Consider the following 57,671-nt stretch of genomic DNA (forward strand, 5'->3'; position numbering starts at 1 on the left):
ATCATGATCACTCCGAGACCGACAGCGACGACACGACCGTCCGAGAAGCCAAAGTGCGCGAGGATGATCTGACGGAGGTCGACCGCTCGAAGGAAGGAGGTCACGGTTAGCCACGGCTCTCCCATCTCAGCAAGCCGAAAATCACATCCTTTCGACACGGCGCCGCCGCCTGGCTGCGCCGTGTTTTCATTGTCATCAAAACGCGGGACAATGCCTGCCGCCGCCCCTCCGATCAAAAAAGCGCTAGCTGATAAAAGGCCCTCTGTCGAATGAGCATGGCATTCCCCAGACGACGCACCGTACTCCGTTCCACCGCAAAATGCGTTGCCGCGATCGCGGCGTTGTGCGCCCTGCCATTGTTGGCGTGCGCGGTCGCATTGGCACTGAGCCTGCCCGCGCTGGACGGCGCCCGATCCGTTACGGGATTGCAAGCGAACGTCGATATCGCGCGCGATGCACAGGGCGTGCCGACGCTATCGGGCACGACGCGCGAAGACGTCGCCTACGCGACCGGTTTCGTCCACGCGCAGGAACGCTTCTTCCAGATGGATTTGCTCCGGCGGTCCGCGGCTGGCACGCTAGCCGCCCTGCTCGGGCCCTCCGTGCTCGACGTCGACCGCGCACGCCGCATCTACGGGTTCGAGCGTCTCGCCGACAAGACGTTTTCAAAGCTGCCGAAGACAGACAAGAACATCCTCGAACGCTACGCGGCGGGCGTCAACGCAGGACTCTCGGCACTTCGCGTGCGCCCTTTCGAATACCTGCTGCTGCGGAGCCGCCCCGCCGCGTGGCGTCCCGAAGACAGTTTGCTCGTCGTCTGGTCGATGTATTTCGAGCTCCAGAGCGATGAATTGCATCGCGACTTCGCGCGCGGATGGCTGCGCGAACACACGGACGACGCGGCGCTGAAAGCGCTCCTCCCCGATTGCAGCGAGTGGGATGCACCGCTCGATGCCATGTCCGTCAACTGCAATGCGCAGCCGGTTACAGGCATCGCGCCGAGCTGGCTCGGCGGTTCGCCCTCGCAGTCGGTGGCCGACATTCCGTTCGGCAACGAAGTGGGCAGCAACAACTGGGCGATATCGGGCAAGCGCACGACCACCGGTAGCGCGATCGTCGCCAACGATATGCATCTGAGCCTGCGCCTGCCGAACATCTGGTACCGCGCCGTGCTCGATTATCCCGCACCGTCCGGCACGCGACGGCACATCGTCGGCGTGACGCTGCCGGGCACGCCCGTCGTCGTGGCGGGCAGTAACGGGGCCGTTGCCTGGGGATTCACGAACAGCTATGGCCGGTACCTCGACCTCGTGGAACTTGAAATCGATCCCGAGCACCCCGAGCAGTATCGAACGCCGACGGGCTGGGCGCCACTCCGGTTTCACGACGAGACACTGCAGGTCAACGGCGCGGCTGCCGAAACGATGCGCATGGCGGAGTCGGACATCGGGCCGGTCTGGGACGTAGGCGGCAAGCACTACTCGATCAAATGGATCGCTACGGACGACGGCGCCGTAAACCTAGGGCTGCTCGCGATGGAAGCGGCCGGCGATGTGAATCAAGCATTGTCCGTGGGACAGTCGGCGGGCATCCCGGCGCAAAATATGGTCGTGGGCGATGCCGCCGGCAACATCGGCTGGAACGATCGCGGGGCCGATGCCGAAACGGCATGCCGAGTGGAGCGATACGTTCCCCTACCCGTCCGCGGCGCGCGACAAGGGATGGGATACGTTTCTGTCGCCCCGCAATCATCCCTCGATCGTCAATCCCGAGTCAGGACAGTTGTGGACGGCTAACTCCCGGCAACTGGCCGGCGCGGACTATGCGGCCATCGGCGATGGCGGCGCCGATTTGGGCGCTCGAGCGCGTCAGATCCGCGACGACCTTGCGTCACGGCATGCGATGGACGAATCCGCCGCGTATGCGCCGAGCCTCGACGATCGCGCGCTGTTCATGGCGACGTGGAAAGATCGCGCGTTGCGCGTGCTGGACGATCACGCCGTGGCCGGGCATCCCGGCCGCGCCGAGTTCAAGCGGCTGCTGCTCGAGCAATGGAACGGCTGCGCGTGCGTCGATTCCGTGGGGTATCGCTTGGCACGAAGTTATCTGCACAGTTTGTATGCCGAGTTGTTCGGCGAAGCCGACCGCCAGATGCGGGCACTCGATCCACACGCGAGTTTCGCGACGGCCACGCCGCGATGGCCCATCGTGCTGGCGCATCTCGTCGATCAGCAACCGGCGAAGTGGCTGCCGAAGGATCGAAAGACTTGGCGCGAGGTCGAACTTGCAGCGATCGACGATGCCGTCTCGAAGCTAACGGCGCATTCGCTCGCCCTCAAGGATGCCACTTGGGGACGAAGAAACATCGCCCACATCGCCCATCCGTTCGTGGCGGGCATGCCGTTTCTGGCCCGATGGCTGGCAGTGCCCGAAGACCCGTTGCCCGGCGATGGAAACATGCCTCGCGTGGCTGCACCTTCCTTCGGGCAATCGGAACGGATGGTCATATCCCCAGGACACGAAGATCACGGCATCTTCAACATGCCGGGCGGCGAAAGCGGGCACCCGTTCAGCGCATACTTTCTGGCGGGACACGACGCGTGGGTCCACGGGCGAAGCACGCCGCTGCTGCCGGGCTCGCGTGCTCACTTACTACGATTGGTTCCAGCGTCGCCAGCACGCGCCGACTGAGCCCGTCGAGCCGCGCATCGATTTCATCCTCATGCGCGGCCGTCGGCTCCAGTCCCAACTCGCGTTCGGCCGGCACGCCGGCCCGATCCGGCCCCCGCTAGCCATGCCGCAAAAGAGCAGGAGCACGCGCTTGGCGGCCGACGCCTTGCGAGATCAAGCGCTCGTAGACCGCCACGTACTCCCGTGCCATGCGCAAGCTCGTAAAGCGCGCATCGAACGCGGCGCGGCAGCGCCGCCGATCGATCGCATCGAGGCCCGAAATCGCATCGACCGCACCGTCCACGCCATCGACGATATAACCCGTCACGCCTTCTTCCAGCACCTCAGGCACCGCACCGCGGCGAAACGCGATCGTCGGCGTCCCGCATGCCATCGCCTCGATCATCACCATGCCGAACGGTTCGGGCCATTCGATCGGAAAAATCAGCGCCCGAGCGTGCGAGAGCAAGTCCAGACGGGCTTGCCCCCCGACTTCTCCCAAGTAATCGACGCAACTGCGATTCGCTTCGACCAACGGCGTTATTTCGTCGTCGAAGTACCGCCTCTCGCCCGGATGCACTTTGGCCGCCATCTTCAAGCGAAGCCCGGCCCGTCGCGCAATCTCGATCGCGAGATCGGGGCGTTTCTCGGGCATCATCCGGCCGATGAACAATAAGTAGTCCTCAGGATCGTCATTCAGCGTGAACGCATCCGCCGGCAAGCCGTGATGAATCGTCGCTTGCCAGTTCGCCCACGGTATCGGCTGTCGCTGGCTGTCGGAGATCGAGACGAGCGGCGCCTCGGAAAACTCGCTCAACAGCGGGCCGTGATCGGCGGGCAAAAGGCGTCCGTGAACGGTGGTGACGTGGGCGCACGGCAATCGGCGCGCCGACGGAAAGTAGAGCGGATCGGTATGAAAATGAACGACGTCGAAGCGCTCGGCCCGCTGTATCACGGCTTCCACTTCGCGAACGTGGTGCGTCAACGTGTCCCAAACGCCGGCGTCGCGCCATAGGCCGCGCTCGCAGACGGAAACGAGCTCGGCCGACGTCGTCGAATCGGCCGTCGCAAACAACGTGACACGATGGCCGAGCGCGACGAGAGCCTCGGTCAGATAGTGGACGATTCGTTCCGTTGCACCGTACCCCTCGGGCGGTACGGATTCGTACAACGGCGCGACTTGGGCAATGCGCATCGATCGGGACTCCGGCTCAAAGGCAAGCGGGGGCCAGAATGTGGACCCGGCCCGCGGTGCGATTGCTTCAGCACGGACCGTGCCGATCAGCGGGTGCGCATCGCCGGTGGTCGATGCGCTCGCTGTTAAGATAGCTGCACGACCGCGCGCATGCGTGCGCCCTCACCTTGCAAGGAATCAGGCTCGTGACTCATCTCGTATTCGTCTGCGGCCATGCCGGCACAGGCAAGACGACCATCGCCAAACGCCTCGTCGCCCCACTCATGCGCGAGACGGGCGAGGCATTTTGTCTGCTGGACAAAGACACGCTGTACGGCCGCTATAGCGCCGCCGCGATGGGTGCATTGACGGGCGATCCCAACGACCGCGACAGCCCGCTCTACCTTCAACATTTGCGCGATCCGGAATACCAAGGGCTGCTCGAGACGGCACGCGAGAACCTCGAACTCGGTGTCGGGGTCATCGTCGTCGGCCCGCTTTCGCGCGAAGTGCGAGAGCGCAAGTTGTTCGATCGCAATTGGCTCGGCGTCGGCCCGGACGTGACGATTCGGATCGTCTGGGTGCACACGTCGGAAGAGACGGCGCATGCGCGCATCATCGCGCGCCACAACCCCAACGATGCCTACAAGCTCGCGCATTGGGACGAATACAGACAGCGCCGATTCGTTCCGAGCGGCGCCGCGCGGGAAGGACTGATCATGTTCGACAACACGGCGCCGACCGCTGCGCAATTCGACGGACTCATGCGCAGCGTGCTCGAGGGGCCGGGTAACGATTAGGGCATCGCTCCGGCATGACGCCGGAGCGGCTTTTGTCTCCCCGCGCTAGCGCGGCTATGCCGTGGCCATCGCGTCCAGCGCCGCGCCTTCGTACAATCGCCCGAAGCGATTTGCGAGAAAGTCGCGCAACGAAACCTGCTCTTGCCGCACGAAGCCGCTTGCCGGCAGTTTGCCCTCGCGGAACAAGTCGAGCACCGCGCACATTGCGCCGGCCGTCGTGATTTGAATCGCGCTCATCGGCATGCCGCAGACCGTCTTCGCGAAGATCTTGCGCGTGAACACGTCTTGCACGAGTTGTCCGTCGCGCATGCCCGTCACCGTCACGAAAATCAGAACGACATCCTGCGAGGTGGACGGCACCGCGCGGCGCATGATCGTCTTGAGCGTGTCTCGGTCAGTGGCGAGGCGCAAGTCTTCGAGCAGAAACTTCACCAAGTCGCGGTGGCCGGGATAGCGAACCGATTTATAGTCGAGCGATTCGACGCGGCCGGACAGCGTTTCGCACAGCGTGCCCAACCCGCCCGAGGTGTTGAACGCTTCGTACTCGATGCCGTCGAGCGAGAAATGCTCAAGCCCTTCGAGCGGCTGCACCCATTGCGTGCGCGACTCGCGGATGGCTTCGCACGGTTGACAATATTCGTTGATGAGCCCGTCCACGCTCCAGGTCAGGTTGTACTTCAGCGCGTTCGTCGGAAACTCGGGCAGTGCGCCGACACGCATCTTCACTTCGCGGATTTCCGAGAAACGGTTCGCGAGTTCATGCGCGGCAATGCCGATGAAACCCGGCGCTAGGCCGCACTGCGGCATGAAGGCATGCGGGGCGCCGTCGGCCAGCGCGCGAATCGCATGCGTGGCGCGCACGTCTTCGGTCAGATCGAAGTAATGAACACCGGCCGCTTTGGCGGCGGCGGCGACGTTCACGGCCAAGTAGTACGGCAAGGCATTGATCAGGGCGTCGAAACCTTGGACTGCCGCGCGAATCGCATTCGAATCGGCCGAGTCGACCCGCTCGGTCGCGATCCCCTCGCCCGCCAGTTTCTCGAGTGCGTGCGCATCGCGATCGAACGCCACGACCTCGTAGTCGCCGGTCTCACGCAGCATATGGGCGATGGTGTGGCCGATCAGCCCTGCACCGACGATAGCTACTTTCATGCGCTTCTCCTTTTTTTTGTTCCGAGTTCTGGTGGCGCGGCCGAGTCACGCCGCACCGGGTTCGAAACAGTGTAGAGACGCGCAAAAACGGAAAACAGAAGCAAACTGCTGCGTTTCGACGTATATTTTCGACGAAATGACGAAGCCGTCACTCATTTTGTCGGAAAGGCTCGACATGGAGCACCGCTCGATCCGTTTCAGGCTCGTCCACCTGCCGGAAGCGGCGCGGCGCAAACAGTTGACCGGTGTGAGGCAGGGACGAGAGCGTGTGGACCGCACCGCCGATCAGCCGGCGAAGGAGCCCCGGTCGATCTTGCGTGCAAGAATGATGGAGGTCGTGGTGCGCTCCACGCCCTCGAGCGCTCCGATCTGATCGAGCAATTCATTGAGGCGATCAGGCGACGCCGCGCGCAGCCAGGCAACGTAATCGTATTCGCCGCTCACTGCGCACAGCCACTGCACTTCGGGCATCTTTTCGAGCCGCTTGAGTGTGCTCGGACCAAATTTCGGCGCGAGGATAATGCCGACATAGGCGTTCAGACTCGCATCCAGGACATCCTGCCCGAGCCTCACGCCGTAGCCGGCGATCACCTGTGTTCGCTCGAGCCTTTCGATCCGTGCAAGCACCGTGGTGCGCGCCACGCCTAGCTGGCGCGCCAGGCTGGCGACGCTTTCTCGCGCATTTGCCTGCAGCAGTGCGAGCAGGTTGCGATCGAGTTCGTCGAGCTGGTCCAGGCGCGGAGGTCTCATCGGTTCGCGGCGAAAGCGGTGGCGGGAAGCTCAGGATTATCGTGCATGCCGAGCCTCGTAGGCTTTCACGTGCGTATAGGCCAGTTCGAGCATCGATGGGGTTGCGTTCGCGGCTTGATCCTTCTTGCACATGGCGAGCAGATCGCCCAGCACGTGGTCGCCTTCCGTGCGCAAGCCGTTCTCGATATCGCGCAGCATCGACGCCGTCAGGGTCGAGCCTGGCGCGAACAGCATCGTGCGCGAACGCTGCTCGAACGGCGCGCGCATGGCATGGCCGTGCGAGGCAGCCACGGCCGCGCACTCGTCGAAAAGCGCGCGCATCGCCGCCTCGCCGCCCGGTGCGCCCAATATCGCGCCGACGCTTGCGCGAAATAGACAGGTACTGCCCGCCAAGGTCGCGAGAAACACCCACTTTTCCCACATTTGCTGCACGATGGCGTCGGTAACATCCACGTCGAAACCGCCTGCGCGCAACGCCGACGCGATCGCATCCATCCGCGGGCGCGCCACGCCGTCCAGTTCGCCGAAGACGATCGCATGCATATCGGTCATCTGAACGATCGCCTTCGACGCATCGAGCGTGGCCGCGATCAGGCAAACCCCGCCAACCACTCTTTCCCTCCCGAAACGCTCGCCCAGCACCTCGAGATGCCTCATGCCATTGAGCATCGGCAGGATCGTCGTCGAGGGGCCTACAGCCGACGCGAAGGCGTCCATCGCGTTTTCGAGGTCGTACGCCTTGCAACTGAGCAGAACGAGATCGTACGGGCCGTCGATTCGAGTGCTCAGCACGGTCTTGACGTTCGACACTTTCGCGTCGCCATTGGGGCTTTTGATGACAAGGCCATTTTCAGCGAGTTCCTTGGCTCGCGCTTCGCGCACCAGGAACGTCACGTCCTGGCCAGCCAACGCCATCCGCCCGCCGAAATACCCGCCGACCGCGCCGGCCCCCACGACCAGAATACGCATCATCACTCCTTGAGTTCAGTTAAGCATCGCGCACGCGATTGCTCACTGTAATGCAAACGGCGAAAACGCGACGGCGAGTCATGACCGTGTCCCGCCTGCGCCGCCCTCCTTCAGATCCGTTTCAGATGTAAGCGTATGTCTCATCGTGCGAAGATAGCGCCCTTGCCTGGTTAAACTAGCGCCGGGTCAATGAACATGCGCCAAGCATGCAGGGTCCAACGAACCGGTGCGTAAGCGCCGGCTTCGACTTCGTCCACACGACTGCAGGAGGTTCGATGAAACGAACAATCGTCATTCTCGCGTGCGCACTTGCAACGAGCGGTGCGTTCGCGCAAGCGTCGGCGCCCCAAGCGGCGTCGAACGGCGCGGCCAGCGCGGCGGCCGACGCTCATACGGCCAAGCGCGAAGCGCGCGTCGAACAGCGGATCGCGTATTTGCATTCGCAGTTGAAGATTACTTCGGCGCAAGAGCCGCAATGGAAGACGTTCGCCAATGTCATGCGCACGAACGCCCAGAACATGGGACGGCTCTTCCGTCAGCGCACGCAGGCCGAGCAAACGCAATCGGCCCTCGACAACATGAAGCAGTACGCCGAGATCTCGCAAGCGCACGCGGACGACATGAAGCAGCTCGTCGACGCGTTCGAGCCGCTCTACGACAGCTTCTCGCCCGAGCAGAAGAAACTCGCCGATACGACGTTCCGGCAGGTCGGGGAGCACCGCGAGCATCACGGTCATGAGGCCAAATCGTCGGCTCCCGCGAAGGAGTGATGATCGCCGCCAGTGCTCGGCGGTTCTTCGAACCGGCCTAGCCCGAACGGCCGTCAGCCGAACGAAAGGCGTGCGCGTCGCGCGGTTTCCCGCTACGCTCACGCCTTTCTGACTTCCGACGTTCGGCTTTCCCCATGATCGATTTGAACGACATCGACCTGCGCGACGATCCCGCCGCGGGCCGATATGTGAAAGACGAGATCGTCGCCGTCGAATTCGCACAGGCGAGCGGCGAATTGATGAGCCTCGAAGGGGCGAATCGGTATCTACCCGGCGACGCATTGATCACCGGTACGGGCGGCGCGCGCTGGGTAGTCGACCGGGCACGGTTCGACGGCAAGTACGTGCCGGCCGACGCGTCGCTCGCTCATGGCGCGCCCGGCCGATACCGGAATCGGCCCGCTGTCGTGCTCGCGAAGCGAATGGACGGACCGTTCTCCATCGCCCGCCGCGCGGCGGGCGACGTCCTGACCGGCGCAGCCGGAGATTGGGTGCTGCAGTATGCACCCGGCGACTACGGCGTCGTGCGCGCCGATCGGTTCGCTCAGGTCTACCGGGCGGCCTAACCGAGTTGATCCGGCCGGGTCGCTCGCCGGAACGGACATGCCTCGAACCCTAGGCGCCTCAACCCCTAGCCTGACTTAGCGGCGCCTACGCGAACTCGTCGCCAAGCTCGATCGTCACCTCGCGCGGCACGGCTTCCCCAGCGGCGTATTGCTCCTCGAGCGAACCGAGCGCAGCCTCGATATAGGCACGCAGCACGGCATAACTGCGCGCTCGGGCGCGTAGCGGCAAGGCACGATAGCGCGCGAACGCCGGCGCCGCGACCCGCACCGTCAACGTCATGCGGCGCGCAGTCGATCCGAATCGCATGGCGACCCACTGCACGTCGAAGTAAGGTGTCCCGTCGTCGCCCGCACGCTCCACGAACACCGTTTGCTCGGGAAAGAGGTCGCTGACGACCTGGGCCAGCGCTTCGATGTCGGCGCTCGGGCATTCGAATCGGTAGAGTTCCATCGTGGGGCTCAATGCTTATGTCGTGCGTGCCGCGTCCCGCCCAGCTCGGCGCCGGCAGCAGCTTCGCGAGGGCGCTGCACCGGTCAGCGCAAATCGAATCAGTTCTCTTTCCGCCAAACGGTCGAACGGCGGATCACGAGTTCGCCCGGCAGCATCGCTTCACGCGCCGGCTCCTCGCCGCCCTCGATCCGCTCGTGCAAGAACTCCACGGCTCGATATCCGATCGCATAGGTAGGCTGCCGAATCGCCGTCACGCCGATCAATTCCGCCCATTCGGAGTCGTCGATCGCCATCAGCGCCACGCGCTCCTGCCAATGCGAGCCGTAGCGGGCATGCAGATGCAATGCGAGCGACAGCGCCACGGGGCCGTTCGCGGCGAAATAGGCCACGCGCCGCCCGCCCGCCTTCGCCACCTCATCGAGGTGACGGTCCACGGCCTCGTGCGTGCGAGCGATCGCTTCGTCGTCGCTCAGATCCAGCACCATGGTCTCGCCGCGCGGTGAGGCCGCGCCTGCGCTGCGCGCCTGATGGGCCGCTTCGAGCGAGGCTCGGAACGCCGCCTCGCGCAGGCGCCGCGAACTGACCCACTCGTAGGGCTGAACGACGAAGCGAATATCGTCGAATCCCTGCTCGAGCAGATGGCGCATGCCGAGCGTGACGGCGTTGCCGTTGTCGAGCCCGACCATGTCGGCCGCAAGCCCGTCGATCGTGCGGTCGACGAGCACGGCCGGCGTGCCGCCCTCGCCTACCGGCCGCAGTATCTCTTCCTTGACGCCGAGCGCGTTGACGATGACCCCTTCCACGCGATAGGTCGTCATCAACTGCAAATAGCGCCGCTCCATCTCGACTTCATTCGCCGCGTTGCAAACGAGCGGCATCAATCCGAGCGCGTGGCAGGCCTCCTCGACGCCGCGCAGCACGCCGACCGTGTACGGGTTCGTGATGTCGGCGACGAGCAGCCCGACGAGCCGATTGCGGCCGCGCTTCAAGCCGCGGGCCATCTGATTGGGCCGATAGTCGAGCCGCTTGATCGCCGCTTCGATGCGCGCGCGCAAATCCGACGACAAGACGTTCGTCTCGCCGTTCAGGTAGCGCGAGACGCTGGTCTTGCCGGTGCCGGCCTCGCGTGCGACATCGCTGATCGTCGCGCGGCGCGTGATGCCCATGGGCCCGATGCTCATCGCTCGGCGGCGCGCGGCGCGCGCAGGTCGAAAGAAGCTAGAACCAAAGGAGGTCTCCTCGTCAATGCGGATGCGCGGCAGCCTGCTCGGGCGCGGCGCATAGACAAAAGCGCGCCTGGGCGCGCTTTGAAATGCTTACGGTGGCCGCATCATAGCGCACGGCGGCACGCCGCACCACCCGTGCGGGTGCTCGGGCTCGACGACGGAGCAATCCTGCCGGCGCGACGGCGGCTCAGCGCGGCTGCACCTCGGGATTCGCGACATTGCGCGTCAGGCGCCCGGCAAGCGCATCGAGCAGATTCTGCGCGGCGCAGCGCGCCATCGCATGGCGCGTCTCGTGAGTGGCCGAACCGATGTGCGGCAACGCCACGACGTTGCGCATCGCCAGCAGCGGCGAATCGGCGGGAAGCGGCTCGTGCTCGAACACGTCGAGGCCGGCGCCCGCGATCGTACCGTCGGCCAGCGCGGCGGTCAGCGCCACCTCGTCGACGATCGCGCCGCGCGAGGCGTTGATGAGAATGGCACTGCGCTTCATCGCGCGCAACTCGGGGGCGCCGATCAGCCGTTGCGTCTGCGGCGTGAGCGGCACTTGCAGGCAGACGAAGTCCGACTGAGAGAGCAACTCGGGCAACTCGACGCGGCGCGCACCGTATGCACGTTCAGCGGCCTCGTTCGCATGCCGGTTCGCATAGAGCACGTGCATCCCGAAGCCGAGCGCGGCTCGGCGCGCCAATGCGCCGCCGATGCGCCCGAGGCCGACGATGCCGATCGTCTTGCCGTGCACGTCGATGCCGTATTGCTCCGGGCCGATGCTCCCGTGCCAATGACCGGCCTTGACCCATTCGGCCAGCTCGACCACGCGCCGCGCCGTCGATAGGACGAGCGCGAAAACGGTATCCGCCGTCGATTCCGTGAGGACGTCGGGTGTGTGCGCGAGCACGATGCCGCGGCGGGTCAGATCGGGGAGATCGAAGTTGTCGACCCCCACCGAAATCGTCGATATCGCCTTGAGCCGTGTCGCACGCTCGAGCATCGCCGGCGTCACTTTGATGCTGGCGCCGATGGCGCCGTCGGCATCGACCAGCGCCTCGCCGAGCGCCTCGGCCACCGCTTCGCGCGACTGCGCGAGCGCCGGTTCGAGGACGACGACGTGCGCTTGCCGCCGCAGTTCGTCGAGGACGTCCTCGGGCAGAGGCTTATAGACGACGATTTTTAGCGCCATGCCGTTCACGTTCATTTTCCATGCGCATGGGCGTGGGAGCCGAGCACCGCATCGCGGGACGGCTGCGCCTTGACGGCCAGCGTCAGCAGCACGGCCGCCACGAGCGCGGCGCTCATGAAGGCATACGATGCCGCCGGCGAACCCGTGGTGCCGTTCAGATATCCGACGACATACGAGCCGACGAACGAGCCGAGCGCACCCATGCTGTTGATGAGCGCCATCGCCCCGCCGGCCACGTTTTTCGGCAGCAATTCGGGAACGATGGCGAAGAACGGCCCATACGGTGCGTACATCGCGGCACCGGCCACGACCAGCAGCGCGTAGGACAACCAGAAATGCGTCGAGCCGAGGACGTACGAGAGCGCGAACGCGGCCGCGCCGACGAGCAGGAACGGCCAAACGAATGCCTTGCGTGCGTCGAGCTTGTCGGATGCCCAAGAGGCGGCCAGCATGACGATCGTCGCGACTAGGTACGGCAGCGCGGACAGCCAGCCCGTTTCGACCATTCCCATCGTCGAGCCGTTCTTCAGGATCGACGGCAGCCACAGCACGAAGCCGTAGACACCGATGCTCCAGCAGAAATACTGCGCGCAGAGCTTGATGACGGCCGGCGAGCGGAACGCTTCAGCGTAGTTGCGCACGGGCTTGAGGGCCGCTTGCTCGGCGGCGAGCGTCTGCGCGAGCGCGCGCTTGTCGTCGGCCGTGAGCCATTGCACGTCGTTCGGTTTGTCGCGCACGGCGAACCACCAGCAGACCGCCCAGACGATCGCGGGCACGCCTTCGGCGACGAACATCTCACGCCAGCCGAACGCATGCACGAGATAACCCGAGAGGACGGACATCCACAGCACCGTCACCGGATTGCCGAGGATCAGGAACGTATTGGCGCGCGAACGCTCGGTTTTCGTGAACCAGTTGCTGATGAAGATGAGCATCGCCGGCATCACGGCGGCCTCGACGACACCGAGCAGGAAGCGCAGCGCGATCAGCCACGCAACGTTGCTGACGATCCCGGTCAGCGCGGCGCAGCCGCCCCAGAGGACGAGACTCACGAAAACGAGCCGTCGCACGCTGCGCCGCTCCGCATAGATGGCGCCTGGAATTTGAAAGAAGAAGTAGCCGAGGAAGAACAACGCCCCGATCAGCGACGATAGCGCGGGACTGATGCCGAGATCCTTGTTGATGCCGGCGGCCGCGGCGAACCCGAAGTTCGCGCGATCGAGATAGGCAAGACTGTAGGTGATGAATACGATCGGCATGATCGTCCACCACCGCTTCTGTGCAATCGTCGTGGGCATGGGTGTCTCCTCCCTGTGCTGTGTTCAAAGGAACGGCGTGTGAGCGCCGCCTCGTTTCTTGCCTCGCCCCTCGTGCATGGCGTGCAGTGTAGGCAAACGCCATGCCGCTTGCATCGAGGTGCGCGGCGCATCCGCTCAAGCGGATGCGGTCATGCTTTCGAGCCGGTCGAGTTCCGCCCGCGTCGGCAATCCTTCCGAATCGCCGATCACCTGGATCGCCAGGGCGCCGATGCGGTTGCCGCGAGCCACGGCCTCGGGCAAGCCTCGACCCTCGAGCAGCGCGCTGACGACGCCGACCGCAAAGCCGTCGCCCGCGCCGACCGTATCGACGACGCTGGCCACCGGTTGAGCGGCCACGTAGCCCGATTCGTCGGCCGTCCGGAAATACGCCCCTCCCGCGCCGAGCTTGACGATGACGCCGCGGGCGCCTTGGTCGAGATAGAACCGGGCGATGTCCTCGGGCGCCTCATAGCCCGTGAGCACCAGCCCTTCCCCCAGGCCCGGCAACACCCAATCGGACAGCGCGGCGAGCGCATTCAGCGATGCGGCCATCGCCTCGCGAGACGGCCACAGCGTCGGTCGCAGGTTCGGGTCGAACGAAATCGTCTTGCCGGCCGCACGCATCGATTGCGCGAGCCGAAAGGCCAGATCCCGGGACGAGGCCGAAATCGCGGGGGCCACGCCCGTGAGATGCAGATGGCGGGCGCTTTCCATGTAGTCGGGGTCGTAGTCGTCGACGGAAAGATGGCTTGCAGCCGAGCCCTTGCGGAAGTATTCGACGCTCGGATCGCGGCCCCCCGTTTCCTTCGACTTCAATTGGAAGCCGGTCGGATAACGCGTGTCGACACTGACATGGCTCGAGTCGATCCCTTCCTTCTCGAGCGTATCGAGCACATAGCGGCCGAACGCGTCGGCGCCCACCCGGCTCAGGTAGCCGACGCGAAAGCCGAGCCGTGACAGGCCGATCGCAACGTTCAGGTCGGCGCCGGCGATGCGTTTCGTGAAGTGGCCGACGGCCGCGAGCGGGCCCGTTTCATCGGCGACGAAAAGCGCCATGGCCTCACCGTAGGTCAACACGTCGAGCGGGGAAGACATCGATAACTCCTTGTTCACGTTCTCAACTGCGCCACGCGCGACCGTGCGTCGTTCCGTCGACGATCAGCGCGCATCTCTCGTTTCATGCAGCGGCCAGCCATGCTACCCGGCGCCGCGCGTCCTCGGCAGGTTCGCGCTCATCGAGCGGGAACTCGATCCCTCGCGGCGCGTTGCTCGGCAAGACACGCAAGATCTTCGCAAATAGCTGATCGTCAGGCGCCGGCGCCACGGGAAACCGCCGCGCCCCCTGCCCGCCGGACGACTTGCAATGCACGTACTCGACATGGGGCGCCAGCGCGACCGCCGCCTCGAGCGGCGCTTGGCCCGACCAATCCCAATTGCCGATGTCGAACGTCATCCGCACCGCATCGGCCGCGCCTTCTCGTTCCAGCGCCGCGAACAACGCCACGAAATTCGCAATCGAGCCGTCAAGCTCGCGCTGACCGTTCTCGACGACGAGCCGCGCGCGAGAGCCGGCCCCGATCTTCGCGATCGTCACGGCATCGGCACGGCCCGCGAACGTGCCCAGCTGCAGCTTCAGCCACCGCGCACCCAACGCATCCGCTTCGGCGTAGGCGGCGGCCAATGCCGCGGCATCCAGCGCGCCGTCATCCCGATAAAGCGCCGCTGGCGTCGAATAGACGGCCCACATCCCATGCTGGGTCACGGCAGCGCCGAGCGCATGCAGCGCTGGGAGCGACGCGTCGGCCTCGTGCGAAAACAGCTCGCGCCGTACCTCGAAACCGGCGGCTCCCGCTGCCGCGGCCGCGCCGAGCCAAGCCGCATGGCCGCGGCTGCGCACGGCTTCGGCGCCAAACGCACTGGCGACGATGACGATTTCGGGCGCAGCGCGACATTCTTTTGCGTTCACGTTCACTTCACCGTCGATGGAACCGGTTCCAATTCAATTTCAAAAAAATCGACCACGCTGCTCGACGAAGGCTATGTTGCTCCTGACGCACGCGAGCACGCCATCATGGTAATCCCTACGCGGCGGCTGGTTCGCCCGTGCAAAGGCTCAAAAAACCGGCGGCAACGCGCGAAGGCGCCGCTTCGTGCGGAACGAGGATCGAAAAGTGGCGCGTCAGGGCTTTGGGGCGGATGGGCAGTTGCACGAGCACGCCGTCTTCGTGGCGCATCGACATCGCAGAAACGAAGCCCACACCCATGCCGGCGCGCACGGCCTCCTTCACGCCTTCGACGCCCGCCACGGCCAGCGCCACCTGCGGTACGACGCCAGCCGCCTCGAACGATTGTTCGATGAACTGCCTGACGCCCGATCCTTCTTCGCGCATGACGAGCGGATGAGCGCCGACATCGGCCAGCGTCGGCCATAGGCCCGCCGGCGCGGCATGCTCGGCCAGCGCGTGACCGCGCGGGACGATCGCCACGATCTCATCCTCGCGCCAAGCCCGAACGCCCGTTCCTTCGGGCAAATCGGCACCCACCGGGCCTTCGATCATGGCAATGTCGAGTGACGACAGCAACGCGACGATGTCACCCGTATTGCCGCCCGCCGTCTGGATCTGGACCTCGGGATACCGGCGCTGAAACTCGGCGATGAGGTACGGCAGCAAGTAGCTCGCAATCGTCGTGCTCGCGCCGATCCTGAGCGTGCCGCGCGCGACGCCGCGCAACGCATCGCGATACGCCTGCGCCTGACGGAACGTCTCGCGCAGCTTGAGCGCGTACTCGGCCAACTGCACGCCGCTCGGCGTAAGCCGCACCCCGCGACCGTCGCGCCGGTAGAGCGGCTCGCCGAATTCGTCCTGCAACTGACGCAATTGCCCGGACACCGCAGGCTGCGAGAGATGCAGGGCATCGGCAGCGCGGCTGATGTTCAATCGTTCAGCGACCGCAGCGAACGTTATCAGTTGGTCGGGCGACATTGGGCGAAAAGTATCGGTTCAGCCGATATATTACGTCACAAATGACGATTTTTCATAAGCTTATATTCAATTTAGGATTGGACTATCGAAACGCCGCCCTCAAAGGCCCCGAATGTCCCACGCAACTACCCTCTCCAAGACCGCGCAGGCCGCCCCATCGCACGGCCAGCTCAACGGCATCCTCTTCGTTGCCCTGTTCGCCGCGGCGGTCAGCCGGCTGGCCGCCTTCCCCGCCATCGCCGATCTCGGCATCAGTCCGCTCATCGTGGGTATCGTCGCCGGTGCCGTCTACGGCAATACGTTGCGCGCCGGGATGCCCGCGCATTGGGCCGCCGGCATCAATTTCTCCGCGCGCAAACTGCTGCGCATCGCCGTGGCATTCTTCGGGCTGCGCGTGAGCCTGCAGGAAATCGCTCAGGTCGGGCTGCCCGGGCTCACGATCTCGATGCTCGTCGTCGTCAGCACGCTGCTGCTCGGCACCTGGCTTGGAATGAAGCTGATGAAGCTCGATCGAGACACAGCCATTCTCAATGCGGCGGGCAGCGCAATTTGCGGCGCTGCCGCCGTGCTCGCATTCGAATCGACGCTGCAGTCGAAGCCCGAAAAGAGCGCCGTCGCAGTCGGCAGCGTCGTCTTGTTCGGGACTTTGTCGATGTTCGTGTACCCGCTGCTATACCGCGCGGGCTGGCTCCATCTCGATACGCTCGGCGTCGGCCTGTTTTTCGGTGGGACGATTCATGAGGTCGCGCAAGTCGTGGGCGCCGCCAGCAACGTCAGCGCCGAGGCCACCCACGTTGCCACGATCGTCAAGATGACGCGCGTCATGCTGCTCGTGCCCGTGCTGCTCGCCCTCGGCTTCTGGCTCGCACGCCAGGCTCGGCGCGATGCGTCCGGCGGCCGTGGCCATGCGCATGCGCCGCGCAAGTTGGCCGTGCCCTGGTTCGCGCTCGGCTTCCTCGGCTGCGTGATCGTCAATTCGCTGCATGTGCTTCCGAGCGCCGCGACACAATCCCTCAATGCGATCGATACGTTCGCGTTGACCATGGCGATGACGGCACTCGGCATCGAAACGCACGTCTCGCAAGTGCGCAAGGCCGGCCCCCGGGCGTTGGCGACCGGCTTCATTCTCTACGTTTGGCTCATCGTCGGCGGGCTCGCGATGACTTGGGGCGTGGAGCGCGCATTCGCATAGCAGCGTCCGGCAGCCGATGCTGCGTGCCGCCCTCCTTTCGTTGTCGCGCCTTGCGCGCGGGAGCGATCATAGAGGCGCGGCACGTCGCCGCTTTTTGGATTCGGAGGTGTTTGCAGATGGCTTACGAACTCTACTACTGGGATGGACTGCAAGGCCGCGGCGAATTCGTCCGGCTTGCACTGGAAGAAGCGCAGGCGCCGTACGTCGACATCGCACGCGGCAGCGAGGACGACGGCCAAGGGCAGTCGGCCATGATGGCGCTCATGGGCAGCAAGACCGAGCCGTTCATTCCGTTCGCCCCGCCCTTCCTGAAGGACGGCGATCTGACCGTGCCGCAGACGGCCAACATCCTGCTCTACCTCGGCCCGAAGCTCGGACTCGCGCCGGATGGCGACTTGCGCTACGTCGTGCACGGCCTCCAACTGACGATCGCCGACATGGTGACCGAAGCGCACGATACACATCATCCGATTGCGAGCGGTCAGTACTACGAGGAGCAAAAAGACGCCGCAAAAGCGCGTGCGTCCGATTTTCTCGCGCACCGTCTGCCGAAGTTCATGGGCTACTTCGAGCGGGTACTTGCGCAAAACCCGCGGGGCGACCGTCATCTCGTCGGCGCCACGCTGACCTATGCCGACCTATCGATGTTCCAGTTGATCGAAGGGCTTCGCTACGCCTTCCCGCGCGCGACGGCCCGGTTCGCATCGCACTACCCGCGTCTGGCGGCGCTACGCGACGCCGTCGCGGCGCGGCCGAACGTTGCCGGGTATCTGGCGTCGGATCGCCGCCTCCCGTTCAACGAAACAGGCATCTTCCGTCATTACCCCGAACTCGACACGAGGGCCCATTGAGCCAGGTTGCGACGCCGGCTTGTGCGTGCCGGACGCCGAGCGCGGAGGCACGTTCACCCGCGCGACACCGATGCTATGCTTGCGCTCGCCCCAACATTCATCGAACCCCGAGCTGACGCTTCTCCCGTGCTTTCATTTCTGCTTCGACTGCGCACGCGCGCCCAATCGGTCTTTCGTCTCTCCGAGGCCCATACGATGCTGGTGTGGGCCGTCGTCGTCGGCGTCCTCGGCGCCTTCGCCACGGTCGCGTTCCGGCATGCGATCGACGTCTTCCAGTGGACGTTCACGGGGCGCACCGGCAGCTTCGTCGCGATGGCCAAGGCGCTTCCCTGGACGATTCGGGTCTGGCTGCCTGCCTTGGGCGGACTGATGGCCGGCGGTTTTTTGATCCTCGCGCGCCGCAAAGCCGACAAGCACGCGAACTCGGACTACATGGAAGCGATCACGATCGGCGACGGTGTCGTGCCCGTCTGGACGAGCGCCTGGCGCAGCGTCTCCTCGCTGTTCACGATCGGCCTCGGCGGATCGATCGGCCGCGAGGGGCCGATGGTGCAGCTTGCCGCGCTGGCGGGCTCGATCGTCGGCCGCGTCGTCCACTTCGATCCGCCGCGCCTGCGCCTGCTCGTCGCCTGCGGTGCGGCCGCGGGCATCACTTCCGCCTATAGCGCGCCGATCGCGGGCGCCTTTTTCGTCACCGAAATCGTGCTCGGCTCGATCGCCATGGAAAACTTCGGGCCGCTGCTGGTGTCGTCCGTGGTGGCCAACATCGTCATGCGCGAGTTCTCCGGCTATAAGCCGCCGTACGAGATGCCGGTGTTCCCGACGATCGCGGGCCCCGAAGTGCTCCTGTTCGTCGCGCTCGGCCTGCTGTGCGGCGCCGTGGCCCCGCAGTTCCTGCATCTGATCGAATCGTCCCGCACGCGATTCAAGCGTCTGCCCGTGCCGCTGCCGTTGCGGCTCGCGCTGGGCGGGCTCGTCGTGGGCATCGTCTCCATTTGGGTGCCGGATGTCTGGGGCAACGGCTACAGCGTCGTCAATGCCATCCTGCACTCGCAGTGGACGTGGACCGCCCTCGTCGTCACCCTCCTATGCAAGATCATCGCCACGGCGGCCACCGTGGGCTCCGGCGCCGTCGGCGGCATTTTCACGCCGACGCTGTTCGTCGGCGCAACGCTCGGTTCGCTGTTCGGCCTCGTCGTGCACGGCGCGTGGCCGCACGGCACCTCGGGCGCGTTCGCCTACGCGATGGTCGGCATGGGTGCGTTCATGGCCGGTGCCACTCAGGCGCCGCTGATGGCGATCCTCATGATCTTCGAGATGACGCTCAGCTATCAGGTGGTGTTGCCGCTGATGCTCTCCTGCGTCATCGCCTATTTCGTTTCTCGCGCGATCAACAAGACGTCCATGTACGAGGTTACGCTGCGCCGCAATGCCGAAGAGCAGGAACGGATGCGGCTACGCGCGGCCCAGGTGCGCGAGCTCGTCAAGCCGGCCGATACGATCGTGCGGCTCAGTGCAACCGTGCGCGAGATGACGCGGGTATTTCTCGAATATCCGGTGAAGTACCTATACGTGACCGACGACGCCGGCCATTTCCGCGGGGTCGTCGCCTTGAAGGACATCACCTCGGACCTCCTCGAGCGGCGCGACACCTCGAGCCGAACCGCCGCCGACTACCTGCAGCCCGAATTCGCGATGCTGACGCCCGATATGCCGATCGGCGTCGCCCTGCAGCGTTTCCTCGCCTTCCAAGGCGAGCGCCTGCCCGTCGTCGCGAGCGCAGAGGAGCCGGTGCTCGTCGGCGCCGTCTATAAAACGACGCTGCTCGACGCCTACCGTCGGATGAATCCCGCTATCTGACACACCGGCGTCTTCCGGGTGCGCGCCGCCGGGCGCGTTTGCCGCGATGGCAAAGCGCTGCATATTTTCTACAATAAAGACTGAAAAGCAGGCCGCCGAGCCCGCCGCGCGCCGCGTTGCAGGTGCGCCGAGCGCAGCCCTTTCGATCGCCCAATCGATCTGGAGCGAAGATGAGTGAACCGTCCCTCGACGCCGTGCGTCGCGACAACGCGGGTTGGATATTCGTGCACATCGAAGGCGAACCGTACGATCGCGGCGAACAGCACGGCCAATTGCTCGCCGCTGAAATCAAGAATGCGATCCGCACCGCCAAGTACCTGGCGCACTGGGATACGGGCGAGGACTTCGAAACGTTCACGAAGGCAGCCGTTGCACAGTTCGCGCCCAAGCTCGACACCGAGTTCACCGACGAAATCCAAGGAATCGCCGACGGCGCCAAGCTGCGCTTCGACGAGGTCCTGGCCTGGAACGGCTATATGGACTTGCTCCAGAGCTGGTGGCCACACAAAGTCGCGACCGGCGATCCGCACTTGGGTACGAAGCCTTGGAAGGGCCGGCGCGGGCACCATTGCAGCGCTTTCATCGCGACGGGCAGCGCAACGCAGGACGGACGCATCGTCATGGCGCACAACTCGTGGGACCGCTACGCCGCGGGCGATGCGTTCAACGTCGTGTTCGACATCGTGCCCGATTCGGGCCACCGGATTCTGATGCAGGGATTGCCGGGCTGCATTTCGAGTCTGACCGACTTCTGGCTGACGTCGGCGGGACTCATGGTCACCGAAACGACGATCTCCAATTTCGCCGGCTACAACAGCGCGGGCGCCCCCGAGTTCTACCGCTCGCGGCGCGCCACGCAGTATGCGAACAACATCGGTGAATGGTGCGAGATGTTTTCGGTATCGAACAACGGCGGCTATGCGAACAGTTGGCTGCTCGGCGATACGAAAACAGGCGAGATCGCGCGTTTCGAGCTCGGGCTCCACTATTCCGGATTCGAAAGCACGAAAGACGGGTTTTACAGCGGCTACAACACCGCGACGGATCTGAAGATCCGCAACCAGGAATGCGTCGGCGAAGGCGAGGACTACACCGACGTGCGCAGAAACGGCGCGCGCCGGCTGCGGTTCATGCAATTGGCCGAGATCCACCACGGCAAAATCGATGTGGATCTCGCCAAGAAGATGATTGCCGATCATCACGACGTCTACCTGAGCCGCGACGACAATCCCTCCTCACGGACGATCTGCGGGCACTTGGAGCTCGACGATCAGCGCTTCGGCGGATCGGATCAGGGGCCTTTCAACCCGTGGGGAGCGAACGACGGAAAAGTCGTCGATAGCGAAATGGCGCGCGATCTAGCGTTTTGGGCGCGCTGGGGCCATCCGTGCGGAAAGCCGTTCGAAGCACAGGCGTTCATGAAGCGCCATCCGCAATGGAATTGGCTCAATGGTTACATGCGCGACCGGCCTAGTTGGCCATGGACGCGCTTCGAGGTGCAGCGTTAGCGCCGCGAGTCGAACGGGGCCTGGCACGAGGCGTGCTGCCCAGTGAGTCGGCAAGAGTCGTCGAATCCGATCGATGTCTCCGAACTCATCGGCGGCATGCTCAATCGAGAAGGAGGTCGAGCGATGAAAGTCTCGACACTGACAACCATGGCATTGCTTTCGGCTTCGTGCTTCGCTGCACCGATGCACACTGGAAAATTCGACAGCGCCACCGCACGCGCCGCCTTGGCTGCGGCTCGCGCAAACGCAGCGCCCGTCGCCCCACCGGCCCCCGGCGTCACGGCGGATCCGGCCGCTGCGAGCGGTCACTGGCGTCGCATCGCGCTGCCCAAGCGACACGAATTGGCGCAGCATTTCGCAACTCACGAACGGCAGGCGCGCACGTGAGCGCGGCCGGCAAGCATCGGCCGCCCGCCGCCGGCGCGCAAGCGCAGGCGGATTCGCGCCCCACGCCCGATCTGTCGGCCGTTCCAGCGGAAACGATCGATCTGCAGATCGCCGACGTGCTGCACGCCGTCCGCTATCCGGCCAATAAGGATTGCATCGTCGATGCCGCCCGCGACGCGGGCGCGAGCAACGAACTGCTCGCGATTCTCGAGGGGTTGCCCGAGCAGGATTACACGAGCGTCGATGACGTGACGCGTTTCATCGGCAGCAACTACGGCCCCGGCTTAGGGCTGTGACGCCTGGCGCACGCCGGAGCGCGGCGATCGTCATTCGCCCGCGCCGACCACCTTCGAAAAGAAATGGCCCAGCACCGACTCCGCAAGTTCGGCGGTGACGTGCTGCGGATCGCAAACGCGCAGCGCCTGAACACCGTCCAGCAGGCTGATAAGGCCGAGCGCCAAGACCTCGGCGGGCATCTGCAGCGGCGTGCCGGTGCGCTCCGAAAACAAGCGGGCGTAGCCCGTGAAGAACGCGTGCTTCTCTTGCAGGAACGCACTGAAGCGCGCGCGAAACTTCGCGTCGCGCGTGGCAAGCAACTTTGCCTCGGCCCATAGCAGAAAACACTCGTCCTGCCGAAAGCACTGGCTGTAGAACGCCATGCATCGCGCTTCCATCTCTTCGCGCGTGGCCCCGTCTTCGATGATCGAATGGAGGTCCACCTGCATCCGCTCGTGATCGCGTCGCAAGAGCTCCATCAGCAACTCGGCCTTGCTTCGGAAGTTCGAATAGAACGCCCCTCGCGTGTATCCGGCCGCTGCGGCGATGTCTTCGACGCTCGCCGCGACGAAGCCTTTCTTCATGAAAATCGTCAGCGCAGCGTCGAGCAAACGCTGGCGCGTCTGCTCTTTGCTCTCTTCGCGAGTCAACCGTTTGCGTTTCATGTCGTGCAGTTTAGCACTACCGATCACTTTGATACGTCTTTGCATTCAAATACAGACATGTATTAGAATGCGCCTCTGAAGCTCCGACCGCGGCCGTCCGCGCACGCCGGCGTGCGCCCCACGGCCACGCCGAACGGGCCGCGGCGGCATGCTCGGCTTGCCCTCCCTATCTTCTGCCCGGGGTCATCGTGATTCGTCCCGTTCTCGACGCGCCCATTGCGGCGCCCACGCAGGCCAACGGCTTCTCGTTGCTCGCATCGCGCTTGGCGGTTCGGCGATACGGGGTTGCCGCAGCCGTTTGCGGCGTGCTAGCGCTTGCCGCATGCCATGAACGGCCGGCTGTCGCCCCGGCGCCACGGCCCGTGGTGGCCGTCGCCGTTCATCCGGACGGCATCCCGCCCGAGGCTACACTGCCCGGCGACGTCGAAGCGCGTTACAGCACTCCGCTCTCGTTCCGCGTCGGTGGCAAGATCGTCGAGCGAAACGTCCGGCTCGGTGACACCGTAAAAGCCGGGCAAGTGCTCGCGCGTCTCGACCCGTCCGACTTGCAAAGGAGCCTGGCCAACGCGCAGGCACAGCTCGATGCGGCGCAGCACCGGTTCGTCTATGCGAAGCAGCAGCTCGATCGCGACCGGGCGCAGGCCGACGAAAAGTTGATCGCGCCGGCACAGCTGGAGCAAACGCAGGATGCGTACGCGTCGGCGGCCGCCCAGCGCGATGCCGCGCAAGCGCAACTCGCGCTCGCACGCAATCAGTTGTCCTACGCAGCGCTCGTGGCCGACCATGCGGGCTCGATCACCGCAGAGCAAGCCGATACCGGCCAAAACGTCAGCGCCGGCCAAGCCGTCTATAGCCTCGCCTGGTCCGGCGACATCGACGTCGTTTGCGATGCGCCCGAAAGCGCCCTGGCCTCGCTGGCGGTCGGCACCGCCGCCGAAGTGACGCTGCCGGCACTGCCCGGCAAGCGGTTCGCCGCCAAGGTGCGAGAGATCGCGCCCGCCGCCGACCCTGCCAGCCGCACCTACCGCGTCAGGCTGACGCTCGCGGCACCCGCCACGCAGGTGCGTCTCGGCATGACGGCGCAGATCGCCTTTGCGTCGATGCAGGCACGCATGGGCCCGCATCCGTTCACGCTGCCCGTGACGTCGCTCTTTCACGACGGCAAAGCGCCGGCCGTGTGGGTCGTGCGCGCGGGGACCGACACGCTCGAGCTGCGGCGCGTGTCGGTCGGGCGTTACGACGAGCGCACGTTCTCCGTGACGGAGGGCTTGCGCGACGGCGAGCGCGTCGTGTATCAAGGCGTGCACACCGTGAGCGCGGGCGAGCACGTGCGCGTCGTGCCGCCGCTGCATCCGGAGGATTTCGGATCATGAGCGGCGCCGATCGTCAGGATGGGGCCGCACCCGTTGGCACCGGCGGCGAGCATTCGCACACCGCCGCCGAGTCTTCGGGCGCCACCCTCAATGCGGCCGCGACGAGCCTGCACGAGGAAGGACGCTTCAACCTATCGGCCTGGACGCTGCGGCATCAGGCGCTCGTCGTCTTTTTGATTGCGCTGGCAACGCTTGCCGGCATCCTCGCCTATACGCGTCTCGCGCAATCCGAGGATCCGCCGTTCACGTTCCGCGTCATGGTGATCAACACGTTTTGGCCCGGCGCCACTGCACGGCAGGTGCAAGAGCAGGTCACCGATCGCATCGAGCGCAAGCTGCAGGAAATGCCGCACATCGATTTCCAGCGCAGCTACTCGCGGCCCGGCGAATCGATGATCTTCTTTTCGATGAAGGATTCCGCGCCCGTCGAAGACGTGCAGCAAACCTGGTATCAAGTCCGCAAGAAGGTGGGCGACATCGCGCATACGCTGCCGGCGGGCACGGTCGGGCCATTCTTCAACGACGAATTCGGCGACGTCTACACGAACATCTACACGCTGGCCGGCGACGGGTACTCTCCGGCTCAGTTGCACGACTATGCCGACGAATTGCGCACGGTCCTGCTGCGCGTGCCCGGCGTGGCCAAAGTCGACTACTTCGGCGATCCCGATCAGCACATCTTCGTCGAGATCGCGAACGCGCAGCTCACGCGCTTGAACATTACGCCGCAGCAGTTGGCCCAAGCGATCGCCTCGCAAAATGCCGTTGCATCGTCCGGCACCGTCACGACGCACGATGACCGCGTGTTCGTCCGCCCCAGCGGCCAACTCGACAACGTGCAGGCGCTGGCCGACACGCTGATTCCGATCGGACATCGGACCGTGCGGCTCGGCGACATCGCCACGATCAAGCGGGGCTACGACGATCCGCCCGTCACCGAGATGCGCAACCGCGGCCACGCGGTGCTCGGCATCGGCGTGACGATGCAGCCGGGCGGCGACGTCATTCGCCTCGGCAAGGCGCTCGATGCGACGGCGGTGCAACTGCGCGCGCATCTGCCGGCCGGGCTCACGCTCGAACAGGTGTCGAGCATGCCGCACGCAGTCGCGCACTCGGTCGACGATTTCCTCGAAGCCGTCGGCGAAGCCATCGCGATCGTGCTGATCGTGAGCCTTGTTTCGCTTGGGCTGCGCACGGGGATGGTGGTCGTCATCTCGATCCCGATCGTGCTCGCCGTGACCGCGCTCGTGATGTATCTGTTCGACATCGGCCTGCACAAAGTGTCGCTCGGCACGCTCGTGCTCGCGCTGGGACTGCTCGTCGACGATGCGATCATCGCCGTCGAAATGATGGCCGTGAAGCTCGAGCAAGGATGGAAGCGCACGCGAGCCGCCGCGTACGCCTACACGAGCACGGCGTTTCCGATGCTGACGGGCACGCTCGTCACCGTGTCTGGCTTCTTGCCGATCGCGCTCGCCAAGTCGAGCACGGGCGAGTACACGCGCTCGATCTTCGAAGTGTCGGCCATTGCCCTCATCGCCTCCTGGTTCGCCGCCGTCGTGCTGATTCCGCTGCTCGGCTACCATTTGCTTCCCGAGCGCAAGCGTGCGCACGGCGAAGCGCACGATCACGAGCACGATATCTACGACACGCGGTTCTATCGCCGCCTGTCCGGTTGGATCAGTTGGTGCGTCGAGCGCCGCGCAATCGTGCTCGGCATCACGGTCGCGCTGTTCGTCGCTGCGCTCGCCGCGTTCTCGCTCGTGCCGCAGCAGTTCTTCCCGAGCTCGGATCGGCCCGAGTTGCTCGTCGATATGCGGCTCCCCGAAGGCGCCTCGTTCGATGCGACGCTCAGGCAAGCGAAGCGGCTAGAGCAGACGCTCGACGGCCGCCCCGAGATCGATCATTTCGTCGACTATGTCGGCACGGGTGCACCGCGCTTTTATCTCCCGCTCGATCAGCAGTTGCAGCAGCCGAACTTCGCGCAGTTCGTGATCACGGCCAAATCGGTCGAAGAACGTGAAAAGCTGGCGCGCTGGCTCGATACGCGGCTCGAAAGCGACTTTTCTGCCGTTCGCACGCGCCTGTCGCGCCTCGAGAACGGGCCGCCCGTCGGCTATCCCGTGCAGTTCCGCGTCAGCGGCGACGACATCGCGACGGTGCGCGCCATCTCCGAACGCGTGGCCGCGAAGATGCGCGCCGATGCGAGAACGCGCGGCGTGCAATTCGACTGGGACGAGCCAGCCGAACGCTCGATGACGTTCGAGGTCGATCAAAACAAAGCGCGCCAGGTCGGCGTCACCTCCGAAGACGTCTCGAACTTCCTCGCCATGACGCTTTCGGGCTACACCGTCACGCAGTTTCGCGAGCGCGACAAGCTGATCAGCGTCGATCTGCGCGCGCCGAAGCGCGAGCGCGTCGACCCGGCGCACCTGCTCGGCCTCGCGATGCCGACGCCGAACGGCCCCGTGCCGCTGGCCTCGCTGGGGCATGTCCGCAATACGCTCGAATACGGCGTGATCTGGGAGCGCGACCGTCAACCGACGATCACCGTGCAGGCCGACGTGCGCGGCAACGCGCAAGGCATCGACGTGACGCACGACCTCGATCGCGCGCTGGCGCCGATCCGCGCATCGCTGCCGCTCGGGTACCGCATCGAAGTGGGCGGCTCGGTGGAGGAAAGCGCCAAGGGACAAGCGTCGATCAATGCGCAAATGCCGCTGATGGCGATCGCCGTGTTGACGCTCTTGATGATTCAACTGCAAAGCTTCGCACGCGTGCTGATGGTCGTGCTGACGGCGCCGCTCGGTTTGATCGGCGTCGTCGTGACGCTGCTCGCCTTCGGCAAGCCGTTCGGTTTCGTGGCCATGCTCGGCGTAATTGCCATGTTCGGCATCATCATGCGCAATTCGGTGATCCTCGTCGACCAGATCGAGCAGGACATCGCCGCTGGGCATCGGCGCTTCGACGCGATCGTCGGTGCGACGGTGCGCCGCTTCCGCCCGATCACGCTGACGGCCGCGGCCGCCGTGCTCGCGCTGATCCCGCTCTTGCGCTCGAACTTCTTCGGGCCGATGGCCACCGCGCTGATGGGCGGCATCACGAGCGCCACCGTGCTGACGCTCTTCTACCTGCCCGCGCTCTATGCGACGTCGTTCCGAGTACGGCTCGACGAACGCGACCCGCCGCCGGATGCCAACTCTCACACGGGGAACTGATCATGACGATCATGCGCGTGAGCGCGTTCCTATTCGCCGCGACGGCGACGCTAGCCTTGGCCGCATGTTCGCTAGGGCCTAGCGGCGAGCCGCCGGCGATGCCCTCGCCGGCCCATTACGGTCAAACCGAGTTGCCCGAGCAGACGGCGGCGGCCGGCGGTGTTTCGCAGCGCTTCGACGTGGGCGGGGCATCGCTTCCCGAATGGTGGCGCCTGTACCATTCGCCGAAGCTGGACGCGCTCGTCGACGAGGGGGTCAAAAACAGCCCGACGCTTGCAGCAACGGAAAAGACGCTCGCGGGCGCCGAGCAGCAACTGCGAGCACAAATCGGCTCGTCTTTGTTGCCGACGATCGACGCCGGCGCGCAAGCCACGCGTGAGCGTGCGCTCGGCATTCCCGAGGCAGGGCCGCCGACCGTTCGCTACAACGTGTTCGTCGGCCAGATTCAAGCGCATTACACATTCGATTTGTTCGGCGCCGTCCGCTATGCAAACGCGGCGCTCAATGCACGCGTGAATGTGCAAGCGTTCCAGCTCAGCGCGGCACGCCGGGCGCTGGCCGCCAACATCGTGACGACGGCGATCAGCGCTGCCGCGCTCGATGATGAAATCGATGCGACGCAGCGGCTCGTCGCGCTAGCGCAGCAAACGGCGCAAGAGGACACGCGGCGCTATGCGGTCGGTGCCGTGCCGCATCTCCAGGTGCTGGCGTCGCGGCAAACGGCGTCGCAGCTCGAAGCGGGCCTGCCGCCGCTGCTTGCGCAGCGCCAAGCCGTTCGGCATGCGCTCGCGGTGCTGATCGGCCGCACGCCCGATTCCCTCCCCGACCTTCCGGCGCTTGCGGAGCTCGCGTTGCCTGAGCGCGTGCCCGTCGTCGTGCCATCGACCCTCTTGCACGCCCGCCCGGACATCGCGGCCGCGGAAGCGGCGTTGAGAGCGTCGGCGGCAGAGGTCGGCGTGGCCACGGCGCAGTTGTTCCCGAGCGTGTCGCTGACTGCATCGATGGGTCAAGGCGGCTTCAGTTGGCCGACGGTGCTCTCCGGAGCCGGCGCATTGTGGAGCCTTGGCGGATCGCTGACGCAGCCGTTGTTCCACGGTGGCGCACTGCTCGCCCAACGCCGCGCGGCGATCGATTTTTACGAGGCGGCTGTCGACCAGTACAAGGCGACCGTGTTGTCGGCGTTCCAAAACGTCGCCGATACGTTGGCCGCGCTCGAGCATGACGCGCAAACGGCGAGCGCAACCGAAACGCAAGCCCAATCGGCGCGGCAGGCATTCGACGAAACGGCCGCGCGCGAACGGCTCGGCGCAGTGCCTGCTTCGAGCGTGCGAGCGAGCGAGATTCAGTATTGGGATGCGAGAGTTGCCGAGCTTCGCGCTACGGGTCAGCGCCTCACGGATACGGCGTTGCTGTTTCAGGCGATGGGGGTCGTGGCGGAAGACAAGCACTCTGGAAGCTGAAATCGAGCGCATGCTGCGCGACAGTCGCTGGCCCCGATCTTCATATATTGGAGACAACGCCATATCGCTGCACGATTCGCGTGGTGTTTCGTCTCGCACACAGCCGACGCGCCCCTACAATCGTGGCGATGGATGCGCCTGGCAAACCACGGCTTGGCTGAACGAGGCGAGCTCGCTATCCGTCGCCCCTCGACGCTCCCGCGTCGATGGCCATGACATTTCGACAGCGCAATCGTGCGCACCGAGACAGGCGATGGATTCTCCAATTCAGTTGCAGCGACCCGATGGGCTGCGCCAGCGGCGGACCGGGGGGCGTGCGAATAATCAGCGGGCGACAGAAGAGATTCCGCACAGTGCGCCGGTCGAAAACCAGAACCCCTTCCAATGGAATGGCCAAGCCGGGCAGAGGGGGATCCTGCGCCCGAATTCGTGGGCCGGCTATGGCCCGCGTACGATCGAGGAAGACGTGATCAGCCACTGGGATCAGATGTGCAGATCGTTGACGTCCATCCCAGAGGGTGCCGCCCTCGGTCAATACCCTCGTGCGGGCGCATCGCCGCATTCGTCGATCGCACGCCTTGCCTCGACGGATCCCGGGCCTTCGAGCGCCGCGGAGCCGCTTCTGCCTCCATCGGACAGGATGAACGAACCCGCCGCCACCGCCGAAAATTCGCGGCAACAGCGAATATGGAAGATGGTGTGCCACCCCGCTACGATCCTGGCGACCGAACTGCTCACCAACGTCACGGGGCTCACAAGTACGGTCGCGGGTCCGCTCGGCTATGACCGTCTTGCGAACGCGGCTAACAGCGCCGTCGGGCTGTTGGGTGGTCTTAACGGGGCGCAGTTATACCGTGCGAATTGGGTGAATGCGGCCCCCAACACTCAGGTCAGTGAACTGGCGGTAGCCGCAAGCGTTGCAAGCCTTCTGAACGCCGGATTCGCGGCGACGACGGCCTGGTGGCTCACCGAGCCCAGACGAACCGTCGACTTCCACAGTAACGCCGGCGCACTAGCCGCGATTTTCAGCGAAGCGGCCGACCTGCGCGACGCCATTAATGGCTTGCGCCGGACCCTGAACGGTCAAAGAGAGCATTTGCCGCGCAGCGCGGCGCTCATGGTACGCGTGGTTATGATTGTTGCTAGCGCGATTTGTACGATGGTGGCTATCTGGTTGGAAGGAAACGAGCGCGACGCAACGCATTTCAGGTCTGCAGCGGCCGCACTCCCCATCGCGGGCACCGTCGCGGGCGGCGCAGCTGAATTGCTGAACCACGAATCGGTGAGAAATTGGCTCCGCGCGAGGCTCGATGAAATTGCGTCACTGATTGGGGGGAGCGGCCCCGCGGGTTTCCCGGATGCTCCGGGCGCCTCGGGTGCGCTGGACCCTTCCCCTTGACCGCCTGATGACGGCGTTGGCGCCAGAGCAACGATCGTTCTATCTGTTGAGGTTCCACGCAACGCATGCCCGATTCCCCCCCGTCGTTCGCCGAATCGAAAAAACGCCGCCGCTCGCCGTCGCCGAGGCACGACCGGGCACAGTTGCACGCGAGCCACGCTATTGCCAACGCCAGTTCGGCTCAGTCCGACATGCTGCGACGAATGCGGCCTCCCATCGCGCGGTCCCCCGGTGTGCAGCCAGCCTCGTCCCAGTTCGCGCAAACAGCCACCGCTTCGGGTATCGAATCGCAACCTAATGCGCCCGCGGTGAAACGCTACAAGGGCCTATTCGAGAGCGAGGCAGGAAATGGCGCAACGGCGGCCTCGGCGCCGGAGCCGACCGGCTACGAGGCGATATCGACACCGGAGCCCCTCGATCTTGACCCTCAGACGTTGAATATGATTTCCGCATTCCTTCGCGAGATGCCGGACTCGCCTGCTCTTGGGGGGCCTCCGCGCAATGCCGCGGCCGAAACGTCGACGGCGGAGCCGATGACGTCACACGTGACCCTAGGGGCGAAACCGATCGAGCAGGCCGATGCGCACCTGTCCCTCCAGTTCTACGATCTCGCAACGGACTATCCCGACGGCATACGAAGCGACTACGCGCGAGCCTTTGTCGTCGCGACCGACATCATCGCTTACGTACGTAATCAGCTTCACCACGGAAGCGCAAATCAAAGATGGAATCAGCAAGGCTCGGGGCAACCGCACAACGACGAACTCGCCAATCGATCGGCCGAGCCAATCAACGAAGCGCTCATGCGAACGCAGTTTATCGATCATCACAGCGGGCGCTGTCTGCCGGAGAACGAATTGTCCCGTTTCGCCTGGTCGCAAATCCACAGTACGGAAGATCGACGCGAGCTCGCTCGCCGAATCGCGCAAGCGTTCATGTGGTCCAACTCGCCCGAACCGGGCGATGCGCAGCACGCGAACGCACAAGCTGCGAGCACCCGGCCGGATTTTGCAGCGCTAGGCCAAGAGATGCTGCGGTACAAGCCCCGGCTCATCGCCCATACCGCGTACGCCGTGGCCGCGGGAAACGACGACCACATGGCGGCCTTCGCCTACACCGATGCACGACATCGACTCAATAGCTCGTACGTGGTCCAGTTGATGCAGATGCCTGACCACACGTTTTGCCGCATTGGTATGCCGGCGTGGCCGGAAGCGCACTGGTGGGTCATCGATCCTTGGCCGCGCGACGCCTATCCTGTGCGCTTCGAACACCACCTCGGTTACGGCAAATCGCAAGTCCTGGCGAGCAAACCCGGAAAAGGCGCGCCATGTAGCGATGAAAAGCTGCAACGCTATCGCGCCCTGCGTAGGTCGATGGCTCACCGACTACAAGAATTCCGGGAATGGACGTGGCCGGGGATAAATGCCCGCACGCGGGTCATGCATAACTGCCTCTATCCGACGAAAGATCCGATCCAAGGGCTATATACGGTATTGGTCCGGCAGCCCGATGTGGGATTGACGCCGCAGTATCACCGCATCTCCCGCGAGCACGAAGATACGCGTGTGGTCGTCGCGGGTATTATTCGCGACGTGAAGGCGAGCCTCAAGTATGGAAGCGAAAACCAACTGTGGAATTTCGAGCGCGGCGGCCAAACGGGAAACCCAGAAGGCGCAGACCAATCGCAGGAACGGTACGTCGAAACGCGTCTACGGATGAACTTCCTACGCAATGCTGATCCCAGCCACTTGTCCGACGATGAAATGCGCCGCTTCGCCGAATCTGACCATCGGGGGGTGCCATACCGAATCGATCTCGCCGGCCAAATCCAGCGCCTTTTGTTTTCCCGGCCGAACGAAAACGGCGCCGGCTCGGCGCTTGCGCCCGACGCCCAGGCAAGCCTCGACATGCTTCGCGGCCAGGTGCTGAGATGCAAGCGGCGGCTCAGCGCTTTCACGGCGCTTGGCACTGAAGTCGGCAACTGCGGCGAATTTGCCGACGTGTCGTATATGCTTGCGCGCCAACGCTTCGGCCCAGAGTACACCGTTGCATTTGCAACGACGGCCATACCGGAACACGCATTTTGCGTCGTTGGCAAAAAGGATTGGCCACTGGACCTTTGGTGGGTGATCGACGCGTGGCCGCGCGATGCCTATCCGGTGTTGGCCCAGCACTACTTCGGGTACGAAAACATTCGGCGAGGCGTGGCCAAGCCAGGCAAAGGAATCGCACACTCGCTCGAGCAACAGATGCGCTACGCGCGGCTTCGCGGGGACGTAGCGAAAAAATACCAGGAGTTCAGGCAAAGTAAGCGGGCGCAACACGACAACGACATGCCTCAACTCGCTAATGCTAGATTTCTAATGTACAACTGCCTGTATCCGGCAGCGGACCCGGTAAAGTGGCATTACTACGTTTCCGCAACCGACTTCAGCTAGCGTCGATCGCGGCGCTAGCGTCCTGACCGGTCCTGCTCGATCCGACGAGCCAGCGGCTCGCGGACCACTGCACTTTCACTGCAACCGATGGAACCAGTGGAGACAACAAAGGCGCGCGTTGGCCCGGCGATCTCTCACCTATCGAGAACCAACGGGAGTGGGTGCCGTTTCGGCGTCCGCCGTCGCCGGTGGCATCGGTAGACTGCAAATTGTGTTGAACAGATCGACGATGGCCCGAGACGCATGCCCGATTCCGCTTCCTCCCCGCTGCAACATCGCCCTCGCCCGCCACGGCGTCGAGCAAGCAGCGTAGCCTCGTCGCAGCCGTATGCGGACCAGCAGCGCCAAATCCGCCCGATGCCGAGCGCTCGGCTGACGGTCGAGCAAGAATTGACGAAGTTCATCGGGCAAAAATTCGCATTCGTGATGCTCGGTTTTTCAGGACTAGGCTACGAGCATGTCGAGACATTGGAGCAGACTTTCCGCCAAGACCTCGCTCAGACGATTCACGACAAAGGCGGAGCGCAGAACGTCATCGTAGTCGGCGGCGCGACGGAAGCGGGTGTCGGCCGCCTCTATGAAATCGCGAAGCAGATAGGCGTGGCCACACTAGGCATCGTTTCGGAGGCCGCCCGACAGTATCAGGAACCGATCTCGCCTTCTTGCGACCACACGATCTATGTGCCCGACCCGGGCGGCACCTGGGACGTCCTGAGCCCGAGCGGAAAATCCTATACCGTCATCGCGGGGCGGACCAACGTGCTTTTCGGTGGCCCGGGTGGGGAGCTGTTCAGCTACGGCGGCGGCGAGGTTGCCGGACGCGAAATCATGGAAGCCGACCATGAGGGCGTTCCCTTCACCCTCTATCCCGGGATGCGGCCGGAGGCGGGAAAAGCGGAGGCTAAGCAACTAGCCCACGACAAAAAGCAAGCGCAACGGCCCGAGCAGGACCGCGTTCCTTTCGATGCCACGCCAATGGCAACGCAATTCGGTCACCTTGCCGGTGCCGACGGCCGTTACCGATCGTCGCGTTAAGGCGCCACGCCCGCCAGGCGCTTTCTCTCCGCCCGCAGCATGAAGTAATTGATGCCGATCACGCCGACGGTGACTACCCCGATAAATAGTGTCGCCAACGCGTTCATCTCAGGATTGAGCCCTAACCGCACGCGCGAGAACACGACGAGCGGCAGCGTCGTCGATCCCGGCCCAGATAGAAACGCCGACAGCACGAGGTCATCGATCGATAGCGTGAACGAGAGCAGCCACCCTGCCATCAACGCTTGAGAAATCAACGGCAACGTAATCGCAAAGAACACCTTGAACGGCGTTGCCCCGAGATCGAGCGCCGCTTCCTCCAACGAGGGATTGAGCTCACGCACGCGCGACTGCACGATGATGGCGACATACGACATGCAAAGCATGACGTGACCGATCCAGATGGTGGTGAACCCGCGCTGCTCGGGCCAGCCTAGCCACTTGCCCATCTCGATGAACAGCAGCAGCAGCGAGATGCCCTGAATCACTTCGGGAATCACGAGCGGCGCGTTGATCATCCCGCTGAACAACGTCGCACCGCGAAACCGCCCCATTCTGGCGAGTACGAAACCGGCCCACGTACCGATGAATACCGATGCGAACGCTGTGAGCAACGCAATGCGCAGCGAAAGCCAGAATGCCGTAATGAGTTCGTCGTCCTGTGCGAGCGCCTCGTACCAGCGCGTGGAAAAATGCGTCCACACGGTGACGAGCTGCGATTCGTTGAACGAATAGACGATGAGGCTCAGGATCGGAATGTAGAGAAACGCAAACCCGACGCCGAGCGCCGTCACTTGCAAGGTACGGTTCGGTTTGATCATCGCCGCGTTTCGAGTTGTTTCGCCTGAAAATGCTGGAACATCGCCATCGGCACGAGCAGCAGCAGAACCATTGCACAGGTGACCGCGGACGCCATCGGCCAGTCGGCGTTGTTGAAGAACTCGTTCCACATGACGCGCCCGATCATCAGCGTATTCGCACCACCGAGCAATTCGGGAATCACGTATTCGCCCACCGCCGGAATGAAAACCAGCAGACACCCGGCGATGATGCCGTTCTTCGAAAGCGGCAGCGTGATCTGCACGAACGCCTTCCAGGGCTTCGCGCCGAGATCGTAGGCCGCCTCGAGCAGCGTCATGTCCATCTTGACCAAGTGCGCGTAAAGCGGCATGACGAGAAACGGCAGATACGAATAGACCATGCCGATATAGACAGCCGTATTCGTGCGGTACAACTCGATCGGCGTGTGAATGAGCCCGATCGTCATCAAGAAGTTGTTGAGCAGCCCGTTGTTCTTGAGAATGCCGATCCATGCATAGACGCGAATCAGAAACGACGTCCAGAACGGCAGCATCACGGCCATCATCAAGATGTTGCGCGAGTTCGGATTCGAGCGCGCGATGTAGTACGCCATCGGATAGCCGAGCAGCAGGCACAGCAGCGTCGTGACGGCCGCGACGAGCACCGAGTTCACATAGGTGGCGAAGTACAGGCTATCGGTCAACAAGAACGCGTAATGGGCAACGTTCAACGAAATCTGAACGACGCCGTCCTTGATGTCGACGAGCTCCGTGTACGGGGGAATGCCGAGCTGCAACTGCGCGAAGCTGATCTTGACGACGAGCAGGAACGGCACGAAGAAGAACATCAGCAGCCAGATGAACGGCCCGGCGACGACGGCGGTGCCGCCGGTCAGCCTGAAGCGCCGCGCAGGCCACGTGGCGAGCGAGAGCAGCGTCTTCATGCCGTCAGCACCACGCCGGCCGATGCGCTCCAGCGCACGTAGATCTCATCGCCCCAAGTCGGCGATTCGATTTCCGTCAGCGCGAGGCTCGAAACGTTCGCCACCACCGTTTTGCCCGAGTCGAGCTTCACATGGTAGAGCGAGTAGCCACCCATGTAGGCGATGTTCGCAACGGTGCCGCGGCCCCAGTTATAGGCCCCCTCGGGCGGCTTGCGCGTGAGCGCGATGCGCTCGGGACGGACCGAGATCGTCACGGGCATGCCGAGCGGCCCCGTGATGCCGTGATTGACGTAGAGACGGCAAGGCAACTCGGCCGTCTCGACGAAAACGTGATCGGGCTCGTCCTCCACCACGCGGCCATCGAAGAGGTTCGTCGAGCCGATGAACTCGGCCGAGAAGCGCGAATTCGGAAACTCGTAGACCTCGTGCGGCGTCCCGAGCTGCACGATCTCGCCGTCGCTCATGACGGCCAGGCGATCGGCCATCGTCATCGCTTCTTCCTGATCGTGCGTGACCATGATGCAAGTCACGCCGACGCGATCGAGAATGTTCACGAGCTCGATCTGCGTGCGCTGCCGGATTTGCTTGTCGAGCGCGGACATCGGTTCGTCGAGCAGCAACAGCTTAGGCCGCTTCACGAGCGAACGCGCGAGCGCGACGCGCTGCTGCTGGCCGCCCGAAAGCTGATGCGGCTTGCGCTTCGCGAAACGCCCCATCTGCACGAGCTCGAGCGCAGTGCTCACACGCTCCTTGAGCTCGGCCTTCGGCACGCCTTCTTGCTTGAGCCCGAACGCGACGTTCGATTCGACCGTCATATGAGGGAACAGCGCATACGACTGGAACATCATGTTGACGGGACGCTTGAACGGCGGCATCAGCGCAAGATCCTCGCCGTCGATCAAAATCTTGCCCGAGCTGACCGATTCGAGCCCGGCGAGCATTCTGAGCAGCGTCGACTTGCCGCAGCCGGAACTGCCGAGCAGCGCGAACAACTCCCCTTTCGCCACCGACAAACTGACGTTGTTGACCGCGACCGTTTCCCCGAACTTCTTGACGACGTCGACGATCTGCACGAAGTTGTCGGCCGATGCGTTGCCGGCCGACGTTGAACCTGCGGGGCGCGCGCCGGCGGACGGCTGCGAGCTCGACTGATCGCTCATGATGTGCTGCTTGACTCCACTCGTTTGACGTACAAAGCCCCCGGCAATGGCTCCGGGGGCTTCACGACTTCCCTACGTGCCGCTTGCGGCGACGAAATCAACGGCCCGTCTTGAATTCAGTCCACAGGCGCGTTTGCAGACGCTGGATTTCCGGCGGCAGCGGCTTGAGCAAGAACAGCGTCTTGACGACGTCGGCCGGCGGATAGACTGCGGGATCGTTGGCGATCTTCGGATCGACGTACTGCTTCGCATCGGCATTGGCCGTCGGATAGTAGACGGCATCGGTGATCGCGGCGTTGACCTTCGGCGTTTCGATGTAGTTGATCCATTGAAGCGCCGCTTCCTTGTGCGAAGCGTCCTTCGGGATCGCCATCACGTCGAACCAAACCGGCGCGCCGCCCTTCGGGATGTAGTACTCGATCTTGTACGGCTTCTTCGCTTCGAGCGCGCGATGCTTGGCGATCACGACGTCGCCCGACCAGCCGTAGGCGAAGCAGATGTCGCCGCCGACCATATCGTTGATATAGCCCGACGAGTTGAACTGCGTGATGTAGGGACGAATCTTCTTCATCATCTCGAGCGCCGCCTTGTAATCGGCCGGGTTCGTGCTGACCGGATCCTTGCCGATGTAGTGAAGCGCCGCTGCGAAGAACTGATCGGGCGCATCGAGCACCGACACGCCGCAGGCCTTCAGCTTCGAAATGTTCTCGGGCTTGAACAGGATGTCCCAGCTGTCGAGCGCGGCGTTCTTGCCGAGGATCTGCTGGACCTTCGTGACGTTGTAGCCGAGGCCCGTCGTTCCCCAGGCCCAGGGCACCACATACTTGTTGCCCGGATCGGCGCCCGCGACGAGCGACATCAGTTGCGGATCGAGATGTTTGAGGTTGGGCAGCTTCGATTTGTCGAGCGGGGTGAAAATGCCGGCGGCGATTTGCTTGCCGGCGTAGTTGCTCGTCGGCACGACGATGTCGTAGCCCGAATTGCCCGTCAGCAGCTTCGCTTGGAGCGTGTCGTCGCTGTCGTAGTTGTCGTACCGGACCTTGACGCCGCTTTGCTTTTCGAAGTTCGGAATCGTGTCCTTGGCGATGTAGTCGGACCAGTTATAGACGTTCAGTTGCGTATCCTTCGCAGACGCGGCCCACGGCGCCGCGCACAACACGAGTGCGGCAAGCCCGCCCATCACCTGTTTTTTCATTCCGTTCTCCGATACGGACCGGTTTGCCCGGCCTCGACCCCGCCCATGCCGCGGCACAGCGCCCGCGGCTCCTTTGGAAAAACCCGAAAGCTACCATCATTCATTGGCGGGCGGCACAAAAATGCAGCCCGCTCGGACCCGCTGTCGCGCAAACGGCACAATCGAACGCGCCCATCGCCGCCGCGTGAAGTGGTCACGGGGTGCGCCCCATGCCGAATCGGGCGCAATTTTATCGGGTTATACGGCCGTGTCTACTCGAAAAAAAGCGCGAATGGCCTTTCGGATAGCCTGCTGCGGCGGCGCTCGAGCCGTGGGGCGGCCCCGCGCGCCGTAAGGCATTCGGGCGAGCGAGCGGCGCGTCGGCTACCATACCGGCTCCCCATGCAAACGAGACCGGTTTCAATGGCTTCCAATCTCCACGCGCTACCTGACAGCCCCTGCATCGGCGTCTGCTCGACGCTTTTCGACGAGGTCTGCAAAGGCTGCGGCCGCACCGCCGGCGAAGTCTCGAATTGGGTCTTCATGAGCGATGCTGAGAAGCGCGTCGTATGGGAGCGGATCGAGCGCGAAGGCACGGCGATGCGGTTTCGGAACGACAAGCTTTGATCTCTGGCCGTTGCAGTAAAAGCGCGGGCACGTCACGGCTCGTTCCAGCGGGCCGGTTCACCTTTCAGCCAGCCCGCGTTTTATTTCAATTTGCTTTCGACCGCAACGATTAGCCTGCTACTCGGTCCGCCTTCAATTGCATGGACTTGTACTCGAGATATTCCTCGAGGCCATAGACACCGTTTTCGCGGCCGTAGCCCGACTGCTTGAAGCCGCCGAACGGCGCCTGCATGTTCCAAGCCCCGCCGTTGATGTCGACCTGCCCCGTGCGCAGACGGCGCGCGACGCCGATCGCCCGTTCGTCGCTCCCGGCCCAGACCGCGCCGCCCAAGCCGTAGAGCGAATCGTTCGCAATGCGGATCGCTTCTTCCTCGTCCTTGTACGTGATGATCGACAGCACGGGCCCGAAGATTTCCTCTTGGGCGACCGTCGCCTTCGGGTGCACGCGGCCTAAGACGGTCGGACTCACGAAAAAGCCCTTGGCGCAGCCGTCCGGCACGTGAGCCCCGCCCGTTATCAGTTCGGCGCCCTCGGCAATGCCGCGCTCGATGTACGAGCGCACGCGCTCGAGCTGTACGGCGGACGCCAGTGGCCCGAGGCGGGTGCGCTCGCTGCGGGGGTCGCCAACGACATAGCTCTCGGCTGCGGCCTTCGCCAACGCGCGCGCCTCCTCGTACCTCGATTCGGGCACGAGCAAACGCGTATGCGCGGAGCAAGTCTGCCCCGAGTTCAAGTAGCAGGCGGCGACCGTGCTGTTCACGGCGGTTGCGAAGTCGGCATCGCCCAGCACGACCGACGCCGATTTGCCGCCCAATTCCAGTGCCACGCGCTTGACGCTGGCGGCCGCGAGTTCAGATACGCGCTTGCCCGCACGCGTGGAGCCCGTGAACGAAACCATGTCGACGAATGGATGGCTGGCGATGATTTCGCCGACAACGGGGCCGTAGCCGCTGACGAGATTGAAGACACCGGCCGGTAGCCCCGCCTCGTGAATCGCCTGGGCCAGCATGAAGGCATTGAGCGGTGCGACTTCCGAGGGCTTGAGCACGACTGTGCAGCCCGCGGCCAACGCGGCGGCGACTTTCAGCGTGATTTGATTGAGCGGATAGTTCCAGGGGGTGATCGCCGCGACGACCCCGACGGGCTCCCGGACGACGAGCGAGTTCCCCACACGCGTCTCGAATTGGAACTCACGCGCAAGCTTGGCGTAGGCGTTCCAGTTGTAGACGGGGCTTCCGACTTGAATCGCGCGCGAGAGCTTGAGCGGCATGCCGACTTCGCCGCTGATCGCGGTGGCCAATTCTTCGGTGCGCGCTTTGAGGTTGGCGGCAATCTTTTCGAGATAATCAGCGCGTTCGGTGGCGGGCGTGGCGGCCCAGCTGTCGAATGCGAGCTTCGCTGCCTCGACGGCTGCCTCGGCATCGGCAGCGTTGCCTTCGGGGATCCGGCCCATGATCTCCTCGGTGCCGGAATCGATGACGTCGATGGTGCCTTCGCCCGAGGGCGAAAGCCACTTGCCGCCGATATAGAGCCGATCGTAGGTTTTCATGCGAGTGCTCACCGTGTGGGTTTCGACTCGCACATTCTACTCAGTGGGGTGAAGATGAGGTGGGGCTAACGCGCGCCGCTAGGACCCATCCGGCCCGATGGGGAGGCCCGCCGTCTCGTCTCGCGCGGCAGGCGCATCGAGCATGTTGCCGCCCCCTTACTGCACGCCCTGGCTCGCCAAGAATTCCTCGTAATTCCCGCCGAAGTCGTACAGCGTCCCATCCGTGCGCACTTCGATGATGCGATTGGCCAAGCCGCTCACGAACTCGCGGTCGTGCGAGACGAAAATCAGCGTGCCGTCGTATTTATCGAGCGCGATCTGCAGCGACTCGATCGATTCCATGTCCATGTGGTTCGTCGGCTCGTCCATCAGGAGCACGTTGTGGCGGCCCAGCATGAGCTTGCCCCAGATCATGCGGCCCTTCTCGCCGCCCGAGAGCACCTTGACCGACTTCCTGATGTCGTCGGCATTGAACAGCAAACGGCCCAACGTGCCACGCACCATCTGATCGTCGTCGCCTTCCTTGCGATAGGCGTCGATCCAATCCGTCAGCGTGACGTCGTTGGGGAATTCCTCGTAGGTATCCTGCGGCATGTAGCCGACGTTCGCATTCTCGGCCCACTTGATCGTGCCGCCGTCGAGCGTCAGATTGCCGTGCAGCGCGCGCAGCAGCGTCGTCTTCCCCGCCCCGTTCTCGCCGATGATCGCGATGCGCTCGCCCGGCTGCACGTTCAAATCGAAGTTCTCGAAAATCGTGCGCTCGTAGCGCTTCGTGATGCGTTCGGCCACCACGGCGATGTTGTGCAGCTTCTTTTCGTATTCGAAGCGGATGAACGGGTTTTGGCGCGACGACGGCTTGAATTCCTCGATCTTGATCTTGTCGATCTGCTTCAAGCGGCTCGTGGCCTGACGCGCCTTGGACTTGTTGGCCGAGAAGCGGCGCACGAAGTCCTGCAGATCCGAGATGCGCTCCTTTGCCTTCGCATTGGCCGCGGCCTGCCGCTCGCGCGCTTGCGTCGATGCGAGCATGTAGTCGTCGTAGTTGCCCGGGTAGACCTTCAACGTGCCGTAATCCATGTCCGCCATGTGCGTGCAGACCTGGTTCAAGAAGTGCCGGTCGTGGGAGATGATGATCATCGTCGAGTTGTACTCGTTGAGGACGTTCTCCAGCCAGCGGATCGAGTTGATGTCGAGGTTGTTCGTCGGCTCGTCGAGCAGCAGCACGTCGGGATTCGAGAACAACGCCTGCGCGAGCAGCACGCGCAGCTTCCAGCCGGGCGCGACGTTGCTCATGGGGCCGTTGTGGTCCTCGATGGCGATGCCGATGCCGAGCAGCAGCTCGCCCGCGCGAGCTTCAGCCGTGTAGCCGCCGTACTCGGCGAACTTCGCCTCGAGCTCGGCGGCGTGCATGTAGTCGTCGTCGGTCGCCTCGGGGTTCGCATAGATCGCATCGCGCTCGCTCATCGCGGCCCACATTTCCGTGTGGCCCATCATGACGACGTCGAGCACCCGCATGTCCTCATAGGCGAATTGATCCTGGCGCAGCTTGCCAAGGCGCACGTTCGGCTCGAGCATGACGTTGCCCGAGCTCGGCTCGAGGTCGCCGCCGAGGATTTTCATGAACGTCGACTTGCCGCAGCCGTTCGCGCCGATGAGACCGTAGCGGTTGCCCTCGCCGAACTTGACCGAGATATTCTCGAACAAGGGCTTCGGCCCGAATTGCATGGTGATGTTGGCGGTAGACAGCACGGCACGTCCCTTCGAATGGTGATCGGCGAAAAACCTAGCATTTTACCAAGCTTTCGGGGAGAACACCGGTTCGGCATTCGGCCTACGCAAAGCGTCCGCACGAACGCCCCGACAAATAAAGGGGCAAGGTTGACGGGTGGTTGAAAACCGGTCGGTCTGTTACCGTCGAAGGCGCCGTGTCCAGTCTACCGGCCGCCGCCTTTTCGTCCCCGCTTCAATTGGAACGCCTTACCTATGCGGACAGCCGATATCGATGCGCCGATTCGCGAATTCGTGGACGACGTCGCGAGCGCCTGCCACGCCAACGGTCAATCATGCGGACTGCGCGAAGTCCTATTCTGTATCCGCGATATTCCGTATGGGCGGCCTACGGCTCCACGGGAGCCGCTTGCCGTCCTGGCCGAATGGAAGGGAACATGCTCGGGCAAACATCTGCTGGCCAGCCGCGTGCTAGGGATCATGAGAGTCAAAACGCGGCTTTACTACCAGCCCTATCGGCTGGACGATGCCTGCGAAGACCTCCCGCTCGATGTAGTTCAGCCCTATGTGGGCCACGGAATATGGGACGTGCACAATTTTCTGGAGATCGATACCGCTGCTGGTCCGCTGAAGGTCGACCTGACGTGGTCCCGCGAACTGGCCGGCTTCGGCTTTCCCACCACGCTCGCGTGGGATGGCGCTAGTCATTTCCGAATCGCAGCGCCATCGGGGCAGGCTCTACCAGTCACTCATCCTGCCGAGCTCAACGACACAAAGGAAGCGCTTCTGCAGCGCCTGAATTCGCCCGCTGCACGCACACTGCGGGAACGCTATATCGAGGACCTCGCCGAGTTTGCGACCTGTCATTGCCCGTTGCTCGCCCGCGAGGACAGCATGGAAGGGACGCTAGCCGATATCCGAGAGCGACACCCCCGATAGATTCAGGCACCCCCGAAAAAAATTCATCCTGAAATCATTGCGCCGCATGCGCCCCGGGCGGCGGCGCCTTCGGCGCGCTCCGCATTTGGCTGATCAGCGCGCTACAAGGCGTCACCTTCTCGTTGCTCGGCGCGATCAGCGGAATCAGCGCCGCGAACGGATTGATGAGCCCCAGACCGATGGCCGCACCGGCACGCAGCGCCAGCGCGGTCTTGCTCACGCCGACGTCGGGATGCTTGAACGTGCCCTTCACGTATAGCGGCGAGCGCAGCGTAAAGATTCGGAATCCCTTCGTATGCGGATGGATCGTCAAATCCATCGTCTCGTCTTTCAGATTGATCTTGCCATCCATGCCGATCAGCGCGTCGGTCGTATCGAGCGCGAACGTGCGCGTATCGAGCACGCCGTCCGTGGCGGCGAAATCGGCCGCCATGCAGTTGATCTCGATGTCGCGCGTGCCGAACAGCTTCTCGTAAACGACGTTCGCGACGTTCAACCCCGCCGCCTCCATCAGGATCAGGCTCACCTTGCCCTGCGTAATCAGCACCTTCGTTTCGCCGTTCAGCGTTCCGGCCAACGCCGCCGGTGAATTGCCGGTTGCCGACAAGCTCGCGTCGCCGTTGACCTCGCCCAGCGCCGACTGCATCGTCTTTTGCGTCGGGAACAACTGCTTCAGTTTCAAATGGCGCGCCGCGAGCTTCATGCGTGCTTGCAACGGTGCCTTGGCTCCGTCGAGGTAGAAGTTCGAAGACAAAGTCCCCCCGGCCACGCCGAAATTCAACGGATCGAACGTGAGCACGCCGTCTTTCAAGATCACATGCGTGTCAAGGTTCGTGATCGGCAGCGCAGGATCTTTGATGATGCGCCGGCCTGTGAACGTGACGTCGGCATCCATGACCTTCCAGCGATCGGTATGGAATGGTTCGACGGGCAACGCGCGATCGGCCGGTTGCTTGACTGCCTCGCCACGCTTGGCCTTGTTCGCGTTCGAGTCCGCTCCGATGATCGGCGCAAGGTCGGAAAACCGCAGCAAGTTCGACTCAACGTGTCCGGTCAGGCTCGGCCGAGGTGAATGCGATGCGTAGGTCAGCGTGCCTTCCAAATCGCTGCCGCCGACGCGGCCGGTGAAGTCCTGGTACGTGAACACGCTCGCGCCCGTGCGCAGATGCCCGGTCAGATGCCCGTCCGTCGCATAAGGCGGCGTTTGCGGCAGCGTCACGCCGAGAATCGAATAAAGATGCGACAGGTCTTGGCCCTGCAACCAAAGCCGCACGTCGAGCGCGGAAAGATGGGCGGGGTCGGTCAGCGTGCCGACGAGCGCAAGTCGCGTATCGCCGATCTTCACGTCCGCCTGCATCGGAAACGGACGGCTCGCGTCGCGCAGCGCCAAGATGCCGCCGAGTTTGCCCGTTCCCGAAATATCGGTCTTGCGATAGGTGCCTTTCGCTTGCCAGGCCAGCGCGTACAGCAGCGGCGAGCGGCGACCCGCGACGGCGCCCGATGCCGCGGATGCGCCGGATGCGCCGGATGCGGCGGATGCACTGGATGCCGGCGATCCTGACGATGCAGGCGCCGCCTGCGGCGCGCCTTGCGCCTGCGACGATGCTCCCTCTACCGCAGCTGACGCTTCGGATGCAGGCTGCGAGGCCGAGGCCGGCACCGCAGCCGCTGCCGCACCCGATGCCGTCCGCACTTGCGCTTCCAGCCTGCGCTCGCCGCCCTTTCCGATCACATGCTCAGCCGAGCCGCGCGACGCGCTTTCCTGCTGCTTCAACACTTCCCCGATCGGCAACGGCTGGCCGAGCGTGCCCACCTCGACATGGAAATTCGCTTGTTCGATCTCGTCGGACAGCGCGATGTGGGCTTTCGCAAGACTCAAGTCGGCGAGGCGCAGCGTCCAGCGCGAAGGGCCGTTCGATTTCGGCAGGTTGAAGACCCAATTCGCTCGCCCGTCCTTGAGCCGTTCAAGATCGATCGACGGGTTGACGAGATCGATCGACGGAATCGAAATGACATGCGCCAATAAAGGCAATACCTCCACGTCGAAGCTGATTTCGTCGAGCCGAGCGAATGTCGTCGCTGCAGCCCAGGACGGATTGCCGATCGTGATGTCGTAGGCGGAAAAGCGCGGCCACGGGACCCATGCGCGCCACCCGTGTTCGCCGGCCGGATGCTGCCAGCCGACGCGCAGGTCGCCGTTGATCGCGAACGGCCGCCCGATCGCTTGAGTGACTTTGTCGTCGACCCACGGCCTCGCTCGATTCCAATCGAACGTGACGACGAAGATGGCGATCGCCGCGCACAGCACGAGCAGCACGACGATGACCCAGGCAAGGATCTTGCCGGCGATACGACCTACGGTGGCAGGTTGCGTCATGCGAGTTGTCTCGATCGTTCATTGCGCGCCGCGACACGACACGGGCGCCACGACGGGCGGCGGACGCGGCGTTGCTTGCCGGCTCTCAAGCAATCGCCGTGCCGCGCGACGGAACATGATCGCCTATCATGTCGAGTCGCACGGCACTCATCGATGCATGCATGCGTGCTTGGTTCGCCAGCAAACGATGGCTTGCCGTTTTGCCTGATCGCTTCATCGAAAACCATTCTAAGATGACTGCCCCTTACCTGCTCGAAGCCCGCGGGCTCGTCAGGCGCGATCCGCGCACGGCGACGACACTGCTCCATGCAACCGCCTTTGCGCTTGCGGCGGGCCAGCGCGCGGTCATCACGGGACCGTCCGGCTCAGGCAAGAGCGTGTTCATGCGCGCGCTCGCGCTGCTCGATCCGATCGATGAAGGACGCGTTCTGTGGCACGGCCGCGACATCGATCGCCATGTCATCCCGCGCTTCCGGCGCAGCGTCGCCTACGTGCGCCAGCGCCCAGCGCTCGTCGAAGGAAGCGTGGAAGATAACCTGCGCTACCCCTACTCGCTCCATGCCTACCGCGATGTGCGCTTCGATCGCGGCCTCGCTGAGCGGCTCGCCGCAGCCGCCGGCAGAGGCGACGATTTCCTCGCCAAGCGCGCAAGCGATCTTTCGGGCGGAGAAGCGCAGGTGGCCTCGCTGATTCGCGTGCTGCAATTGGCCCCCGAGGTGCTGCTGCTCGACGAGCCCACCGCCTCGCTCGATCCCGAATCCACTCGCGCGATCGAAGCGCTCGTGACGGACTGGTTCGATGCCGATCGCTCGCGGCGGGCCTCGATCTGGGTCTCGCACGATCCGGTGCAAGCGGAACGAATCGGCGACCGGCGGTTCACGATGCGCGCCGGCGCGCTCACCGAACCCAAGGAGACCATCGAGTGAACCCGGTTCTGCATGACTTGAGTCTCGTCGACGTCGCCATCGCCGCACTGCTCATCATCGTCAACGGCGCGATTTCGATCGCTCTCTCGCTGGGTCTCGGCCGCCAACTCGCGTTGGCCGCCGTGCGCACGGTCGCCCAGCTCTTGTTGGTCGGCTATGTGCTGGGCTGGGTGTTCGCCGTCAACCGCTGGTATCTCGTGCTCGCGTTGATGGCCCTGATGACGATCATCGCCGGGTTCGCCGGTGCCGCGCGCGGCGCACACACGTACGCGGGGCAACGACTCGATAGTCTCGTCTCGATCTGGATCAGCGCGTGGCTCATCGCGGCCGTTGGGCTGTTCGCCGTCATGCGCATTCATCCTTGGTACGAGCCGCAGTACGCGATTCCGATTCTCGGCATGATCCTCGGCAACACGCTCACGGGGGTCGCGCTCGCGATCGAGCGCATGACGGAGGAGTTGACGGCGCGGCGCGACCGCGTGGAAATGGCGCTCGCGCTCGGCGCCACTCGCTGGGAGGCGGCGCGTGGCCCGGCGCGGCAGGCCGCACGCGCCGGCATGATTCCCACGCTCAATCAAATGGCCGTGGTAGGCGTCGTCAGTTTGCCGGGCATGATGACGGGGCAAGTGCTCGCCGGCCAATCGCCGCTGCAAGCCGTGCGCTATCAGATCGTCATCATGTTTCTGATCGCGGCCGCCTCGGCGCTCGGGACCGTCGGAGCGGTCCTGCTCGTCTATCGGCGGCTGTTCAGCGCCGATCACCGGTTCCTGGCGGCACGGCTCCTCGAGCGCACGGCACACCGTTGAGGCGAGCCGCCTCGCGGGCGGCGCCCGGCTATCGGCAAGCGTTCGGCGGCGCGCCTACCGTTGCGCCGACACCGTGACCTGGGAGCCGTCGCTCAGATCGACCGTCTTCGCGCTGCCGCTCGTCGGCATCGTGAAACGCACGACCTGGCTCAGCGTTGCAACGCTCGGGCATTGAAGCGTCTTGCCGTGCACTTTGGCCGTGCTCTTGCCGCGCGGCGTGCTCGCCTGCACGCTCATCTGGACGGTTGCCGTGCCGTCCTCGGCGACGGTCGGCGCCAGCCGAATCCGGACCTCCCGCTGCACCGTGCCGTTCGCATCGAGCGGCAGCGATCCATAGTTCGGGCATTGATCGGACGCGGTGACGGTGGCGCCCGGCGGCTTCGTCTTCCAGGTGTAATCGTCGGTCTGCCCGGAGCGGATCGTGCGCGTGTCCTGCGCGTTGCCGTAAGTCTTCGACACGATCTTGACCGTGTACTTGATCGGCCCATCGGCCGCCGTCTTCGATGTGACAGTGATCGGCGGCGCCGCCTGTGCAAGTGCCGCGAACCCGCCGGCCGCGCAGGCGGCAATGGAAACCAAAACGGCTACAACAGGTCTTGGACGAACCCTCATGTTCACCTCCTGGCTAACCGTGCGTCGTGCTGTGCGCGCATGCACGGCCGAATGGTCGAAGACGCCCTGTCAGTCTAATCCGAACTCGCGCGAAAGACTGCATCGGCCAGTCGGGGCTTGCCCCGCTTGCGTCCATCGTCGTTATCGGCATCGGCATCGGCGGTGGGACCGGCTACAATAGCCCGATTTTCCGCCTGCCGGCCCGGCGGCATTCCCTTGGCGCATCGTCCATGAACCTCGTCGTACAAAGCCCCGAGCCGTTAGCGGCCGCCCACGTCAAGCCGCTCGTCGCGCTCGCGCGCGGCACGCAACTGCATTCGGCCGATTCCCGCGCACTGCGCATCGCCGATGCCGATCCGAAGCAGCGCCCCGATATCGACGCCTATTGCGGCACGCATGCGCTCGATTACGCTTATGTTCCCCCCGGCCGCACGCTGCGCGAATTCGGTCTCGTCGCGATGGATATGGACTCGACGTTGATCACGATCGAATGCATCGACGAAATCGCCGATTTTTGCGGATTGAAGGCCGAGGTATCGGCCATCACCGAAGCGTCGATGCGCGGCGAGATCAAGGACTTCAACGAGAGCCTCACCGCACGCGTCGGGCTGCTCGAGGGATTGGACGCGACGGCGCTCGAGCATGTCTTCGCTGAGCGCCTGAAGCTCTCGCCGGGCGCGGAGACGATGCTTGCCGCGGTCAAGGCGGCAGGCTTACGCACGCTGCTCGTCTCGGGCGGCTTCACGTTCTTCACCGAGCGGCTGAAAGCGCAGTTGGGGCTCGATTTCGCGTATGCCAACACACTCGAAATCGTCGATGGAAAGCTGACCGGGAAGGTGATCGGGGAAATCGTGAACGCGAGCGTGAAGGCTCGAACCGTGCGCGAAACGTGCGCCAAGCTCGGCATCGCCACGTCGCAGGCGATCGTGATGGGCGACGGCTCCAACGACCTCGAGATGATGGCGGAAGCCGGACTGTCCGTCGCCTTTCGCGCGAAACCCGTCGTTCGGGCAGCGGCCAACGTGGCGTTCAACTACGTCGGCCTCGACGGGCTGCTGCGCTTGTTCTGAGATTGGATCGGTGCGGCACACGGCCGACTGAGCGGCCAGGGTGCGCGTGCGCGCCCATCCGCCGCGCGTCTTGCCCCTCCCTTCCCGCCGCGCTATCGGCCAGAAGATCAGCCCAAAGCGATGCCGATGGCGCGTTCGACGTCGGCACGCAAATCGGCCTCTTCCTCGAGTCCGACATAAAACCGAACCAACGTGCCACGATGCGGCCACTGCGATGCGGAGCGCATCGATGCGATGTCGTACGGCATCGCCAGGCTATGAGCACCGCCCCAGCTCCAGCCGATCGCGAAGAGCTCCAGTGCCTCGACGAAGGCATCGATCTGGGCCGCGCTGTAGCGCGCGTCGAACACGACCGAGAACAAGCCGCCCGCTCCCGAGAAATCCCGCATGAATTCGGCGTGCCCAGGGCAATCCGGGAAAGCCGGGTGCAACACGGCCGAAATCTCGGGGCGGGCTTTGAGCCAATGCGCCAGCGCAAGCGCGCTCCGGTCGTGCGCTTCGAAGCGAGCCTTCATGCTCGGCAAGCTGCGCAACACGAGCGAGCAATCGTCGACCGACACACCGATCCCCATCCGCATGCGTGCAAGCTTGAGCGCATGATGAAGCGCATCGTCGGCCGTGATCGCCGCGCCCATCAACACGTCGCTGCCGCCCGATTGATATTTCGTCAGCGCCTGCACTGAAATGTCGACACCGTGCTCGAACGGGCGAAACGCGAGCCCCGCCGAATAGGTGTTGTCGATGGCCGTGACGACGTTGCGCGCCCGTGCGGCAGCCGCGATGGCCGGGACGTCGGGCACCTCCATCGTGACGGACCCCGGCGCTTCGATCCAGATGAGACGCGTGTTGGACCGGATCAGCTCGGCGATTCCGTCGCCGATCATCGGGTCGTAGTAGCGCACCGACAGGCCAAAATCATGAGCGAGCCAATTGCCGTGCTCGCGATTCGGAGAATAGACGTTATCGGGAATCAAGACGTCATCGCCGGCCTTGACGATGCCGAAATACACGTTCGAAATCGCCGAGAGTCCCGACGGGTGCAACAGCGCGTGCTTGCCGCCCTCGATGTCGGCCAGACGCTGCATGAGCGCGGCGGAGGTGGGCGTCGCATGCAGCCCGTAGCGCCATTGCGCATCGTTGCGCCAATCGGCGTTGCGCACGGCGGCCAGATCGGGGAACACCACTGTGGATGCACGCATCACGGGCGTCGAAAACGATTCGAAGCCTGGAGCAAGTTCGACATCGGGATGGACGATACGGGTCTGGCGAGTGCGGGACGAAGCGGAATCGGTCATGGTCAATCGGTCGATGAGGGTTCTGCAAGAGGACGGAGGACGAACGGTTGCGGCGCGGAATCGTCGGGGTTCATGCGATCGCCGGCCAGCGTGCCGTCAGGCGCGAAGCGCCCGACCCAGTTGCCGGAGATCGCGTGCCCGTCGTCGGAGTCTTCGATCTCGAGGACGTCGCCTTCGCGGTCGCCGGCCACGAGCACGACCTCGCCCGTATCGGTGAACTGGTATTCGCCGTGGACGCCGGTGGGATCATCGGTTTTCTTGCCGAGGCGCAACACGATACGCCGAGCACCGAGCGTGCCGGCGTAGCGCGGAAAATTCGCGAACTCGAGGTTGGGTGCGAGCGGCGACGCGATACGCGGAACGGTTGCGGCCGCGGCATCGGCGGATTGCTGCGCGATCGAGCCGGCCGCGTCGGAGGCTCGCTGCGCCACGGAGCCGGCTGCCGCGGCCGCGCCCTGCCCGACTGCGGCGGCCGCACCGGAGCGCATCTGGGCGACCCAGCCTGCCGCATCGTCGGATTGCCGGGCGATGGCCGCCGCAGGCAGCGTGGCCTGTTGGCCCCATGCGAGGTGAGACACCGGGATGGCAATGAGGGCCGCCATCGCGCAGCGCGCCGCCGCGGACCATCGTGCGGCGATGCCGTGCTTACGCCGAACCGTTCGACTTGCCCTCACCGCTTCGCCTCCCGCTCAGACCTCTCCCCACAAATCGTGCCCATCCGCACCCGTGATCCTGACGGACACGAAATCGCCCGCTTTATAGCGCTTCGATGCCTTCGTTGCCGGCGCAACATAGACGACGCCATCGATCTCCGGCGCGTCGGCTGCCGTTCGGCCGATACCACCGTCGGCATTGACTTCGTCGATGAGCACCTTGAGGGTCTTGCCGACCTTGCGCTTCAATCGCTGCGAAGAGACTTCCTCGGCGATCTCCATGAAGCGCGCGCGACGCTCCTCGCGCACTTCATCGGGCAATGCGCCGTCGAGCTCGTTCGCGCTCGCACCTTCGACGGGCGAGTAAGCGAAGCAGCCGACGCGATCGAGCTCGGCTGCACGAATGAACTCGAGCAGCGTTTCGAATTGCGCTTCGGTTTCTCCAGGAAAGCCGGCGATGAACGTGCTGCGAATCGTGAGCTCCGGGCACATGCGCCGCCAAGCCGCAACGCGCTCGAGCGTGCGCTCGGCATTGGCCGGACGCTTCATGCGCTTGAGCACCTCGGGATCGGCGTGCTGGAACGGAATGTCGAGATACGGCAGCACATGCCCCTTGAGCGGCCCTTCGGCCATCATCGGGATGATTTCGTCGACGTGCGGGTACGGGTAGACATAGTGCAGCCGCACCCAGGCACCATATTGCGCGGCGAGCTCGCCCAAGGCGCCGACGAGTTCCGTCATGCGCGTCTTGAGCGGCCGTCCATTCCAGAAACCCGTCCGGAATTTGACGTCGACGCCGTAGGCGCTCGTGTCTTGCGAGATGACGAGCAATTCCTTGACGCCCGACTTGAACAAGTTCTCGGCCTCGAGCATGACCTCCGCAACGGGCCGCGACACGAGGTCGCCGCGCATCGAGGGGATGATGCAGAACGCGCAACGATGATTGCAGCCTTCGGAAATCTTAAGGTAGGCGTAGTGGCGCGGCGTGAGCTTGATGCCGGCCGGCGGCACGAGATCGGTGAACGGATCGTGCGGTTTAGGCAAATGGCTGTGCACGGCCTGCATGACTTCGCCGACGGCATGCGGCCCCGTCACGGCGAGCACTTTCGGGTGCACCTCTTCGATGAGGCCCTCGCCGCTCGCGCTTTTCTTCGCGCCGAGACACCCCGTCACGATGACCTTGCCGTTTTCGGTCAGCGCTTCGCCGATCGCATCGAGGCTTTCCTGCACCGCTTCATCGATGAACCCGCAGGTGTTCACGACGACGAGATCGGCGCCGTCGTACGTGCCCGAAATCTCGTAGCCCTCAGCGCGCAGCTGCGTGATGATTTGCTCGGAATCAACGAGCGCCTTGGGGCAGCCGAGGGAAATGAAACCGACCTTCGGCGCGGCCGGCGTGGCGGCTGCTGGTGCGGGGATGGCGGGAGAGGGAGAGTGCGACATGGCGTGATCCGGCGAATGGCAGTGACTCCGGGCCACCCAATGATGGGGGTGGGCGAACGTCAACGCGCCGCTTCCCGGAAGAGCCGCGTATTGTACCGTGATACGGCCAGGTTGCAGGCGCCGAGCCGCGATCGGCGAGTGGATAGGGCCCGCCACGCCGGCGGCCGGCCCGCGACGGTCCTACGCGGCGAGCCGCGGCGCCTCGACGCACGCGAAGCGAAACCCCTTCCTGGCGCGGCCTGCGGCGACCTCGAAATCGGCGGTTCGTTACTTCTTTTCCGGTTCCGGCCCCGTCCCGGGCTTGTTGAACGTGAACGAGTTGAACATCGACTTGGCCTGGTTCTGCATCTGCTCTTGCATCTGCACGAACATATTCTTCGACTGCTCGATGTAGCTCGTCATCATCCCTTGCATCATCGGCGCTTGCATGTTCATGAACTGGGACCAGACCTCGGGATTGAGCGCATTGCCCTCATAGAGATTCTTCGATTGCTCTGCGAGCTTGTTCTGAATCTCGATGAACGCCTGGATGTTCTTCTCCAAGTAGGTGCCCATCATGCCCTGCATCGCGTGGCCGTAGAAACGGATGATCTGCGAGAGCATCGAAGACGAAAACATCGGCACGCCGCCGCTTTCCTCTTCGAGGATGATCTGCAACAGGATGCTGCGCGTCAGGTCTTCGTTGGTTTTCGCATCGATGACCTTGAACTCCTCCTGGTCGAGCACGAGTTGCTTCACGTCGCTCAGCGTGATGTACGTGCTCGTCTCCGTGTCGTAGAGCCGGCGGTTCGGGTACTTCTTGATGAATCGCTCGGCTGTTTTCTTTGTAGTCGACATGTAATGCCTTTTATGAACGCAACGCAGCGCTATGACGGCGCCCACTCGCCCGCAGCCTTCGCGCCGCGGACGGCCCCCCCGAAACCCCTACACTTTAACGCGTTTTGCGGCGGCGGCAATGGCTGCCCGCCGCCCGCAAAAACGCGTCAACCCATGTGCAAACCGCCGTTCAGCGAGAAATCCGCACCCGTCGAGAAGCCCGATTCGTCCGACGCGAGCCAAGCGACGATCGATGCGATCTCGTCCGGCGAGCCGAGACGGCGCACTGGAATCGTCGCAATGATCTTCTCCAGCACGTCCGCACGGATCGACTTGACCATGTCGGTGCCGATGTAGCCGGGCGACACGGTGTTCACGGTCACGCCCTTGGTCGCCACTTCCTGCGCCAGCGCCATCGTGAAACCGTGAATGCCGGCTTTGGCCGTCGAGTAGTTCGTTTGCCCGAACTGTCCCTTCTGGCCGTTCACCGACGAAATGTTGATCACGCGCCCGAACCCGCGTTCGACCATGCCGTCGATCACTTGCTTCGTGACGTTGAACAAGCTCGTCAGGTTCGTATCGATGACGGCGGTCCAATCCTCGTGCGTCATCTTGCGGAATACGACATCGCGCGTAATGCCCGCGTTGTTGACGAGCACGTCGATTTCGCCGACTTCGGCCTTCACCTTGTCGAATGCATTCTTGGTGGATTCCCAATCGCCGACGTTGCCCTCCGACGCGACGAAGTCATAGCCGAGCGCCTTCTGCTGCTCGAGCCACGTGACACGCCGCGGCGAATTCGGGCCGCAGCCCGCCACCACCTTGAAGCCTTGCCGATGCAAGCGTTGGCAAATCCCGGTGCCGATGCCGCCCATCCCGCCTGTTACGTACGCAATACGCTGAGTCATGAATCACGCTCCATTCCTGTTTTCCGGGGACGCCTCGCGGCGCCCCTCATCTTTGCCGCCGCGCACTTGCCCTCGGCGGCGGCGCTTGCTCGCCGGTCAGATGCGCTCGACCGCCAACGCGACGCCCATCCCGCCGCCGATGCAAAGCGAAGCCAAGCCGCGCTTCGCGTCGCGCTTTTGCATTTCGTGCAGCAGCGTCACGAGGATACGGCAGCCCGATGCGCCGATCGGATGGCCGATCGCGATCGCGCCGCCGTTCACGTTGATCTTCGACGTGTCCCAGCCCATTTGCTTATGCACAGCCAGTGCTTGCGCCGCAAACGCCTCGTTGATTTCCATCAGATCGAGATCGCCGACCGACCAGCCCGCGCGCTCGAGGCACCGGCGCGATGCCGGCACGGGGCCCATCCCCATCACCTTCGGATCGACGCCCGCATTGGCATAGGCCTTGATGCGCGCGAGCGGCGTCAGGCCGAGCGCTTCCGCCTTCTTAGCCGACATCACGAGCACGGCCGCCGCGCCGTCGTTCAAGCCGGAGGCGTTCGCCGCGGTGACCGTGCCTTCCTTCGAGAACGCCGGCTTGAGGCCCGCGAGCGACTCGGCCGTCACGCCATGACGGACGAACTCGTCCGTGGCGAAACGCAGCGGCTCGCCCTTGCGCTGCGGAATCTCGATAGGCACGATTTCGTCGTCGAAACGCCCGGCCTTTTGCGCCGCCTCGGCCTTGTTTTGCGACAGCGCCGCGAACTTGTCCTGCTCGTCGCGCGTGATGCCGTACTCCTTCGCCACGTTCTCGGCCGTGACGCCCATGTGGTACTGGTTGTAGACGTCCCAAAGGCCGTCGACGATCATCGTGTCGACGAGCTTGGCATCGCCCATGCGGAACCCGTCGCGCGATCCCGGCAGCACGTGCGGCGCCGCGCTCATGTTCTCCTGCCCTCCGGCGACGACGATGTCGGCATCGCCGGCGATTACCGCATTCGCGGCAAGCATGACGGCCTTCAGGCCCGAGCCGCACACCTTGTTGATCGTCATGCCCGGCACGGCAGCGGGCAAGCCGGCCTTGATGAGCGCCTGACGCGCCGGGTTTTGGCCCGAGCCGGCCGCGAGCACTTGGCCCAGGATGACCTCGCTCACCTGCTCGGGCTTGACGCCCGCGCGCTCGAGCACGGCGCGCACGACGGTCGCGCCGAGCTCGGGCGCAGCAATCTTCGCGAGTGAGCCGCCGAACTTGCCGACTGCGGTGCGAGCAGCCGATACGATCACTACGTCAGTCATTTTGTGACTCCTTGCGAATGAGGCGGCTGCTTGGCGCAGCCGCGCATCATAGTTAAAAACCTTCGAGCGCTTCGGTCGATCGATGGTTGAACCTGGCCGCTGCTTGGGCTAGGTGGCCCCACCTAGGCGGCCCGACCTAGGCGGCCCCACCTACGCGGCCCGACCTAGGCGGCCCCACCTACGCGGCCCGATCAATCCCGCTCTTGGACATATCGCCCCGGTGCGGGCTCGATGACCGGATATTCGGCCGATCCGAGTTGCGCACGTACCTTCACTTTCTTGCCGCCGTATTGATCGAGCCACGCCATCCAATCGGGCCACCAACTGCCCGGTTTCTCAACCGCACCGTCGAACCAGTCGTCCGGATTCTCGGGCAGCGCCTTCTCGTTGCCCTCGTGCGACCAATAGCTGCGCTTGCCCTTCGCCGGCGGATTGATGACCCCGGCGATATGCCCCGACGCACCGAGCACGAACCGCTGCGGCCCGGTCAGCAAAGGCGCCGAGGCGTAGGCCGTGCGCCACGGCACGATATGGTCGTCGCGCGAGCCGTAGATGAACGTCGGCACGTCGATCCGCGACAGATCGAGCGCCTCGCCGCACACCGTCAGTGCACCGGGCTCGCGCAGCTTGTTCTCGAGATACGTATTGCGCAAGTACCAAACGTACATCGGCCCGGGCAGATTCGTCGAATCGCCGTTCCAGTACAGCAGATCGAACGGCGCAGGCGTGCGACCTTTGAGGTAGTTGTCGACGACGTAGTTCCACACGAGATCGTTGGGCCGCAGGAAAGAGAACGCGTTGGCGAACTCGATGCCGCGCATGAGCCGCGGCGGCGTCCCGGAAAGGCCGCCGATCGTCTGCTCGCGCATGAGCACGTGCGCTTCGTCGACGAAGACGTCGAGCACGCCCGTGTCGGAAAAATCGAGCATTGCCGTGAGCAGCGTCATCGAGGCTGCCGGGTGCTCGCCGCGCGCAGCGAGCACCGCGAGCGCCGTCGCGATCATCGTGCCGCCGATGCAGAACCCGAACGTGTTGATCTGCTCGCGCCCGCTGACGCTTTTGACGACGTCGATCGCAGCGAGCACGCCGTCGTTGATGTAGTCGTCCCAAGTCTTGGCCGCCATCGACGCATCGGCGTTGCGCCAGGAGATCATGAACACTTGGTGGCCCGCCTCGAGCGCGTGCGCCACGAGCGAGCTCTCAGGCTGCAGATCGAGAATGTAGAACTTGTTGATGCAAGGCGGCACCATCAACAGCGGACGCTCGAACACGCTCGGCGTGCGCGGCTTGTATTGGATCAGTTGAATCAGCTCGTTTTCGAAGACGACGGCACCTTCCGTCGCGCCGATGTTCTTGCCGACGACGAAGCGCGACTCGTCGCTCTGCGAAATCTTGCCGCGGCGCATGTCCGCCAGCAGGTTCATCACGCCCTGACGAAGACTCTCGCCGTGCGTCTCGAGCAGCGCCTTTTGCGCCTCCGGATTGAGCGCCAGGAAGTTGCTCGGCGAAGCCGCGGCCGTCCACTGCTGCACGGCGAAGCGAATGCGCTCGCGTGTCTTGGCGTCGGCGTTCACCGCATCGGCCAACTCTTGCAGATAGCGCGCATTGAGCAGATACCAGGCTGCCATGTAGGCGAATGCCGGCGTGGCCTTCCACGCGTCCGAACTGAAACGCCTATCGGGCAGCTCCGGCGGCGCTTTGTCGGCCGTGCTCGCCTGCTGCAGCAGCGCGACGCAATCGCGCGAATAATCGGCCTGCAATTGCTGCAGCCGCTCTGGGGGGATCGACGCGACGGGCAGCTTCATGCCCGCGAATGCCTGCTGGGCGTCGGCCATCGAGGGCAGGCCCATCGCCGGCATGTTCGGCATCGTCAGTGGAAACGGAAACGGCGAGCCGCCGGCAGCAAACGGAAACGGAGACGGAAACGGCGAGCCGCCCATGGGACCGTTCGCCGATTGTCCGGCCATTTGTCCGGCCATTGCCGCCTGGGCGGCGGCCGGCCATTTGCTCGGATCGGCGAGCGTGCGCCATGCCCCCGTCCAAGCCTCGAACATCCGCTGCATGTCCGCGTTGCCGGCTTCGGCTTGCTGCGCTTGGCTCGAAGAAGTTTCGGTTTGGGAAGAAGTCGATCGACGTTTTGATGCAGTCATACCCGCTTTGGCCGTGAGTCAAGGAAGACTGATGAGAGGCGGGCGTCGAGCCTACGTGGGCGAACCCTCGCGACCGCTCGCTGCGCTCACCCTTGCGAGCGGTCATTCTTGCGCCCCCCATGAGGCGTGTCAATGCTTGGGACCGATTTTGCCGCAGCGCGATAGGTTTTTTATTATCGTTTTCCCGATGTCGATCGCCAACGCCCAAGCCAAGCGGCATCGGCATAGCGGTCGGATCATTGGCCGCGCCGCGCCCGCGCGGGCGGCTCTGCATGGGGATTGGCGGCGGCGCTTCTTGTGCGCCGCAGAGCGGCGACGGCGGGTCAGTCGGCCAGCCAAACGAGCGCGGCCATGCGCCCCGTCACGCGATCGCGCCGATACGAATAAAAACGCTCGCGATCGGTCACGGTGCAGAAATCACCGCCCGTCACACGCGTGACACCGAGCCGTGCCAAGCGCAAGCGCGCGAGCGCGCATAAATCCGCCCAATGCTTGCCGGGGACATGCTCGCGTGCCACGAACGCATGCGCGGTCGCCTCGTGCTCGGCAGGTAGAGAGGCGGCCAGGAACGCGTCGCGCACCTCGTCGCCGACTTCGAATGCCCGGGGCCCTATCGCCGGGCCTAAATAAGCGTGCAACGTACTGGGCTCGCAGTGCGCCAAATCGGCGACACGCCGCGCCGTCTTCTCGACGATGCCAGCCACGAGCCCGCGCCACCCTGCGTGCGCCGCGCCTACCGCACGGCCGTCGCCATCGCAGAGCAA

At 64.2% G+C, this 57,671-nt stretch carries 49 protein-coding genes and 1 pseudogene (1 of these 50 running past the window's edge); 21 read left to right on the forward strand and 29 right to left on the reverse strand.

The annotated features are described in order from the left end of the window. Positions 1 to 275 precede the first annotated feature (275 nt). Positions 276 to 1,583 (forward strand): annotated as a pseudogene (locus ACTHNZ_RS10615) (penicillin acylase family protein); the annotation flags it as partial. Positions 1,584 to 1,656: 73 nt separating this feature from the next. Beyond that, a complete protein-coding gene (locus ACTHNZ_RS10620) occupies positions 1,657 to 2,691 on the forward strand; it encodes a penicillin acylase family protein (protein WP_440542453.1) in 1,035 nt (344 codons plus the stop codon). 97 nt (positions 2,692 to 2,788) lie between these two features. Here ACTHNZ_RS10620 and ACTHNZ_RS10625 read toward each other — a convergent pair whose 3' ends face one another. After that, positions 2,789 to 3,865: a glycosyltransferase family 4 protein gene (locus ACTHNZ_RS10625; protein WP_440542454.1), complete on the reverse strand. Its 1,077-nt coding sequence runs from the start codon at positions 3,863 to 3,865 to the stop codon at positions 2,789 to 2,791. Between the two features lie 185 nt (positions 3,866 to 4,050). Here ACTHNZ_RS10625 and ACTHNZ_RS10630 point away from each other — a divergent pair, with 185 nt between their 5' ends. Continuing rightward, a complete protein-coding gene (locus ACTHNZ_RS10630; protein ID WP_440542455.1) occupies positions 4,051 to 4,644 on the forward strand; it encodes an AAA family ATPase in 594 nt (197 codons plus the stop codon). Between the two features lie 54 nt (positions 4,645 to 4,698). On the opposite strand, the gene ACTHNZ_RS10635 is transcribed toward ACTHNZ_RS10630, so the two are convergent. The 3 genes from ACTHNZ_RS10635 to panE form a co-directional block, all read right to left on the reverse strand. Further along, positions 4,699 to 5,796, reverse strand: coding sequence for a saccharopine dehydrogenase C-terminal domain-containing protein (locus ACTHNZ_RS10635; protein WP_440542456.1), 1,098 nt, complete (start codon positions 5,794 to 5,796; stop codon positions 4,699 to 4,701). Positions 5,797 to 6,081: 285 nt separating this feature from the next. Continuing rightward, the gene (locus ACTHNZ_RS10640; RefSeq protein WP_440542457.1) at positions 6,082 to 6,546 is read right to left on the reverse strand and encodes an Lrp/AsnC family transcriptional regulator; all 465 of its coding nucleotides are present in this window, start codon (positions 6,544 to 6,546) and stop codon (positions 6,082 to 6,084) included. Positions 6,547 to 6,582: 36 nt separating this feature from the next. Then, complete coding sequence (gene panE, locus ACTHNZ_RS10645) at positions 6,583 to 7,515, reverse strand: 2-dehydropantoate 2-reductase (protein WP_440542554.1); 933 nt, start codon at positions 7,513 to 7,515, stop codon at positions 6,583 to 6,585. A 275-nt stretch (positions 7,516 to 7,790) separates the two neighbouring features. On the opposite strand from panE, the gene ACTHNZ_RS10650 reads away from it, so the two are divergent. Beyond that, positions 7,791 to 8,285, forward strand: a complete 495-nt coding sequence (locus ACTHNZ_RS10650; protein ID WP_440542458.1) for a Spy/CpxP family protein refolding chaperone — start codon at positions 7,791 to 7,793, stop codon at positions 8,283 to 8,285. Between the two features lie 134 nt (positions 8,286 to 8,419). Next, the gene (locus tag ACTHNZ_RS10655) at positions 8,420 to 8,851 is read left to right on the forward strand and encodes a PGDYG domain-containing protein (RefSeq protein WP_440542459.1); all 432 of its coding nucleotides are present in this window, start codon (positions 8,420 to 8,422) and stop codon (positions 8,849 to 8,851) included. Between the two features lie 85 nt (positions 8,852 to 8,936). Here ACTHNZ_RS10655 and ACTHNZ_RS10660 read toward each other — a convergent pair whose 3' ends face one another. The 7 genes from ACTHNZ_RS10660 to ACTHNZ_RS10690 all read right to left on the reverse strand — a co-directional run bounded on the left by ACTHNZ_RS10660 (position 8,937) and on the right by ACTHNZ_RS10690 (position 15,987). Continuing rightward, on the reverse strand, positions 8,937 to 9,302 hold the full coding sequence (locus ACTHNZ_RS10660) for a DUF3022 domain-containing protein (RefSeq protein ID WP_440542460.1): 366 nt from the start codon (positions 9,300 to 9,302) through the stop codon (positions 8,937 to 8,939). A gap of 98 nt (positions 9,303 to 9,400) precedes the next feature. Next, positions 9,401 to 10,483 (reverse strand): LacI family DNA-binding transcriptional regulator, encoded by a 1,083-nt coding sequence (locus tag ACTHNZ_RS10665; protein WP_440542461.1) that lies wholly within the window; start codon positions 10,481 to 10,483, stop codon positions 9,401 to 9,403. A gap of 232 nt (positions 10,484 to 10,715) precedes the next feature. After that, positions 10,716 to 11,705 carry a 2-hydroxyacid dehydrogenase gene (locus ACTHNZ_RS10670; RefSeq protein WP_440542462.1) on the reverse strand — a complete coding sequence of 330 codons (990 nt, stop codon included), beginning with the start codon at positions 11,703 to 11,705 and terminating at the stop codon, positions 10,716 to 10,718. Between the two features lie 11 nt (positions 11,706 to 11,716). Further along, positions 11,717 to 13,003, reverse strand: a complete 1,287-nt coding sequence (locus ACTHNZ_RS10675) for an MFS transporter (protein ID WP_440542463.1) — start codon at positions 13,001 to 13,003, stop codon at positions 11,717 to 11,719. Positions 13,004 to 13,138: 135 nt separating this feature from the next. Further along, on the reverse strand, positions 13,139 to 14,098 hold the full coding sequence (locus ACTHNZ_RS10680; RefSeq protein WP_440542464.1) for a sugar kinase: 960 nt from the start codon (positions 14,096 to 14,098) through the stop codon (positions 13,139 to 13,141). 82 nt (positions 14,099 to 14,180) lie between these two features. Continuing rightward, positions 14,181 to 14,969, reverse strand: a complete 789-nt coding sequence (locus ACTHNZ_RS10685; RefSeq protein ID WP_440542465.1) for a sugar phosphate isomerase/epimerase — start codon at positions 14,967 to 14,969, stop codon at positions 14,181 to 14,183. 115 nt (positions 14,970 to 15,084) lie between these two features. Next, positions 15,085 to 15,987, reverse strand: coding sequence for a LysR substrate-binding domain-containing protein (locus ACTHNZ_RS10690; RefSeq protein WP_440542466.1), 903 nt, complete (start codon positions 15,985 to 15,987; stop codon positions 15,085 to 15,087). Between the two features lie 112 nt (positions 15,988 to 16,099). Here ACTHNZ_RS10690 and ACTHNZ_RS10695 point away from each other — a divergent pair, with 112 nt between their 5' ends. The 5 genes from ACTHNZ_RS10695 (at position 16,100) to ACTHNZ_RS10715 (ending at position 22,081) form a co-directional block, all read left to right on the forward strand. Beyond that, positions 16,100 to 17,179 carry a YeiH family protein gene (locus ACTHNZ_RS10695; RefSeq protein WP_440542467.1) on the forward strand — a complete coding sequence of 360 codons (1,080 nt, stop codon included), beginning with the start codon at positions 16,100 to 16,102 and terminating at the stop codon, positions 17,177 to 17,179. A gap of 116 nt (positions 17,180 to 17,295) precedes the next feature. Next, complete coding sequence (locus ACTHNZ_RS10700) at positions 17,296 to 18,030, forward strand: glutathione S-transferase (protein WP_440542468.1); 735 nt, start codon at positions 17,296 to 17,298, stop codon at positions 18,028 to 18,030. 126 nt (positions 18,031 to 18,156) lie between these two features. Continuing rightward, positions 18,157 to 19,890 (forward strand): ClcB-like voltage-gated chloride channel protein, encoded by a 1,734-nt coding sequence (locus ACTHNZ_RS10705; protein ID WP_440542469.1) that lies wholly within the window; start codon positions 18,157 to 18,159, stop codon positions 19,888 to 19,890. Between the two features lie 170 nt (positions 19,891 to 20,060). After that, positions 20,061 to 21,398 (forward strand): C45 family autoproteolytic acyltransferase/hydolase, encoded by a 1,338-nt coding sequence (locus tag ACTHNZ_RS10710; protein WP_440542470.1) that lies wholly within the window; start codon positions 20,061 to 20,063, stop codon positions 21,396 to 21,398. A 458-nt stretch (positions 21,399 to 21,856) separates the two neighbouring features. Then, positions 21,857 to 22,081, forward strand: a complete 225-nt coding sequence (locus ACTHNZ_RS10715) for a DUF2795 domain-containing protein (protein WP_440542555.1) — start codon at positions 21,857 to 21,859, stop codon at positions 22,079 to 22,081. Between the two features lie 30 nt (positions 22,082 to 22,111). Here ACTHNZ_RS10715 and ACTHNZ_RS10720 read toward each other — a convergent pair whose 3' ends face one another. Further along, positions 22,112 to 22,726 carry a TetR/AcrR family transcriptional regulator gene (locus ACTHNZ_RS10720; protein ID WP_440542471.1) on the reverse strand — a complete coding sequence of 205 codons (615 nt, stop codon included), beginning with the start codon at positions 22,724 to 22,726 and terminating at the stop codon, positions 22,112 to 22,114. A gap of 263 nt (positions 22,727 to 22,989) precedes the next feature. Between ACTHNZ_RS10720 and ACTHNZ_RS10725 the strand changes: the two genes are divergently transcribed. The 4 genes from ACTHNZ_RS10725 (at position 22,990) to ACTHNZ_RS10740 (ending at position 30,176) form a co-directional block, all read left to right on the forward strand. Beyond that, entirely contained in the window at positions 22,990 to 24,099 is a 1,110-nt protein-coding gene (locus ACTHNZ_RS10725) for an efflux RND transporter periplasmic adaptor subunit (protein WP_440542556.1), read from the forward strand. Beyond that, complete coding sequence (locus ACTHNZ_RS10730; RefSeq protein WP_440542472.1) at positions 24,096 to 27,317, forward strand: efflux RND transporter permease subunit; 3,222 nt, start codon at positions 24,096 to 24,098, stop codon at positions 27,315 to 27,317. Before ACTHNZ_RS10725 ends, ACTHNZ_RS10730 begins: the two co-directional genes overlap by 4 nt. A 2-nt stretch (positions 27,318 to 27,319) precedes the next feature. Continuing rightward, on the forward strand, positions 27,320 to 28,777 hold the full coding sequence (locus ACTHNZ_RS10735; protein ID WP_440542473.1) for an efflux transporter outer membrane subunit: 1,458 nt from the start codon (positions 27,320 to 27,322) through the stop codon (positions 28,775 to 28,777). Between the two features lie 253 nt (positions 28,778 to 29,030). Then, positions 29,031 to 30,176, forward strand: coding sequence for a hypothetical protein (locus tag ACTHNZ_RS10740; protein WP_440542474.1), 1,146 nt, complete (start codon positions 29,031 to 29,033; stop codon positions 30,174 to 30,176). A 551-nt stretch (positions 30,177 to 30,727) separates the two neighbouring features. On the opposite strand, the gene ACTHNZ_RS10745 is transcribed toward ACTHNZ_RS10740, so the two are convergent. Then, positions 30,728 to 31,003 (reverse strand): hypothetical protein, encoded by a 276-nt coding sequence (locus tag ACTHNZ_RS10745; protein ID WP_440542475.1) that lies wholly within the window; start codon positions 31,001 to 31,003, stop codon positions 30,728 to 30,730. A gap of 108 nt (positions 31,004 to 31,111) precedes the next feature. On the opposite strand from ACTHNZ_RS10745, the gene ACTHNZ_RS10750 reads away from it, so the two are divergent. Together ACTHNZ_RS10750 and ACTHNZ_RS10755 are read left to right on the forward strand one after the other, a co-directional pair. Further along, positions 31,112 to 32,617 carry a hypothetical protein gene (locus ACTHNZ_RS10750; RefSeq protein WP_440542476.1) on the forward strand — a complete coding sequence of 502 codons (1,506 nt, stop codon included), beginning with the start codon at positions 31,112 to 31,114 and terminating at the stop codon, positions 32,615 to 32,617. A gap of 390 nt (positions 32,618 to 33,007) precedes the next feature. Continuing rightward, positions 33,008 to 33,652, forward strand: a complete 645-nt coding sequence (locus ACTHNZ_RS10755) for a hypothetical protein (protein WP_440542477.1) — start codon at positions 33,008 to 33,010, stop codon at positions 33,650 to 33,652. Here the strand turns inward: ACTHNZ_RS10755 and ACTHNZ_RS10760 are convergent. The 4 genes from ACTHNZ_RS10760 to ACTHNZ_RS10775 form a co-directional block, all read right to left on the reverse strand. Next, the gene (locus ACTHNZ_RS10760) at positions 33,649 to 34,470 is read right to left on the reverse strand and encodes an ABC transporter permease subunit (RefSeq protein WP_440542557.1); all 822 of its coding nucleotides are present in this window, start codon (positions 34,468 to 34,470) and stop codon (positions 33,649 to 33,651) included. The genes ACTHNZ_RS10755 and ACTHNZ_RS10760 overlap by 4 nt on opposite strands. Continuing rightward, positions 34,470 to 35,396: an ABC transporter permease subunit gene (locus tag ACTHNZ_RS10765; RefSeq protein WP_440542478.1), complete on the reverse strand. Its 927-nt coding sequence runs from the start codon at positions 35,394 to 35,396 to the stop codon at positions 34,470 to 34,472. The genes ACTHNZ_RS10760 and ACTHNZ_RS10765 overlap by 1 nt, the downstream gene beginning before the upstream one ends. Further along, entirely contained in the window at positions 35,393 to 36,556 is a 1,164-nt protein-coding gene (locus ACTHNZ_RS10770) for an ABC transporter ATP-binding protein (protein ID WP_440542479.1), read from the reverse strand. Before ACTHNZ_RS10770 ends, ACTHNZ_RS10765 begins: the two co-directional genes overlap by 4 nt. Before the next feature lie 97 nt (positions 36,557 to 36,653). Next, a complete protein-coding gene (locus ACTHNZ_RS10775) occupies positions 36,654 to 37,751 on the reverse strand; it encodes a polyamine ABC transporter substrate-binding protein (protein WP_440542480.1) in 1,098 nt (365 codons plus the stop codon). Between the two features lie 402 nt (positions 37,752 to 38,153). Between ACTHNZ_RS10775 and ACTHNZ_RS10780 the strand changes: the two genes are divergently transcribed. Next, positions 38,154 to 38,357: a DUF1289 domain-containing protein gene (locus ACTHNZ_RS10780; protein WP_440542481.1), complete on the forward strand. Its 204-nt coding sequence runs from the start codon at positions 38,154 to 38,156 to the stop codon at positions 38,355 to 38,357. A 109-nt stretch (positions 38,358 to 38,466) separates the two neighbouring features. On the opposite strand, the gene ACTHNZ_RS10785 is transcribed toward ACTHNZ_RS10780, so the two are convergent. Further along, the gene (locus ACTHNZ_RS10785) at positions 38,467 to 39,906 is read right to left on the reverse strand and encodes an aldehyde dehydrogenase family protein (protein ID WP_440542482.1); all 1,440 of its coding nucleotides are present in this window, start codon (positions 39,904 to 39,906) and stop codon (positions 38,467 to 38,469) included. Between the two features lie 156 nt (positions 39,907 to 40,062). Continuing rightward, positions 40,063 to 41,655 carry an ABC-F family ATPase gene (locus ACTHNZ_RS10790; RefSeq protein ID WP_440542483.1) on the reverse strand — a complete coding sequence of 531 codons (1,593 nt, stop codon included), beginning with the start codon at positions 41,653 to 41,655 and terminating at the stop codon, positions 40,063 to 40,065. Positions 41,656 to 41,889: 234 nt separating this feature from the next. Here ACTHNZ_RS10790 and ACTHNZ_RS10795 point away from each other — a divergent pair, with 234 nt between their 5' ends. Continuing rightward, complete coding sequence (locus ACTHNZ_RS10795; RefSeq protein WP_440542484.1) at positions 41,890 to 42,573, forward strand: hypothetical protein; 684 nt, start codon at positions 41,890 to 41,892, stop codon at positions 42,571 to 42,573. A gap of 34 nt (positions 42,574 to 42,607) precedes the next feature. Here ACTHNZ_RS10795 and ACTHNZ_RS10800 read toward each other — a convergent pair whose 3' ends face one another. Beyond that, positions 42,608 to 44,950 carry an AsmA family protein gene (locus ACTHNZ_RS10800; RefSeq protein WP_440542485.1) on the reverse strand — a complete coding sequence of 781 codons (2,343 nt, stop codon included), beginning with the start codon at positions 44,948 to 44,950 and terminating at the stop codon, positions 42,608 to 42,610. 233 nt (positions 44,951 to 45,183) lie between these two features. On the opposite strand from ACTHNZ_RS10800, the gene ACTHNZ_RS10805 reads away from it, so the two are divergent. Further along, positions 45,184 to 45,876: an ABC transporter ATP-binding protein gene (locus ACTHNZ_RS10805; protein WP_440542486.1), complete on the forward strand. Its 693-nt coding sequence runs from the start codon at positions 45,184 to 45,186 to the stop codon at positions 45,874 to 45,876. Next, complete coding sequence (locus ACTHNZ_RS10810; protein ID WP_440542487.1) at positions 45,873 to 46,682, forward strand: ABC transporter permease; 810 nt, start codon at positions 45,873 to 45,875, stop codon at positions 46,680 to 46,682. The genes ACTHNZ_RS10805 and ACTHNZ_RS10810 overlap by 4 nt, the downstream gene beginning before the upstream one ends. A 54-nt stretch (positions 46,683 to 46,736) precedes the next feature. Here the strand turns inward: ACTHNZ_RS10810 and ACTHNZ_RS10815 are convergent, their stop codons facing one another. Further along, a complete protein-coding gene (locus ACTHNZ_RS10815; RefSeq protein WP_440542488.1) occupies positions 46,737 to 47,294 on the reverse strand; it encodes a DUF6013 family protein in 558 nt (185 codons plus the stop codon). 230 nt (positions 47,295 to 47,524) lie between these two features. On the opposite strand from ACTHNZ_RS10815, the gene serB reads away from it, so the two are divergent. Then, positions 47,525 to 48,364: a phosphoserine phosphatase SerB gene (gene serB, locus ACTHNZ_RS10820; protein ID WP_440542489.1), complete on the forward strand. Its 840-nt coding sequence runs from the start codon at positions 47,525 to 47,527 to the stop codon at positions 48,362 to 48,364. Positions 48,365 to 48,471: 107 nt separating this feature from the next. Here the strand turns inward: serB and ACTHNZ_RS10825 are convergent, their stop codons facing one another. The 8 genes from ACTHNZ_RS10825 to pgeF all read right to left on the reverse strand — a co-directional run. Further along, positions 48,472 to 49,659 (reverse strand): cystathionine beta-lyase, encoded by a 1,188-nt coding sequence (locus ACTHNZ_RS10825; protein WP_440542490.1) that lies wholly within the window; start codon positions 49,657 to 49,659, stop codon positions 48,472 to 48,474. Positions 49,660 to 49,661: 2 nt separating this feature from the next. Continuing rightward, positions 49,662 to 50,261 (reverse strand): hypothetical protein, encoded by a 600-nt coding sequence (locus tag ACTHNZ_RS10830; protein WP_440542491.1) that lies wholly within the window; start codon positions 50,259 to 50,261, stop codon positions 49,662 to 49,664. Between the two features lie 87 nt (positions 50,262 to 50,348). Further along, a complete protein-coding gene (gene rimO, locus ACTHNZ_RS10835; protein ID WP_440542492.1) occupies positions 50,349 to 51,755 on the reverse strand; it encodes a 30S ribosomal protein S12 methylthiotransferase RimO in 1,407 nt (468 codons plus the stop codon). 267 nt (positions 51,756 to 52,022) lie between these two features. Continuing rightward, positions 52,023 to 52,592 (reverse strand): polyhydroxyalkanoate synthesis repressor PhaR, encoded by a 570-nt coding sequence (phaR, locus tag ACTHNZ_RS10840; RefSeq protein WP_440542493.1) that lies wholly within the window; start codon positions 52,590 to 52,592, stop codon positions 52,023 to 52,025. A 146-nt stretch (positions 52,593 to 52,738) separates the two neighbouring features. After that, entirely contained in the window at positions 52,739 to 53,479 is a 741-nt protein-coding gene (locus ACTHNZ_RS10845) for a 3-ketoacyl-ACP reductase (protein ID WP_440542494.1), read from the reverse strand. A gap of 96 nt (positions 53,480 to 53,575) precedes the next feature. Next, positions 53,576 to 54,757 (reverse strand): acetyl-CoA C-acetyltransferase, encoded by a 1,182-nt coding sequence (locus ACTHNZ_RS10850; protein ID WP_440542495.1) that lies wholly within the window; start codon positions 54,755 to 54,757, stop codon positions 53,576 to 53,578. A gap of 191 nt (positions 54,758 to 54,948) precedes the next feature. Further along, positions 54,949 to 56,820: a class I poly(R)-hydroxyalkanoic acid synthase gene (phaC, locus tag ACTHNZ_RS10855; protein ID WP_440542558.1), complete on the reverse strand. Its 1,872-nt coding sequence runs from the start codon at positions 56,818 to 56,820 to the stop codon at positions 54,949 to 54,951. Positions 56,821 to 57,230: 410 nt separating this feature from the next. Beyond that, positions 57,231 to 57,671, reverse strand: the 3' portion of a protein-coding gene (pgeF, locus tag ACTHNZ_RS10860) for a peptidoglycan editing factor PgeF (RefSeq protein WP_440542559.1). Its footprint extends 378 nt past the window's final position; the window shows 441 of its 819 coding nt (coding positions 379–819); its start codon lies off the right edge, out of view; it ends in the stop codon at positions 57,231 to 57,233.

The organism is Trinickia sp. (genome assembly GCF_051953955.1).
GTDB lineage: Bacteria > Pseudomonadota > Gammaproteobacteria > Burkholderiales > Burkholderiaceae > Trinickia.

Coding starts and splice junctions, on each gene's coding strand:
- ACTHNZ_RS10620 (WP_440542453.1), top strand. CDS start 1,657: ATGCCGAAACGGCATGCCGAGTGGAGCGATACGTTCCCCTACCCGTCC.
- ACTHNZ_RS10625 (WP_440542454.1), bottom strand. CDS start 3,865: ATGCGCATTGCCCAAGTCGCGCCGTTGTACGAATCCGTACCGCCCGAG.
- ACTHNZ_RS10635 (WP_440542456.1), bottom strand. CDS start 5,796: ATGAAAGTAGCTATCGTCGGTGCAGGGCTGATCGGCCACACCATCGCC.
- ACTHNZ_RS10640 (WP_440542457.1), bottom strand. CDS start 6,546: ATGAGACCTCCGCGCCTGGACCAGCTCGACGAACTCGATCGCAACCTG.
- panE (WP_440542554.1), bottom strand. CDS start 7,515: ATGCGTATTCTGGTCGTGGGGGCCGGCGCGGTCGGCGGGTATTTCGGC.
- ACTHNZ_RS10650 (WP_440542458.1), top strand. CDS start 7,791: ATGAAACGAACAATCGTCATTCTCGCGTGCGCACTTGCAACGAGCGGT.
- ACTHNZ_RS10655 (WP_440542459.1), top strand. CDS start 8,420: ATGATCGATTTGAACGACATCGACCTGCGCGACGATCCCGCCGCGGGC.
- ACTHNZ_RS10660 (WP_440542460.1), bottom strand. CDS start 9,302: ATGGAACTCTACCGATTCGAATGCCCGAGCGCCGACATCGAAGCGCTG.
- ACTHNZ_RS10665 (WP_440542461.1), bottom strand. CDS start 10,483: ATGAGCATCGGGCCCATGGGCATCACGCGCCGCGCGACGATCAGCGAT.
- ACTHNZ_RS10670 (WP_440542462.1), bottom strand. CDS start 11,705: ATGGCGCTAAAAATCGTCGTCTATAAGCCTCTGCCCGAGGACGTCCTC.
- ACTHNZ_RS10675 (WP_440542463.1), bottom strand. CDS start 13,003: ATGCCCACGACGATTGCACAGAAGCGGTGGTGGACGATCATGCCGATC.
- ACTHNZ_RS10680 (WP_440542464.1), bottom strand. CDS start 14,098: ATGTCTTCCCCGCTCGACGTGTTGACCTACGGTGAGGCCATGGCGCTT.
- ACTHNZ_RS10690 (WP_440542466.1), bottom strand. CDS start 15,987: ATGTCGCCCGACCAACTGATAACGTTCGCTGCGGTCGCTGAACGATTG.
- ACTHNZ_RS10695 (WP_440542467.1), top strand. CDS start 16,100: ATGTCCCACGCAACTACCCTCTCCAAGACCGCGCAGGCCGCCCCATCG.
- ACTHNZ_RS10700 (WP_440542468.1), top strand. CDS start 17,296: ATGGCTTACGAACTCTACTACTGGGATGGACTGCAAGGCCGCGGCGAA.
- ACTHNZ_RS10710 (WP_440542470.1), top strand. CDS start 20,061: ATGAGTGAACCGTCCCTCGACGCCGTGCGTCGCGACAACGCGGGTTGG.
- ACTHNZ_RS10720 (WP_440542471.1), bottom strand. CDS start 22,726: ATGAAACGCAAACGGTTGACTCGCGAAGAGAGCAAAGAGCAGACGCGC.
- ACTHNZ_RS10730 (WP_440542472.1), top strand. CDS start 24,096: ATGAGCGGCGCCGATCGTCAGGATGGGGCCGCACCCGTTGGCACCGGC.
- ACTHNZ_RS10735 (WP_440542473.1), top strand. CDS start 27,320: ATGACGATCATGCGCGTGAGCGCGTTCCTATTCGCCGCGACGGCGACG.
- ACTHNZ_RS10740 (WP_440542474.1), top strand. CDS start 29,031: ATGGATTCTCCAATTCAGTTGCAGCGACCCGATGGGCTGCGCCAGCGG.
- ACTHNZ_RS10745 (WP_440542475.1), bottom strand. CDS start 31,003: ATGATCGATAAACTGCGTTCGCATGAGCGCTTCGTTGATTGGCTCGGC.
- ACTHNZ_RS10750 (WP_440542476.1), top strand. CDS start 31,112: ATGTGGTCCAACTCGCCCGAACCGGGCGATGCGCAGCACGCGAACGCA.
- ACTHNZ_RS10765 (WP_440542478.1), bottom strand. CDS start 35,396: ATGAAGACGCTGCTCTCGCTCGCCACGTGGCCTGCGCGGCGCTTCAGG.
- ACTHNZ_RS10770 (WP_440542479.1), bottom strand. CDS start 36,556: ATGAGCGATCAGTCGAGCTCGCAGCCGTCCGCCGGCGCGCGCCCCGCA.
- ACTHNZ_RS10775 (WP_440542480.1), bottom strand. CDS start 37,751: ATGAAAAAACAGGTGATGGGCGGGCTTGCCGCACTCGTGTTGTGCGCG.
- ACTHNZ_RS10780 (WP_440542481.1), top strand. CDS start 38,154: ATGGCTTCCAATCTCCACGCGCTACCTGACAGCCCCTGCATCGGCGTC.
- ACTHNZ_RS10785 (WP_440542482.1), bottom strand. CDS start 39,906: ATGAAAACCTACGATCGGCTCTATATCGGCGGCAAGTGGCTTTCGCCC.
- ACTHNZ_RS10795 (WP_440542484.1), top strand. CDS start 41,890: ATGCGGACAGCCGATATCGATGCGCCGATTCGCGAATTCGTGGACGAC.
- ACTHNZ_RS10800 (WP_440542485.1), bottom strand. CDS start 44,950: ATGACGCAACCTGCCACCGTAGGTCGTATCGCCGGCAAGATCCTTGCC.
- ACTHNZ_RS10805 (WP_440542486.1), top strand. CDS start 45,184: ATGACTGCCCCTTACCTGCTCGAAGCCCGCGGGCTCGTCAGGCGCGAT.
- ACTHNZ_RS10815 (WP_440542488.1), bottom strand. CDS start 47,294: ATGAGGGTTCGTCCAAGACCTGTTGTAGCCGTTTTGGTTTCCATTGCC.
- serB (WP_440542489.1), top strand. CDS start 47,525: ATGAACCTCGTCGTACAAAGCCCCGAGCCGTTAGCGGCCGCCCACGTC.
- ACTHNZ_RS10825 (WP_440542490.1), bottom strand. CDS start 49,659: ATGACCGATTCCGCTTCGTCCCGCACTCGCCAGACCCGTATCGTCCAT.
- ACTHNZ_RS10830 (WP_440542491.1), bottom strand. CDS start 50,261: ATGGCGGCCCTCATTGCCATCCCGGTGTCTCACCTCGCATGGGGCCAA.
- rimO (WP_440542492.1), bottom strand. CDS start 51,755: ATGTCGCACTCTCCCTCTCCCGCCATCCCCGCACCAGCAGCCGCCACG.
- phaR (WP_440542493.1), bottom strand. CDS start 52,592: ATGTCGACTACAAAGAAAACAGCCGAGCGATTCATCAAGAAGTACCCG.
- ACTHNZ_RS10845 (WP_440542494.1), bottom strand. CDS start 53,479: ATGACTCAGCGTATTGCGTACGTAACAGGCGGGATGGGCGGCATCGGC.
- ACTHNZ_RS10850 (WP_440542495.1), bottom strand. CDS start 54,757: ATGACTGACGTAGTGATCGTATCGGCTGCTCGCACCGCAGTCGGCAAG.
- phaC (WP_440542558.1), bottom strand. CDS start 56,820: ATGCAGCGGATGTTCGAGGCTTGGACGGGGGCATGGCGCACGCTCGCC.